Origin of the sequence: Chryseobacterium sp. MYb328 (genome assembly GCF_037572595.1) — a bacterium.
Classification (GTDB): Bacteria; Bacteroidota; Bacteroidia; order Flavobacteriales; family Weeksellaceae; genus Chryseobacterium; species Chryseobacterium pennae.
On record NZ_JBBGZQ010000026.1, the window covers coordinates 1 to 57,671 of the forward strand.

Consider the following 57,671-nt stretch of genomic DNA (forward strand, 5'->3'; position numbering starts at 1 on the left):
GCTTCTTCGAAGCCGCCGAAAATTTATCTCAAAACAGATTTTTTTACAATCCGTTTCTTACCGAAGCTCTGATGGGTGCCAGCAGATCCATCAACCCATTTAATTTGATTTCATAAACGGTTGATAACTGCATTCCAAGTTTTCCCTTTGGCATTCCATTTTTATTGAACCATTCGAGATAGCTTATCGGAAGATCAATCAGAACGGTTCCTTCGTATTTGCCAAACGGCATCTTAAAAACACAGATTTCTCTTAATATTTCTGGATTTATTCCCTCCACTTTTTATATAATTAAATCAATTTATCTTCTCACTCTGCCTGCTTGGGCAATTCCAGATCAGGAGGTGCATTTTCATCTACAAATTCATTTCTGTATACCTGTATCAAAAGAAGGGTAAATGAGATCAGAATAGGTCCGAAAATAAGTCCCATAAAACCAAACAGGTTCATTCCCATGATAATCCCAAACACAGTATTCAGCGGATGGATATTTTCAAGCTTTTTTAAAAGGGTAAAACGAAGCAGATTATCTGTAAGCCCTACTACCACTACACAGTAAATAGCAAGGCCAATTCCCTGCCCTGTATTCCCTTCAGCAATCATAAAAATACATACAGGAACATACACAATCGCCGTCCCCACTACCGGAATAACAGAAGCTGCCGCCGTTAAAGCAAATAGCAATATTGCTCCAGGAGCTCCGAATATCAGATATCCAATAAGTGAAACAATTCCCTGGCCAATTGCAACTACAGGAATACCTATAGCATTTGCCATAATAAGCTTTCTCAGCTTTTCGCCAAGTAATGAAACATTAGATCTCTTTAAGGGTGCTGAAGTCGTAAGGATTCTTTCGAACAGTCTTGGCTTTTCCAGCATAAAATACAGAATAAAGTACATGGACATTATCACGGTAAGCGTGTTGAATGTTCCACTCAATGCTGAAGTGGAAAATTTTCCCACAAAGCTTTTCAGCTTATTCATATTTTCCTGGCTTAGGATATCAAAACCTGTTTTTGATTGGATATAGGAATGAATTTTATCCAAAAAAACATTGAATTTATCCATATAAGCCTGTGCATTTCCTAATTTATCAATAATCAGATCTGCAATGAAATAAATAGGAAGGATCAGCACAATAAGACTTGCCAACATTAATACAAAAGCAGCAAGTGAAGGTTTCCACTTTTTTTCTTCCTGAAGGTAGAAGTTATATTTTCTGCAGACTACATAAATGGTAATAGCCCCTAAAACCGATGGAATAAACAATGCCAGATTAAAGCAGACCAAGCCTGCCAGCACCAAAATAATGGCGAGCAAAGAAATCTGCTTTATGGCAACACTGCTTATTTGATTGTCTTTATTCATCAGGTATTATTTATTTTATCTTTATTGTTTAGTGTATGTGATCTGCCTTGGCTTTCCAATAAAGGCACAATAAGCAGAATACATCACGATCATGATGAACGGAGCCGTTAAAATAAGACCAATTCCACATAAGACAACTCCTGCCACAGAGATCAGCATCCCCAGAAAGCTCACTCCTAAAAATGTTCCGTAATTCTCTTTTGCAATATTAAATGATTTACTTAAGGCATCTATAGCAGATCCATTTTCAAACAACAGGATCGGATATCCTAATAAAAGAAAAGGATAAACGAAAATAAAAGGAATAAAGCAAAGTCCCAGCGCGACCGAAGAAATGAGTCCTGAAATAAAACCGTAGATCAATATATTAACAAAATTCTGACGGTATCCAATAAACAGGTCTGAAAACTCAATCGGGTTTTTGGTGTTAAATTTATTTACCATATAGATCAGCCCTACATACAGAGGGGTCAGTAATAATAAAAAAAGGCTGGAAAATGTCATATACATTGAGAACCCAGGAGTCTCCCAATATCTAAAATTCCCATAATCACCTGAAGATCTCATTTCATCCATTATCGCTGCAGAATTGAAACCGGTAACACTTTGGATGACCATTCCTCCAACAATATAGATGATCATGGCAACAACGGCGTAACCAAAAATGCCCTTATACATTTCAAAGGCATGCGAAATGATAGACCCGGTTTCCCTATTCGGTACAGAACCTTGCTGGTCAAATTCGTTAAATTCAGACATAGTTTAAATATTTAATGATTTTATCAAATTTAACTTTTTTTGATAAAAAAACATATTAAACACAGTTGAATTTTAACTTTTCTCTGAAAATACTGTTTTATATAATGAATAGATCATGGCATTCCAGAAAGGAAATGTGAAAAGCCCCCCTATTAAAAACAAGCTGAATCCAAGATATTTAAATAAAAGAGCAACGAAAATACACACCATAATTTCTACAAAATACATTTTGAGTGCTTTAAAGTTTAAAGAAATGGCTTCAAATATCCTTTTATTTGTAAAAAACATCAATGGAGCTACAAATATCGTCACTGCAACCCATATTACTGCCAGAAGAACTGTAGGAATAGTAAGCCTGTAGATCATGAACCAGAAGAGATAATACCCAAGATATTTAAAAAAATTAATTCCGTTATACCCAACAAACAAATCTCCCAGCTCAATTTTCTCATTAAGGTCGATTTTTCTGAAGATCTGAAACATTCCAAGGTTCAAAGGGTAAAGAAATGCGGTCGTTGCCCAGATGGCAAGGGTAAACATCTGATATCCCTCAGTAGCGCTTAATTCTGCAATTTTTTCCATATAAGCTTTTGTCCCTTCATTCAACGCTTTTGCCAATACCTGATTTTGTTCCCATATTCCGTATTTCTCTCCAAAGAAAAACAGAGAGGTAAGGAATATTCCAAAAAAGATCATTGAAAACATCAGCTGAAAAACCAGTGTCTTATTCCAGTAAAAAAAAGCCTGCTTCAATATAAATTCAAGTCCTGGTTTCTGAGGATATTTGCTCTGCATCATAAAATTTTTATGCAAAAGTAAACATCAATAATTATTTTTGCCGAATGTTTTCAGTGAATCATCAAAAATTTATGGAAATGGACGAGCTTTCTCTTCAGAAAGTTCCCTATTTCTTTGTTATCGATTTTCTTTCGGAGAATGTTGAAATCTACCGGGAAAATGAAATTGAAAAATCAGGCTTACTGATTGATTTTCAAATGTTTTCAAACACAAAAAAGACCCCTATATTAGATAAAAAAATAGAATGGAAATCCTTTCCGGAGGCTCTGGAAAGCTTTAAAACAGGTTTTGATAAAGTTCAGAAAAATATTCGTCTCGGAAATTCCTATTTGGTAAATTACACCCGAAAAACTGAAATTGAGACCAATTTAAGCCTTGAAGAAATTTTTTATCACTCGGATGCAAAGTACAAGGTTTTTTATAAAGATTTTTTTGTATTTTTTTCTCCTGAAACTTTTGTGAAGATCATTGACGGAAAAATCCTGACTTATCCTATGAAAGGTACTATTGACGCCTCCATAGAAAATGCGGCAGAAATCCTTAAGAATGACCGAAAGGAAAAAGCAGAACATTATACGGTAGTAGATTTACTCCGAAATGACCTCAGCATGGTAGCAGATGATGTAGGGGTAGACCAGTTTCAGCATATTGATTTCATTAAAACCCGGCAAAAAGACTTGTATGCCATGAGTTCTGAAATTTCAGGAATATTGAAACCCGAGTTTGACGGAAAAGTAGGAAGCACTATGCAGAAACTTCTTCCTGCAGGATCTATTTTGGGGGCACCAAAACCCAAAACACTGGAAATCATTCTGGAAGCAGAAGGATATGACAGAGGATACTACACAGGAGTTTGCGGCTGGTTTGACGGTAAAAATGTCGACAGTTGCGTGATGATACGTTTTATTGAAAAAGAAGGTGATAAACTCTATTTCAAAAGCGGAGGCGGTATAACGCACATGAGTAAATTAGAAGACGAATATCAGGAAATGAAAAATAAAATCTATGTCCCAATTCATTGAAAGCATTAAGGTAGAAGATCAGAAGATTTATCTGTTGGAACTCCATCAAAAACGTGTCAATCAAACATTTTCCCACTTTGGGAAAGAAGAGTCTATTGACCTTGCTAAGATCTACAAAAACCTGGAGCATGATGAAGACGGACTTTTCAAGTTGAGAATCTCTTACGATCTCGATAAAAGGATCCGAACCCAAATGATCCCTTATGCTATTCCTGAAATTCAGGATTTCCAGCTGGTGGAAAACAACAGCTATGATTACTCTTTCAAATTTGAAGACCGTAAGGAGCTAGATAAAATGAAAATGAAATCCAAAGCTGAAGAGATCATTATCGTTAGGAATAATCATATCACAGATACTTCTTTTTCCAACCTTCTATTTTTGAAAGGTAAAGACTGGTTTACTCCTAATTCTTTCCTTTTGAATGGGGTACAAAGACAGCATCTCTTAAAACATAAAAAAATAAAAGAGGCTGAAATTACCTTACAAAATATAAAGCAATTCAGCCACTTTCAACTCATCAACGCCTTAAATGATTTTGATGATATGTTTATCTATCCCATCGACAGAATTATGAATCTGCCTGGGAATGAAGAATATCTTGATCTTTAGTTTTCTTTCATAAAATTAAAGTAAGCTTTCTGCACATCTGCACTGTTTTTCCCGTAAGTATTCACTTCCAGGATTTTCGGCTGTGCATCAGGTTTGAAGAAATTCTCTAATACCCGATCCAATGTCAGTTCATCCTCCACTTTAATATAGGAGAATCCAAAATGCTTAGCCAAATGTTCTGCATTTTTACGGTGCTTAGTGGCAATAAATTCATCCAACGTATTTGGGTTGGCATTTCCGGGTCCAGGAATGATTTTAAAGATATTCCCTTCTCCGTTATTAAAGATCATAATGCGCACAAAAGGAGGAATATATTGGTTCCAAAGCCCATTGATGTCATAAAAGAAACTTAAATCACCGGTAATCAATAAAGTAGGATTGGCATTTTTAATTGCAAATCCCATTGCCGTAGATGTTGAGCCATCAATTCCACTGGTTCCTCTGTTACAGTACATTTTTCTTTTACCGAAATCGAACAGCTGTGCATATCTAATTGCCGAAGAGTTTGCAAAATGGATATTATAGTTTTCAGGAACTGTTTGTGATGCTTTATTGAAAAAATAGAAATCAGAGAACTCAACAGTGTTTAAAAACTGCTGGTGCTTGGCATCTTTTTTATCTCTCAGCACATCCCAAAGATTGAAATAAGGTCTTGGTTCCAGATTAATGAACTTTAATAATTTAGAAAAGAATACTTCCGGTTTCACCTCTATTTTCTCTGTCAATGAGAAATAAGTGTCCGGCTGCCAAACCTCATCCAGATGCCAGTGCTGTTTTGGTCTTGCACTCCTTAGGAATTGTTTTACTTTTTTGGAAACTACATTCTGCCCCACAGTGATCAACAGATCCGGAGCATAGGTTTTATAGTCTTCTTCTGTAAAATTAAAGATGTAACGGTCTATATGTCTGAAAAACTTCTCATGATAAAGGTTGGAATTCGCTTCACTTAGCACAACAACAGAATGATTTTTAACCAGTTGCGTTAATTGATTCTCCAATTCAGGACTGTAATCCCTTGTTCCCACCAACAACATGATTCTTTGGGAGGTATGCCATTCTGCAATCAGATTGGATGGAATCTCGTAATCTTTATGTTTGATGGTCTTTTCAACCGTCGGGAAAGTTGGAAGCTCCGATACCAGTTCATATAATGGCTCTTCCAAAGGAATATTGATATGTACTGGTCCCTGCTTTTCAAAGCAAAGCTCAATCGCCTTTTTAATAGTATCAAAATTAATATCTTCTGCATTCTCCTTGCTGTCTTCCAGCAATTGGAAGTCTCCGTAAGAATGCTGATGAAAAACATCCTTCTGCCTGATGGTCTGCCCATCAAAAATATCAATAAAATCCGTTGGCCTGTCAGCTGTTAACACCAACAGCGGAATATTCTGGTAAAAAGCTTCTGTAACCGCAGGATAATAATTAACCACTGCTGATCCGCTGGTACAAGTAATGGCTACTGGTTTTTTCTCACTCTTAGCCATACCCATCGCCACAAAGGCAGCACTTCTCTCATCTACAATACTGTAACAGTTGAAATTATCTATTTCTGAAAAATGAATCGCTAAAGGAGCATTCCTTGATCCCGGAGAAATGACAACGTCTGCAATACCGTACTGCTGAAGAAGATGTGCAAGTATTTGGATACTTCTCTTAGAAGAATATTTTTTCATACAGCAAATTTAACTTATAAATAATGATTTTAAAATCATTTAATTTAAAAAAAATGTAATTTTGCTATTCGTAAATTTCTAAAAATGGATAAAATACCTAGTGTAGACCTGCGTGATTTCCTTTCGGGTAACCCGGAACGCAAACAGAAATTTGTAAATGAAATCGGAAAAGCTTATGAAGAAATTGGTTTTGTAGCCCTAAAAGGCCACTTTCTTGATGACAACCTTGTAGAAGATTTATATGGAGAGGTAAAAAACTTTTTTGACCAACCAGTGGAAACGAAACAGAAGTATGAGATTCCAGGAATTGGTGGCCAGAGAGGGTATGTAGGATTCGGTAAAGAAACTGCAAAAGGTTTCAAAAAAGGAGACTTAAAAGAGTTTTGGCACTTTGGACAGTATCTGTCTGATGATTCAAAATACAAAGCAGAGTATCCAGACAATGTAATCGTTGATGAACTTCCGAAATTCAACGAGGTAGGTAAAGAAGCCTTCCAGATGCTTGAAAAAACAGGACAATATGTTCTAAGAGCATTATCATTGCACCTTGGCCTAGATGAGTTCTATTTTGACGATAAAATCGCTGAAGGAAACTCCATCTTAAGACCTATTCACTATCCACCAATCACTGAAGAACCGGATGATGCTGTAAGAGCAGCTGCTCATGGTGACATCAACCTTATCACTCTTTTAATGGGAGCACAGGGGAAAGGCCTTCAGGTTCAGAACCACAACGGAGAATGGATCGATGCGATTGCAGAGCCGGACGAACTGATGATCAATGTTGGAGATATGTTATCTAGACATACCAATAACAAACTGAAATCTACAATTCACAGAGTGGTAAACCCACCAAGAGAATTATGGAGCACTTCAAGATTTTCAATTCCTTTCTTTATGCACCCTATCAGTGCCATGTCATTAAATGCTCTTGACAACTGTGTAGACGAAAACAATCCAAAGTTATACGAAGACACTACAGCAGGAGAATTCTTACATGAAAGACTGATAGAATTAGGCTTGATTAAGAAATAATAATTATATAGCGATAAAGAAATCGGCTGTCTCAAAATGAGGCAGCCGATTTTTTATTATTGATTAAAAATATTTTATATAACTTTACATTACTATCAAATTTTTAATTAAATATATATGAAAAATTTAAAAAAACTAAGAAAAGACCAATTGAAAGGTATTTCCGGAGGTGCTAATGTTCCTGTTATTGAATACTGTATGTATTATTGCAGTGGTACTATCATTTGTGCAGCTTGCACTGAGGACTTTAAATGCCCAGTTACCACTGAGGAAATGTAAGATTCACTATCAAAACGTAATGATACAGTTTCAAAAGAAGCGGTATTTTTATTGTCAGGCATCCAGCACCAACGCTGAAATAAAAAACTCAAAAACAAATACTTAAGTAAATTTTCATATCTTTATTTAAACCAAAATAAAATTATATGAAAAATTTAAAAAAATTAAGTAAAGGCAAATTAAAAACCATTTCCGGAGGAATAAGCTTCCCTTATAATGGAGAATGTTTTTATGTGTGTAGTGACGGAATACAGTATAAAGCGCTATGCAGGTTAGAATTCATCTGCCCTGATGGAGAACAGCCTATTATTTACTAAAAACAAAAATGCTCCTTTGGGAGCATTTTTTATATATTTAATCAAACAGTCTCAGTTGCTGATCTTTAGTTCCCGTAAAGTTGGCCGTTGATAATTTGGGAAACTCTTTGCCTTCAAAAAACTTTTTCCGCCCTATTTTAAAGGTGGTATGAATCATTTCTGCAATATTCCCCTCCCCTCTCTGTCTTTCAAAATATCTTTTATCTCCCAACTTTCCACCACGCATAGAACGGATAAGATTCAATACTTTCTGAGCTCTATCCGGAAAATGAGATTCAATCCAATTAACAAAAACAGGTTCCACCGTATCATTCAAACGAACTAAAGTATACCCAAATCCCAATGCTCCTGCATCAGAAATTGACTTTAAAATATTTAAAGGTTCATCGCTGTTTAGCCCAGGAATAATAGGTGCTACCATGACATGAACGGGAATATTATTTTCGGTCAGGATCTCAATAGCTTTTAATTTATTGGGGGCAGAACTTGTTCTTGGCTCCATTTTTCGTCTCAGCTCTTCATTAATGGTTGGAATACTCAGAGAAACAGAAACAAGATTCTTCTCCGCCATCGGTTTTAAAATATCCAGATCTCTCAATACCAATGCATTTTTTGTCAGAATATTGACAGGATGTCTGTAATCAAGACAAACCTGCAGGAGCTTTCTGGTGATTTCAAATTGCCTTTCAGCAGGCTGATAGCAATCGGTGTTTCCGGAGAGCAAAATAGGAGCTGCTTTATAGCCTCTTTTTTGAAAAAATTTTTCCAGCAATTCAGGAGCATTTTTCTTCACCATGATCTTTCTCTCAAAATCAATTCCGGCGCTATAGCCCCAGTATTCATGGGTAGGTCTGGCAAAACAATAGGAACAGCCATGCTCACATCCCTGATAAGGATTCATGGAATATTCCATAGGGAGATCCTCGCTTTTTACCTGATTCACAATAGTTTTTGGAAACACTTCAGTAAAAGAAGTCTTCACGGTTTCGAAATCTTCATCTTCAGGTTCATAAGTATACCTGTCGAAACGGTTGATAACGTTCCGCTGAGCTCCCTGACCTTTTATGAAATTTTCGTTTGACATTCTGATGTAAAATTAGAATGGATTTTTTATAAAATAATGAACTTTAACATTAAAGTTTTCCACAAAAAAATCCAACACTTTCAAAAGCGTTGGATTTAAACATAATTTAATATATTTTTTTACTACTTCAGCGCGTAAAATTCCACTCCGTGTGTTTCATCGTCGTGGTTCTTTTCATCAAAGTGTCTGTGATAATCCGAATAGGAATCACTATATTTTTTATCTTTTTTAGTCAATATTTTTTTGATACTTATTAAGCTTAATACTGCCAAAAGACCAACTCCTCCTGCCAGTAAAACTCCAACCTCTTTTTTCATATTTTCTTTGATTTATTGTTTTGGGTATTGCAAAAAGTATACCTATTTCATCTTTGTAAATTATAAATTTTGTTAACATTAAGCTCTGTTTTTAAGAAAATTATAATCCATTATTTTTCTTATCTTTAGAAAAGCAATGGTTTAATTATTGTACTTATCAACAAAAATAGTATTATGGAAAATCCAGAAAACATCGACCAAATGACCACTCTGAGCCAAGTCATGCAAAAGCTCTCTGAGAGAGGAATCCAAAGGGAGTTCAGAATGAACGAAAGCTGTGAAATGAAGTTTGAAAACTCTGAAAAAATTTATCAGCCTACTGAATTGATTATTATAAAGACTTACCGTTTCGAAGGAGACAGCAATCCTGATGATAATGCCGTATTGTACGTTATAAAGGATAGTGCCGGAAACCGCGGAATGATTATCGATTCTTATGGAGCGGACAGCAATTATCCTGGTGAAAAGTTTGATGAATTCCTGAGAAATATTCCTGTTTTGGAAAGTGATGAGTTTAATTTTTAGCCCCATCCACCCAATATTAATTTTTTAAACCATTAAGGCCATTTTAATTAATATAAAATTGATTTCGTCCCTATTGGTACAATCAGCTCTTTATTACATTACCCCTCAATGGTTTAAAAAATTATTTCTCCTCAGAATTATCTTTCTTTTTAAAAATACCATTTAAAAAGCCCTTCTTCTCTTTTTTTTCTTCCAGAGGTTGAGGTGTATTTTTTTTCTGTTTTATATCCTCTTTAAGGTCCTTTACAGACTGCTTCATTTCCTTCACTGAAGAAACAGCATTCTTTACTTTTTGTTCTGTTTTTTCTACATTCTTTCCAATAAGAGTCTTTTTAAGCCCTTGTTCAATTCCCTTCCAGAAAAGGTTAAAGAAGGACTTCGTAGGATCACGTTCCACATTTTCCACCGTTACTGCTTCCGGATAATTCCCAGAATTTGATTTCAAGAAAACATTCGCAACGGCTGTTAAAAAGCCTTTTTTCTCATGGTTATTTTTGTTCAGGACAGCAATCTTCAGGTCTTTGTGCTTTAAATTAAATGTTCCGTGCAGTCCTGCGGGATTTCCTTTAAAATTGAATAGCATTTCCTGTATAGTTCCTGCAGTAGCTGTTACATGCAGATAAGGCCGGATAAACGGATTGATACCACTCACCGGAAGGTTCGATGTCTTCCCGGAAATGGTAAAAGCATCATGCTGGTCTGCTACATCAAAGCCCCAGTTTACAGACAGTGGTGAAAGATTCATAAAAGAACAATTAATCTTAATATCCACCCTGGTAGGTTTTCCTTTTGCCTTAGCAGAATTCAGATTTTTAACATTCATATTAAAATTACTGAATATAAGCTTCCCAGGTCCCATACTTTCCGGAGTATCTTCTTCATATACCAAAACTGAGTTCTTCAGATCCAGAGTGTTGATATTCATAGGAATTTTAATAGACCGAAGCATTTTGGAATACAATGCTTTTATTTTCGGATCGTCTTTAGGTATTTTACTTCTGAAAATATTAGCATCCGCAGACTGGATCAAAACATGTGAGGCATTAATGAATTTATGTTCTGAAAACAGATCCCAATTTCCCTCAGCAGAGATCTGGCCCATCTTTAAATCATACAGATCTCTTTCTACAGGAATCATTTTGATAAACTGATTTCTCGAAACGAGAGGCTTCATCGCAAAATTATTGATCTGAACTTTATTCTTATTCAGCTTTAAAAGTCCCAGACTGATATTATAAAACTGAGTTTTATAAGCAAAATTACGGGTGGTCAGAAAATAATCTTTTACATTAAAAGAAAGTCCTTGGTTATTTGCTTTCGGGCCTATTTCGATACCATTCACAGTAGCATTCAAATCATGAAATGCTAATGGCTCTTTTCCTTTATCATAAGTAAGATTTGAGTTCTTTAAAGATACTTTTCTTACGATAACAGACTGTATGATTCCTAGGTTTGTACTCTTCTTGGGTTTATTTTCTCCTGCCTTTATAATTCCGTTAGCGTTTTCAACGAGAACATCTTTTAGATCAAGATTCAGCTTTTTATTAATGAATTCCAGCTTATTTATATTAAAAGCAATATGGCTGGTTTTCAAATCCACCGTCGTTTTCCCATTGGGCTGAGGCCCTGGGGTCAATGAAAGATCTCGGATTTCTCCGTTAGTCGGTTTTAAAGCGATACTTCCAATGGCCATATTCTGATGATCCGCATACACAATATCCTTTCCGGAGAATGTAAAATCTTTATATCCAATCGGAACCACCTGTTCTGAAGTACTCTTATTGAACACCAATTGATTGATATTCAGATTCAGGTTTCCGCCAGATAAAAGCCTGCTTCCATCAGACTTATTAATCTGAGCTACAGCATTTTTAAGCTTTATATTCTCAAGATTAACCTCAAAATTGGATTTCTTCTTTTCCTTTTTAGCATTTTTTACACCGGTATTATAGACTGTAAAAACGGGACTTTGAAAATCTGCACCTGCAAGAGAAACTTTATTTTTATTTAAGACCACATCTTTAAATTCCATTTTTGGAATAGTGAATTCGAAAAGCTGAGTTTTTTGAGGATAAAACTTTTTAAACTGAGTAAAAGACATCAGCGGAATCAGCTTAAAGCTTTCAGCCGACATTTGTCCATTTGTTGTATTGATGGAATGAATCGTAATAGCGTATACATTATCCGGTCTGAAAAAGAAATTTCGCCCTTTAATGCTGTATCGGTCAAAAACAACAGGAAGCTTATCTTCTACAGACTCTTCAGTCATCTGTAGATTTTCTACGGACAAATCAAGCTGCTCTACGGATAAAAATTTCTTTTTACTATGCTTAAAAACAGCCACCTTCCCTTCATTGATTCTGATATTCTCAAATAAGAACGGTTTTCTTTTTTTTCCCGTTTTCTGGTCAACAGGTTTTGCTAAAATGACATTAAGATTAGGTTTTGCCAACAACAAATCGGAAGAGCTTATTGTTTTATTAAAAATGGCATCATAGATTCCAAAACGACTGACCTTTAATGTATCTATAGTTCCCTGAAGACCAATAACTTTGGTGTTTTGGGGATCTTTACTATTAACTGAGATTCCTGTTACCAGAATATTTCCCGTGCTAAGATCCACATCCAAACTTTTATAGGAAACCTTATAGTCTGTATTTTTTTTAATGTATTCAGGAAGTTGGGTTTTAAGCCAGAAATTCAGTCCGAAATTCGCCGCAAGAAGAAGTCCTGCCAGAATTCCGAAACTGATTAGTAGTCTTTTAACCCATTTTTTCATATTAAATATTTTGATACTCAGTATTCTCTTTATAAACTTTCTTAGAAATTTCTTTTATAATTTTCCCCGTTAAGGTTATTTCGTAAAACTTATTATTTTTTCTAGAATAAAAGCTTTTATCCTCTTCATTATATCCGTATCCAAAAGAAAGACCAGGTTTAATTTCATCAAAAATAAAAGGGCAAATTTCTTTATTATTAAGATCTAAGATACCAGCTTTACCATTTTTATGAGCAAAAACCATATTTCTTCTTTGAATAAACTCATCATAAACTGGCGGAATTATAGTTTTAAAAGTTTCATATTCTATTAAACCGTATTTCCCATTTTTTACAACAAAATGTCTTTTTTCTGGTCCATATTCTACCCAATTTGATATTTCATCATATTCTAAAGGTAGTAAAATTTTATTTTTAATATCAACAATTCCGTACTTCTTATTTTTAGATACAATAAACTTTTGACTGTTATAATAAATCGGGACTATACTGTCATATCCCAATAATATTGGTTGATTATCAATATTTATAATTTTATGATCTGCTATAAATAAATTGGCATCTTCATCAAACTCTTCCAAATTTTTATATTGAAAAGGAATTTTTATCTTCCCATTTTTATCCAACACACCTGTTTTTCCATTTTTTCTTCCAAGAATAAAACCGCTTTTCTGTTTTTGAAGGTCTTCATATTCAAAAGGGATCACGATACTTCCACTCGAATGCACCATTCCATATTGGCCTTTCAAGTTTTTAAATATTAAATTCGGTGTAGAAACTGAAAAATCATTTAAAACCGGCTCATATGATTCTCCTAATTTTTTCAGGTCCTTATTATAAATTTGGAATATCTTTCCTTTTTTTGCATTATAATATTCTGATGAATTATGGTTTGTATCAAAATAACCCACCCAATCATATTCTATAGGAACTTTGGCATACCCGTCCGGTTTTATAATTCCATATTTACCATTTCTTTTAACAATAGCATTTTTATAAGTATCAAATACAGAAGCAGAATCAAATTTATTTTCATGAAAAGCAGGTCTTATTTTTTCATTAAGAAATTCATATTTCTTACCTTTTAATGTTAAAACAGCGCCATTTTGAAAATAAGTAGTAACCTCACTGATGTTTGAGGGAGGAGGTATATTTGCATTGTAACCACTAAAAACCTTATCATATATAAAGTCTGATAATTGGATTCCTTTAGAGTCAAAAAATGCCCATTTCCTATTTTCAGAAACAACTACAATAGAATCTGCATGGGATTTATCTACAGCATCATATACTATAGGAATAATGACCTCTCCTTTCCGATCAATAAACCCATATTTTTTATTTTTTGAAACAATACATAAACCTTGGCTGAAAAAACCAACTCCATCATATATCATTGGAATTATTACATCTCCTTTAATATTTAGAAAGCCATACTTACCCTTTCTTTTGGCACTGAGCATTCCTTCTGAAAACAAACCCAATTCTTCATAATCAGGAGGAATAATAACTTTTCCTTCTTTATTTATATAAAATTCCTTGCCCTTATCTTTCGCATAAGCTAATCCATTTTCATCAAATGGGTTTATAAAATCATATATAAAAGGAACTGTGATAACTGTATCCTTATCAACGAACCCCCATTTCCCATTTTTATGATGTATTCTAAACAAGTTTGCATTTTTATCTTTTTCAAAATAATCAATATCTTTTCTTGTTATTTTAGAATTATTTTGAATACATGATATAAAAAAGATTAGTGATAAATATTTGAGCATCTCTTAGTTTTTAATATTCAGCTCTATCACGTATCCTTCATGCCCTCTTATGTTGATAAAATTTCCACCTTCAAATCCAAGGTACTGTCCTTTGATCCCTGTAAGCCTTCCTGTAAATTCAGGTTTCTTATCTAAAGTAAATGAAGTTACTTTCTCCGGCTTTTCAAAAGGATAGTCAAATGCCCACAGGTCTTCTCCTTCACTGTAGAACTTCTGGAAGTCCTCAGGGAAATATTCCTTGATCTTTTGTCTGAAATCTGCAAGATCGACCTCTCCTTCAAAATCATCCTGAAGCATCTTTCTCCAGTTTGTTTTATCTGCTAAGTGCTCTTTTAAAGCAACTTCAATCATTCCGGCTTCATAACGGTTTTCAGTTCTTGCGATAGGCAACGCAAAAGTAGCACCCTGATCGATCCACCTGGTAGGAATCTGAGTATTTCTGGTCACTCCTACTTTTACATCTCCTGTATAGGCCAGATAGACGGTGTGAGGCTGAAGCTGAATTTCTTTTTCAATTTCCAAATTACGTTCTGCCACTCCTAAATGGGCTGTCGAAAGCTCCGGGCGAATGATTGTGTCACTGGCATACGGGCTTTCAAAAAAACAGTTTTTACAGAACCCCATTCTATAAATAGGTTTATTTTCGCCACAGTTTACACATTGAAACCCTACATGTTTAATGCTCAATTCCTTCCCAAACAACTCATTAACATGGATCAGATCTCCTGAAAGATTCAGATAATATTGAATGGGTTTGGCATCGTAGCTTATCATTTTTAAAATTTGCCCTTGAAACTGCATATTATATTTATATTACTTTTTTAAGTAAATTTAATGATTATATTTTTCAAATAGTAAAATTTATATTTTTGTATTCATAAAAAACCACTGATGATTTATCTTATAACAGGCGGCAGCGGCTTTATTGGCTCCCATTTAGTCGAACGATTATTAAGAAATGGACATTCTGTCATAAACGTTGACAATTTTGATGATTTTTACAGCTATCAGATAAAAATTAAAAATACTTTAGAGTCTATCGACAAAATTTCGGATTTTGAATTCTCTGATAAAGAGGCTGATATTCAACATCTGGCTTCACTTTCCCATTCTGATCAATATTCCCTTTACTATCAGGATATCAGAGATAAAGAGGGTCTTGAAAACATTTTCAGAAACCACTCTATTGATATGGTGATTCATCTGGCAGCATTGGCAGGTGTTCGCCCCTCTATTGAAAGACCTTTGGAATATGAAGAAGTAAATGTCCGGGGGACTATGAATCTTTGGGAATTGTGTAGAGATTTTAATATTAAAAAATTCATTTGCGCTTCTTCATCAAGCGTTTATGGAAATAATGAAAAAGTCCCTTTTGCAGAAACAGACAATGTGGACAATCCTATTTCTCCTTATGCAGCGACTAAGAAGTGTGGAGAAATTCTGGGACACGTCTATCATCATCTTTATCATATTGATATGATCCAGCTTAGATTCTTTACCGTTTATGGTCCAAGACAGCGTCCTGACCTTGCCATCCATAAATTTACAAAACTTATTTCCGAAGGCGGAGAAATTCCTTTCTATGGGGATGGCACTACTGCCAGAGATTATACTTATATTGATGACATTATTGATGGAATTACCAAATCCGTCTTATATCTTGAAAACAATTCCAATGTATATGAAATCCTTAATTTAGGAGAAAACCAGGTAATCACTTTAAAGGAAATGGTAGCCACTATAGAAAAGACCCTGAATATGACAGCTTTCAGAAAAATTCTGCCAATGCAACCCGGAGATGTCACAAAAACCAATGCCGACATTACCAAAGCAAAGGCTTTAATAGGATATAAACCTGACACAAACTTCCAAAATGGCATAAAAAAATTTGTGGAATGGTTTTTGAGAAAACGACAATAAGTAAATTACTGACATACCTGCCATGCAGTTGATGACAGACATTTATAAGAAAAAATTATAAAAAGAATTGAAAATCAAGTATAAAAAAGTTTATTATACAACCTATTTTTATACTTTTGCAAAAAATTAGAAAATTATGTACTGGACATTAGAATTAGCTTCCTATCTAAGTGACGCACCTTGGCCAATGACAAAAGCAGAGCTTATTGACTACGCAATCAGAACTGGTGCACCTATGGAAGTAGTAGAAAACCTTCAGGCTATTGAAGACGAAGGAGAAATATATGAATCTATCGAGGAAGTTTGGAGCGACTATCCGACAGACGAGGATTTCCTTTGGAACGAGGACGAATATTAATAAAGCGATAAGCTTTAGGCTGTGTGCTTAGAGCTTTTTTGCCCTTTTTATATATTAACTACACGCTTAGCGTGTAAAACGCTTAAAGCATCTTGCATTAAGCATAAAGCAAAAAATTTATGAGTTTTTTAAACAAAGTTCTTAAAGGGTTTTTGGGAGACAAAAAAGCGCAGGACCTAAAAGAAGTAAAAAAAGTTGTAACAAAAATCAAGGCTGTAGAGCCTAACATCCAACAATTGTCGGATGATGGACTGAGACAAAAAACTGCTGAGTTTAAAGCAAGTATTAAAGATGCTACCAGCAAGATCACAGCTCAAATAGAACAGATTAAAGAGCAGATAAAGACTTCAACAAACGTTGATGAAAAAGAAGCTCTTTTCTCAAAAATTGAGTCTTTAAAGAAAGAATCATACGAAATTGAAGAGAAAGTTCTTATCCAGGTTCTTCCGGAAGCTTTTGCATTGATCAAAGAAACGGCAAGAAGATGGGCACAGAATGGAGAAATTCGTGTAACAGCAAGTGACTGGGACAGAGAACTGGCTGCTGCAGGGAAAGATTTCGTTTCTATTCAGGGAGACCAAGCTGTTTGGAAAAACTCATGGGACGCTGCCGGAACTCCAGTAGTTTGGGATATGGTCCACTATGATGTTCAGTTTATCGGAGGTATTATTCTTCACAGTGGTAAAATTGCCGAAATGGCAACCGGTGAAGGTAAAACTTTGGTAGGAACATTACCTATTTACTTAAATTCACTTCCGGAAAGAGGAGTTCACGTGGTAACAGTGAACGACTACCTTGCAAAAAGAGACTCCGCATGGATGGGACCTCTTTATCAGTTCCATGGAATGTCTATCGACTGTATCGATAACCACCAGCCGAACTCAGACGGAAGAAGAAAAGCATACAACTCAGATATTACTTACGGAACGAACAACGAATTCGGTTTCGATTACCTGAGAGATAACATGGTAACTTCACCATCAGAGCTGGTACAAAGAGAATTGAACTTTGCGATTGTGGATGAGGTGGATTCTGTATTGGTAGATGACGCAAGAACACCATTGATTATTTCAGGTCCGGTTCCTCAGGGAGACAGACAGGAATTTGATGTTCTAAAGCCTTCTATCGACAGAATCGTTGATGTTCAGAAAAAAACAGTTTCTGCCATCTTCAATGAAGCGAAAAAATTAATCGCTGGTGGAAACACTAAAGAAGGAGGATTCAAATTGCTTCAGGCATACAGAGGTCTTCCCAAAAACAGACAATTAATCAAATTCTTATCGGAAAGCGGAAACAGAGCATTGCTTCAGAAAGTTGAAGCGCAATATATGCAGGACAACAACCGTGATATGCCGATCGTAGATAAAGATCTTTACTTCGTAATTGAGGAAAAGAACAATCAGGTTGACCTTACAGACAAAGGTGTTGAATACATGTCTCAGGGAAATTCAGATGCTAACTTCTTCGTTCTTCCTGATATCGGGACAGAAATTGCTGAAGTAGAGGCTAAAAACTTATCTAAAGAAGAAGAATTCGAAGCTAAAGAAAGACTTTTCGGTGATTTTGCTGAAAAATCCGAAAGAGTTCACACGATGAGCCAGCTATTGAAAGCCTATACATTATTTGAAAAAGATGATGAGTATGTAGTAATTGATGGTGAGGTAAAAATCGTTGACGAGCAAACGGGTCGTATCATGGAAGGAAGACGTTATTCTGATGGTCTTCACCAGGCGATTGAAGCTAAAGAAAATGTAAAGATTGAGGCTGCTACTCAAACTTTTGCAACGGTTACGCTTCAGAACTATTTCCGTATGTACAACAAACTTGCGGGGATGACGGGTACTGCTGAAACTGAAGCTGGAGAACTTTGGGAGATCTACAAATTAGACGTAGTGGTAATTCCTACCAACCGTGTGATTTTAAGAGACGATAAACAAGATTTAGTTTTCAAAACTAACAGAGAAAAATATAATGCTGTAATTGAAGAAATTGAAAAATTAACAGCAGCAAGAAGACCTGTCTTGGTAGGTACAACTTCTGTTGAAATCTCTCAATTATTATCAAAGGCACTTCAATTAAGAAAAATTCCACACCAGGTATTGAACGCGAAACTTCACAAGAAAGAAGCGGAAATTGTAGCAGGTGCAGGACAGCCGGGAGTTGTAACCATTGCAACAAACATGGCTGGTCGTGGTACGGATATCAAGCTTTCTAAAGAAGTAAAAGAAGCCGGAGGGTTAGCTATTATCGGTACAGAAAGACACGATTCAAGACGTGTTGACAGACAGTTAAGAGGTAGAGCTGGACGTCAGGGAGACCCTGGAAGTTCTCAGTTCTATGTATCTCTTGAAGATAACTTAATGCGTTTGTTCGGTTCTGAAAGAATCGCTAAAATGATGGACAGAATGGGTCATAAAGAGGGTGAAGTTATTCAGCACTCTATGATCAGTAAGTCTATCGAAAGGGCTCAGAAAAAAGTGGAAGAGAACAACTTCGGAACAAGAAAGAGACTTCTTGAGTATGATGATGTCATGAACAAACAACGTGATGTAATCTATAAGAGAAGAAAGAATGCCCTATTTGGAGACCACTTGAAATATGACATCACCAACATGATTTTTGATGTAGCAAATTCTATCGTTGCGAAAGGAAAAGCTACAGGAAATTATAAAGATTTTGAATATGAAATCATTAAAACATTTACGATGGAATCTCCGGTTTCTCCAAATGATTTTAATAATAAAACCATTCCGGATCTAACGAACATTTTATTCCAGGCCGCTCAGGAAGATTATCAGATGAAACTGAATCTATTGAAGGAAAAATCATTCCCAATTATTGAGAATGTTTACCAAAACCAAGGTTCAATGTTTAAAATGATCCAGGTTCCTTTCACAGACGGGCACAAAACAATGACTATCGTAGCTGATCTGAAAGAGGCTTATGATACTCAGTGTGAAAGCTTAATCAATGATTTTGAAAAGAACATCACTTTATCTATTATTGATGAAAACTGGAAGCTTCACCTTCGTGAGATGGATGATTTAAGAAGATCTTCTCAGGGAGCTGTTTATGAGCAGAAAGATCCACTTGTGATTTACAAACAGGAATCTTTCCACTTATTCAGTGAAATGATAGAGAAATTGAACAAAGAAATTATTTCATTCTTATACAAAGGAGAAATTCCTGCATAAGAAATAAATAACAATATTATTAAAAAACCGCTCTGGCATTGGCCGGAGCGGTTTTTTGTTATTGATTGTATAATAGTTTTATGACAAATATCAATATTATTATTTATTTAGAATAGTTAAAAACAATATATTTGCAAAAAATATTGACTGCTTCATGAAGCTAAAAACTGCTAAACGCTGGTTTAATTGGCATAAATGGACAAGCCTTATCTGTACCGTTTTTCTACTGTATCTCTGTGTAACAGGTTTACCGTTGATCTTTCATGAAGAAATTGAACATCTTTTAGAAGACAACAAAGAAGCCTTAGCTCAAAATCATGAAAAACTGAGCTTAGATAAACTTGTAAAAATTGCTGAGTCCAAATACCCGGGAGAGAAGGCAAGATTTGTCTTCTGGGACGAAAATGAAAAAAACAAAGTTCTTTTTGATATTGTTGACCAACCCAACGCTCCCTACGAAAAAAGTAAATATTTAGTTTTGAATGAATACACCGGCGAAGTTTTAGGAGCTCCAAGAACAGACGGTTTAATGAATATCATTTTAAAACTCCATACAGATATGTTTCTCGGCATACCAGGGAAACTTTTTTTAGGGTTAATGGGAATGCTTTTCATGATCTCCATTGTTTCGGGAATCGTTCTCTATGGGCCTATTATGAAAAAGTATGACTTTGGAATGGTTCGTAAAAACAAATCCAAGAGACTTAAATGGCTGGATACCCACAACTTATTAGGAATAGCCATTACGGCTTGGATGGTTGTCGTAGGATTTACAGGTATAATCAACACTCTTTCTGATGTAATTGTAGGACTTTGGCAACAAGGCCAACTGGCAGAAATGACCGCTCCTTATAAGACTCAGAAACCCTTGACTGGGAACTTCAGTTCATTAGAAGATGCTAAGAAAGCAGCAGAAAGTACAATTAAAGATATGAAAGTATCTATAATTGCTTACCCAGGCACTGATTTTACAAGCAAACACCATTACGCAGTTTTTATGCGTGGAAATACTGAACTTACTTCAAAACTTTTAAAACCTGTACTAATAGATGCCAAAACCGGAACTGTAACAGATTCCAGAGATATGCCATGGTACGTGAATGCATTATTTATTTCAGAGCCTCTACATTTTGGAAATTATGGAGGCGTGATTCTGAAAGTTGTATGGACCGTTTTTGATGTTTTTACAATTCTGGTGCTCATTACAGGTCTTTATTTATGGATTGCACGAAGAAAGGCTGAAAAACAGCAAAAGATAGTATTCACTCCTAAAGATTCCGGAAAATGAAAAACAGCTTTCTAAAACTTTGGGGAATTCCTATCCTTCTAGCTCTTTTATCCATGTTTGGATTGATCGCAGCATTACTTGGTGATGGCCTATGGGATATATTAGGATGGCTAGCACTTTCTATCCCTTTATTTTTGATTATTAAACACTACTTAAAATAAACTTACTACTGAATGAAGAAATTAATTTTAAGCTTAGCTACCCTATCAGGGGTCTTTGCTTTTGCACAAAAAAAGGATAGCATCAACGCTAAAAATATAGAAGAAGTTATCATCAATTCTATCCTTAAAAAAGATTCGGAGTATACTAATAAAATGCCTTTAAAGGCAATTGAAAACCCACAGTCTTATTCAACCGTAGATAAAATATTTTTTGAAAATCAAATGATATATTCGGTGGATGATGCTTACAGAAATGTAACAGGTATTCAGAAAATGTGGAGTGCTACAAACAGAGCCGGAGATGGTGGCGCTTATATTTCTTTAAGAGGTTTTACATCCAACAACTCTTTAAGAAATGGTCTGGTTGCACCGGTTACAACTTCTATTGATGCTGTAAATGTAGAAAAACTTGAAGTTCTGAAAGGACCATCAGGAACATTATTTGGTAGTAATGTAACTTCTTACGGAGGGGTCATTAACAGGGTTACCAAAAAACCGCATGATAAATTCGAAGGAAATATTTCATTAATTGGTGGAAGTTATAATTACTACAGAGCACAAGCGGATATTAACACCCCCGTAACGAATGATAAGAAATTAATGTTCCGTTTAAATACGGCATATACAAACAGTGGAACTTTCCAGAAAACAGACGCTAAAAATTCATATACTGCTTTTGCCCCTTCATTACTATATAAAGTCAATGATAAGCTGAGCCTAAGTCTGGATTATGAAATGTTTGATACAAGAGCAAATCCTGAACAGTCATTCTTCTATCTCAAAAAGAATCCAGGTTATCAAGGAGATCCATATACCAATGTTGACAATATGAAAGATCTTGAAAAATTAGGATTGGATTACAAACAATCATATACAGGAAAAGGTCTTTACACTACGTCAAAAGTAAGAAATATTTTAGGCCAAATTAACTATCAGATAGATAAACATATCAGGTCTTCAACAAATGTAAGCACTGCTTATACTTTTTCAAACGGTTACAACCCTTATTTTGCTGTTACTGTAAATCCGTCAGACAATAACTTATATGTACAAAGAGCGGATCAGTCTACAGATAACAGTAAAAAAACATATTTCCAGATTCAGCAGAATTTTAATTTCGACTATAAATTTGGAAATGAAATGCGTAACAGAACTGTAGTTGGTTTTGATTTTATGAAGATCAAAAACAGATTACATTATGTATATTTTACACAAGGCTTTTTAAAACCTGACGTGCCGACCAATGGTTATGATTATGCTGGGACCTTCAATTCTGATACACTAGATCAGGCATACCAAAATTTACCTAAAAGTATGTATGATCAGATAGATGATCAGAATACATACAGCGGTTATATTTCCAATGTATTTACCCCAATCACAGGATTAAATATTATGGCTTCCGTTCGATATGAAAGCAATGACTTCAAGGGTGGAAAACTATGGATAAATGATATAAAGCCATACAATCAGTCAGCATTCTCACCAAAATTTGGTGTAACCTACCAGATTATAAAAGATAAATTTTCTGTTTTCGGGAATTATCAGAACAGCTTCAAAAGTAATGGCTACATATTTACAGATGCCGGAGCAGATCCTATTTTATCCGACCCAGAAAGAGCTAACCAGTTTGAAGGTGGTTTTAAAGGGAACATTTTCAAAGGAAGGGTAAGTGCAACATTAAGCTATTACAATATCAGGGTAAAAAATTCTTTAGTTACCACAGGATATTCAGGGATTAATGCTCTTCAAACCCAAGCCGGTAAGCTGAAAAGTGAAGGGGTGGAATTAGAAGTAAATGCCTACCTGTTAAAGGGATTATCATTAGTAGGAGGTGTTAGCTACAATGATTCAAAGTATATAGAATCTGATGCAGCAACAAAAGGAAGACGACCTGGGACTGCAGGCTCACCATGGCTAGCAAGCATTTATGCAAGCTACCAGATTCTTGACGGAAGCTTAAAAGGTTTTGGTTTTGGTCTAGGAGGAAACTATGCTAATGCTAATGCAATTTTGAATAATAATATTCTGGATGCAAATAAAAATATTATAGGAGGAAAAGATGTTTTTATCCTTCCGAGCTATTTGGTACTCAACGCAAGTGCTTTCTATGATACCAAAAAGTTCAGAATCGGTGTAAAAGTTGATAATTTCACCAACCAGCATTACTGGGTAGGATTTACAACAGCAAACCCTCAGACACTTATCAATGCCTTGGGAAGCTTCACTTATAAATTTTAAAAAATCAAAGGTTAGCCCCTCACGGGGTTAACTTTTTGCTATGAAAAAAAAGCATCACCATACAAAGAAAGCTCCTTCAAAAAAATGGTCTGCCAAACTGCATTTGTGGTTTGGTTTGTCAGTTGGTATCATTGTATTCATAGTCTCTCTTACAGGGACTTTGTACATTTTTAAGGATGAAGTACAAAATAGTCTTCGTAAAGAAGCCATCTATGTAAAACCGAATGAGATCAATAAAAAACCCTTATCCATCGAGATTCTTCGTGAAAAAGTAAGTCTGGAGCTTAACGAGAAATATCCTGTAAGCTCAGTTGAAATCTCTTTGGATAAAAGTAAATCCTATCGTTTTTTATACTATGATAAGAGTAAGAAAGGATGGAATTATTTTCAACAGGTTCTCATCAATAAGCAGGTTTATGTCAATCAGTATACCGGAAACATTCTTGCTGTTTACAATGAAAAGTATGATGTATTCAATATTTTGAAGTATATCCACTGGGGACTTCTGCTCAACTCAGAATGGGGGCCCTACACTATAGGAATTCCAACTGTTCTTTTTATCATTATGCTGATTACAGGAATCATTTTATGGTGGCCGAAAAATAAAAATGCCAGAAAAGGACGTTTCTGGTTCAACTGGAAAAATGTAAAAAACTGGAAACGCAAAAACTATGACCTTCACAATGTATTGGGATTCTATGCCTCATTCATTGCCTTAATAATGAGTGTAACAGGAATTTACTTTGCCTATCCTTATGTAAAAAATACTTTTAACCTTGCCATATCCGGTTATTGGGAGCAGCCAAAAGAAAAGGAAATCAAATCCCCGGACTCATTGATGACAAAGAGGTCTGATATTTTTGATGTAACAGCCTTACAAACCGAAAAACTGTATGCAGGATCATCCAGTTTCAGAATTACCCTAAATGGAAAAAATAAAAAAGGAAAGGAACTCAAAAATCTTCCGGTCACGGTGTATGGTAAGGATGGAAGATTCAGTGAAAGAAACCTGCTTACTTTCGATAAATATTCAGGAAAACTACTAGCCAATAAACCTCATCACAAACTAAAAGCCGCAGAAAAATATGCGAATGCCAATTATGATGTCCACACCGGATCTTATTTCGGACTGTTTGGAAAAATCATCTGGTTTATCGCCGGTCTTATCTGCACCTCACTCCCTGTTACCGGATTTTTGGTCTGGTGGGGGAAAAGAAAGAAACAAGGAAAGAAAATATAATGAAAAAAGCAATTTTATCAGCTGCCAGTCTGGGAACTACAATCGTTTTTGGACAGGTAAAAGATACTTTACAAACCCAAAATGTGGATGAGGTTGTGATGACGGCTTCCAGAAAAAAGGAGAGCATTAAAGAGGTTCCCAGCTCGATCACAGTGGTTGGAGAAAAGCAAATTCAGTCTCAATTGACAGTTAATTCTGATATTACGAGCATTCTGCAATACACCGTTCCCAGTTTAGGAACGAATTCCGGCCAGACTTCCAACACCGGCCAGACATTAAGAGGTCGCCAGGTGCTAGTCTTAATAGACGGAATTCCTCAATCTACTCCCCTTCGAAACGGAGCAAGAGATCTAAGAGTGATTGATCCCTCAGCCATTGAAAGGGTTGAAGTCATTAAAGGAGCTTCTTCAATCTATGGAAACGGCGCAGACGGTGGTATCATCAATTATATTACAAAAAGAAATAAAACCGATAAAACTATTTCCGGGATTTCACAGATTGGCTTCACGGGGCAACGTTCAGGAGGGACTTTAGGAGTGAGAGCCAGCCAGCTTCTATCCGGAAAGATCAATAAATTTGACTATACTCTTTCCCTGGCCTACGAAAGAACAGGTTACATGAAAGATGCCAACAGAGTTTATTTAAGTCCAACATACAGCACTGCAAAAATGGATAACTACAACGGAATGTTGAAGTTAGGATATGACATCAATGAAAACCAAAGAATTGAAGCCTCTTATATCGGATATTCTTCAAAATCAAACCTGAACCTGGGATTACATACAGGAATATATGGTGTTGAGCCTACCATTGGTGAAGGACAGGGAAAAAGCCTGGAAACCACACCACAGGGAACACCAAAAAATCATAACATCAGGGTAAGTTATGATAATAAAAACCTGTTTAAGGGGACAGCATTGAATGTGAACCTTTATTATCAGGATTTTAAAACTGTATATGGATACAGTGATACCTTTTTCAACGGTGGACAGTCTAATGTTCTTTCTAAAAAGGCAGGTGCAAGATTCAATCTTGATACCCAGCTTTGGAATACTCAAAACTCGCAGGGAGAAATCATCTACGGAGTTGATATCCTGAACGATGAAACGGTACAGAAACTTGAAGATGGCCGTTTCTGGACTCCAAACATGAATATGACCAATATAGCCCCTTTCTTATTGGCAAAAATCGATCTGTTTAAAAAATTAACTATCAAAGGAGGGCTTCGATATGAAAATATCAAAGTAAATGTAGATGATTTCAACACACTTTCTGTTATTAAAAACAATGGAACATTTACACCTAGTATTCCGGTAGCAGGAGGAAAATTAAGTTATAATGCACTGGTAGGAAATATTGGATTACGCTACAATATTGAACCTTACATCAACCTTTTCGGAAGTTTCTCACAGGCCTACTCTATCAATGAATTGGGTAGAATTTTGAGAACCTCAACGTCTGAGACCATTAAAAACCTTGAAACAAAACCTATTATCGTAAACAATTACGAACTGGGAGCTACAGGACAGGTTTCAAGCTGGATGAATTATGAATTAACCTCTTATGTGAGCACCTCTAAGCTTGGAGCCACTTTTGTTCAGAGCGCAGACAGAGCCTTAACAATTAAAAGAGCACCGGAAATTATTTATGGAGTGGAAGGTTTTCTACACTTTACTCCTCTTAAATGGCTTCAGTTCGGAGGAAGCTATAGCTGGATGGAAGGAATTACTTCTCCTGATGATAATGGAAATTATTCAGCTAAAATCAATAACAGCAGAATTTCAGCACCTAAAGTACTTGCTTATGTGCAGGTGAGACCAATTCCACAAGCTTTCATTGGTATTGATATGCTTCACTCTTTTCAACAGAACAGATTTGAACTTGGGGCGAATAAACAATACACATACGGAGAAGGATTTGTTCCTGATTATACAGTCTTCAATCTAAAGATAGGCAGTGAAATCAATAAAAACTGGAAACTGTCAGTGGGAATTGAAAACTTTTTCAACAAACTGTATCAGCCATCAATTGCATGGTGGTCAGCAAGAGATAGCGAATTTGTGAATGCTCCGGGAACGAGAGGAACTCTGATTCTTGAATACAAATTTTAATTAATCTAAATAAAAAGTAAAGACTATCTTTGTGATACTTTAATTGTTATATGAAGAAAAATCATCATCACAAAAAGAAACCGGGATTCTTTAAAAAATGGTCTGCCAAACTCCATTTATGGTTTGGGCTGGTCATTGGATTTTTAATCTTTATTATCTCCGTTACAGGAGCTTTGTATGTCTTTAAGGATGAAGTGGAAAACTATACCCGAAAGGATGTAATCTACCATCATGAAGAGAATATTGAGCAAAAGCAGGTGCTTCCCATCAGAGCTATGGAAAAAGCTGTTGCCGAACAGGTAAAAGAGAAATATCCAATCCATTGGGTAAATGTACCTATAGACAAAAAGATGTCCTATATGTTCTTCTGGTATGAGCATAATACGGATGCCTGGAACTATTTTGATGAATTCCCTATCTACAAACAGGCTTATGTAAACCCTTATACCGGAAAGGTTCTCAGAGTGTATGATGAAAAGAACGGGTTTTTCAATATTGTTAAAATGATACACTGGAGCTATCTTCTGAAGCAGGACTGGGGAACGTATGTAGTAGGAATACCGGTTATCATTTTCATCATCATGCTCATTACCGGGATTGTTTTATGGTGGCCTAAAAATAAAGCGGCAAGAAAACAACGCTTCTCTTTTAAATGGAAAAACATTAAAAGCTGGAAAAGAAAGAATTATGACCTTCATAATGTCCTTGGCTTTTACGCTTCAATTTTCGCGCTGATCTTTTCAATCACAGGACTATTTTATGCATTTTTTGTCGTTCAGGCGATGATCTATGTAGTATTTTCCGGTGGAGAAACTCAGTATCCGGATTTTTCTCATATCAAAACAAAGGCTCCGATAGAAATGAGAACCGAGACTACTCTGGATAAGATCATCAGTACCGTTGAAAAAAAATACCCTGACTCCAATGGTTTTGCCATAGATCTTGGGCATGAACACATGGATGATCATGAGCATCCTAATTTTGAAGTCTATGTAAAACACCTGTCCTATTCTTATCACAAAAGCAGCAGTCTTATTTTTGATGAAAATTCAGGAGAATTGTTACATACCCATGATCCAAAGGATAAAAATTTCGGAGAAAAGGTGGTGAGTGCCAATTACGATATTCATGTGGGGGCTATTTTAGGGCTTCCAACGAAGATTATAGCTTTTATTGTAAGTCTTATCTGTGCTTCACTTCCGGTGACAGGTTTTATGATCTGGTGGGGAAGAAGAAAGAAAAAAACAGTAAAAACAGCTTAATCTTTTAAATAATACCAGGTTAATAAGCTATTAATACAATCTTTTTTATAATTTTAGCCCTTAGAATTTAATAATAGAAATGTCATTAATAGATTTATCAAAACAGGTTGCCCTTGGAGTTGACATCGGCGGAACCAATACCAAGTTCGGAATTGTAAACCACCGCGGTGAAGTTCTGGATAAAGGAAACCTTAGAACCGATGCCTATGATAAAGTAGAAGATTTCATCGACGCTTTATATGAGTATGCCTATCCTTTAATGGAAAAACATGGCTCAGAAAAGCACTTCGACGGAATTGGTGTAGGAGCTCCCAATGCCAACTATTACAAAGGAACAATAGAATTAGCCCCTAACCTACCCTGGAAAGGAGTCATTCCTTTTGCTGAGCTGATGACCGCAAAATTCAATTTGCCTTGTACGGTAACCAATGATGCTAATGCTGCTGCTTTGGGAGAAATGCTTTTCGGTGCTGCACGCGGAATGAAGGATTTTATCATGATTACCTTGGGAACAGGAGTAGGAAGCGGAATTATCGCCAATGGAAACCTCATCTACGGACACGATGGTTTTGCAGGAGAACTGGGACATACTATTGTAAAACCAGGGGGAAGGAAACACTGGAGCACAGGATCTGAAGGAAGTTTAGAAGCCTATGCTTCTGCAACAGGAATTACGATCACAGCTAAGAAAATGAGAGCAGAGTTCCCGGAATCTATGCTGAACCAATATCCTGAAGATGAGATCAATTCTAAAACCGTATACGAATGTGCGATGAAAGAAGACCCGATTGCTCTTGAAGTTTTCAGATATACAGGACAAAAACTAGGGGAAGCATTAGCTAATTTCGTGATGTTTTCTTCACCACAAGCTATTCTTTTATTTGGTGGAGTGATCAAAGCGGGAGACTTTATCTTAAAGCCTGCCAAACTTCACATGGAAAGGAATCTATTGCCTATCTTCAGAAATAAGGTAAAACTGGTATTCAGTGAGCTAAACGAAGCCGATGCTGCTATTTTGGGAGCAAGTGCTTTGGTTTGGGAAAAATAACTGATATACTTAATAATATATAAAGCGATCTCAATATGAGACCGCTTTTTTTTGCCACTAATACACGAATGATTAAATTCTATTCGTGAATTCGTGGCAAAAAAAATCTTCTATACAGACTGGCAATTCTCTTTGTTTCATTCGGATTATCTATCAAAACAATTCATGAGATCCGTATCGAAATCCATAAAGTTTTTCTTATTTTTGATTAGCATTTTCTGCAGTCCTCGAGACTCAAAAAGATGCAATAAAACAATATAATTACCAAAAATGGATAACAATAATTTAGAAACCATCGTTTTCGGTGGCGGGTGCTTCTGGTGTGTAGAAAGCTGTTTCAATCTGTTAAAAGGCGTTGATGCTGCCATCTCAGGATATTCTGGCGGTCACAAAGACAATCCTACTTATCAGGAGGTGTGTACCGGTGAAACAGGCCATGCAGAAGTTGTGCAGATCACTTATAATCCTTCCATAATTTCCTACGAACAATTAATGGATGTTTTCTTCTTCCTACATGATCCCACTCAACTCAACAGACAAGGGAATGATATCGGGACACAATATCGTTCCGTAATTTACTATAAAGATACTGCTGAAAAACAAAAGGCAGAGCAAGCAATCCAGTTATCTCAGGCATCAGGAAGATGGGCCGGAACTTATGTAACTGAACTGGCTCCACTTGAAAAATTCTGGCCGGCAGAACAGTATCATCAGGGATATTACAATGAAAATCCTACACAACCTTACTGTAGTGCCGTAGTAGGTCCTAAGATCCAGAAGTTTAAAAAGTATTTTGGAGAACTGGGAATGCTGAATGCAGAGTAAACATAAAACAGTATAACCATAATAGTATGATTCAATTTATTTTAATGCTTTTGGGCTTGGCATTTCCAAACAATAATGCCAATGCAATAACAAGTGATAACAATCAATTAATAACTTACTCTGTAGTACCGCCTAGCTATGATGGTGGACCTGTAACAGGAGAGACTGGGCAAACACCACCACCAAGAAAATAGCACCTCAGCATAAAAAATATGATTCAATTTATTTTGGTCTTATTAGTACTTACATTTTTAAATAATGAATCTTTATTGATACAGCGGGATATTCTATATTCCGCTTTTTTTTGCTCAATATCCTGCATATTTTTCAATAATGTAAATTGTTGAAGCTCTTAATTCTCTCCCTGTATCAGGGTCTACTCCATCCATGGTAAAAAACTCAACATTTCCATTAAACTTTGAGTACCAAGTAGTACCTAAAGCATTATCTACAGTAAGAGTATCCCTTCTTGTAATCCGTTTAAAATATCTCAATTGGATAGTATCTTTCGGAATAAGACTACGTTGAGGGTTCTTATCTTCACAATTGGCCAACTTATACTCATTATCATCCCAAAACATACAACTTCTTTCATCAGCAGATGCACCAAAAAAGCTTAATGGTGTACTGTTCTTACTTCTTGATGAATAATAATTTCCAACTAATACACTTATCACCAGAAAAGCTCCGGCTATCCCCAGTCCGTTTTGCTTAACAAACTCCGGCATTTTGAAATGCTGCTCGTTGGTAATATTGATAATAATATTAGACAGCTTTTCTGGCAATGACTCTTCATGTTCATCTACCTTAATTTTTACTGTTGTTTTATTAGTACCCTCATCTTTTTTCACAAATGTTCTGGAAAAGTCATTAAAGTTTTCATATCCTAAATATTGACTAAGCTTATCAAGAATTTTTCCATCCCTTATATTAGGCTCTCCATTATCACGTATACAGTCATCATAATATCGGCTAAATGTCTTTTTATTAATTATAAACCCCCAATTTTTCTCGATACAATCTGAAAGTTCAAAAGACCATCCATGCTTTGTATCTACACTTGGAAAGTCTTCGCGTGCTTTTCTGAACACCTCATGAATTAGTAGTTTTTTCTTGGACATATATAGTTTTTTGAATCTTTACAAAATAGGCGATTATCAATCATACCACATTACGGATTTCCATAAAGCCCACATTGTCCAATTCGTGTCCATCAATGTCCAAAACGTGACTAACACCTGCGTCATCCTTTGTCGCATCTTTGCTTCAGAAAATCAGTGAAAAACAAAACATTACAAAAACAAATTTACAAAACTGATTTCAAAATCACCAGATAAAACGGAGGTAAAACTCCGGGTTGGGAAGCAGATGTTTCTCCTCCGTTTTTGAAGGTTCACTTCCCAAAAAATTTAGAAGCGCTTCAATTTTTTTAATCGTGTACCCCTATCTGCGATCTGTTTCGCAGGGAAGAACACGAATGCTTTAACCATAAATTTTTTGAACAATGATCCAGTTTATCATGATGCTATTTTTAGCATTTACAAATAATAACGTCAATACACACTATAACAACAGTCCAAAATCCAATATCACAACATTCAGTGCCAAAGAAGATCCGGATGCGGAAACAGGTGATGGTAATGGAAACGGCCATGGAAGTGGAGGCAATACCACAGGAAATACAGGACAGACTCCTCCTCCCTATGCTTTACCATAACAAATAAACAAAGGATAGATTGTAAAAATCTATCCTTTTTCTTATTTTGCATTCTAAACTGAAGTCATGAAAAAAAGTTTTTTATTTATTGTTGTCCTCACAACTCTTTTTTTCTGTTCCGAAAAAAGACCTGCAACAAAAATATCCCAAACCCAGAATGCATATTATCTAAAAGCAAGAGAATTCAGAGATAAAAAAATTTCCGACTCCGCTTTTTATTATTACAACCTTGCCAAAGATGAATATTTAAAGATCAACGATTCTATTGGAGCTGCCGAATCATTAATTAACATGGCTATTATTCAAACATATTATGGAGATTTTTATGGCAGTATAGAATCCTCATCAGAAGCCAATACTTTCCTAAAAGATGAGAAAGACAGTATTACCAGAAGAGATCTGTCTTCCAGTTACAATAATATGGGAATTGCTTCTGCATTTCTATACAATCAGGATAGTGCCATTACTTTTTATCAATATGCTTTAAAATACAACGATGATGATGATAAGAAATATATCTATTATAACAATCTCGGGAATGCTCTTATAAGTCAAAAGAACTTCAAACTTGCCCAAAAATATTTAAACTATGCAGTTTTATCTAAAAACCATGAAAATAGAGCAAGAGCAATTAATAATTTAGCAAGAGCCAAATTCACTGCAGACAATAGCTATAATCCTTTACCAGAATATTATGCAGCACTAGAAATAAGAGAAAAAGACAACAACCTGGATGGCCTCAATTCAAGTTATGGAACCTTGGCAGATTATTTTTTTTCAAAGGATAAAGAGAAGTCTCTTATATATGCTAAAAAAATGCTGCAAACAGCTACCACAATTAATAATCCTGAAGATCAGCTGCAAGCCTTACAGAAAATTATTATCATCGATAAAAATAATTACAACAAATATTTTGAAAAATTTCAGTCTATTAATGACAGCATACAGATTTCGAGAAATAAAGCTAAAAACCAGTTTGCCTATTTCCGATATGGCCTGGAAAAAGAAAAAGCTGAAAATCAGACCTTAAAATATCAGAAAGCAGAGAAAGAAGTACAGCTTCTTCAACGGAATATTGGCTTAGGAGCCCTATCTCTACTTCTTATAGGTGGTTTTGTATACTATAAAAGAAGGAAGAAAAGGCTACAACGAGAAAATGAATTAAAGATTAAAGAAAACGAGCTCAAAATATCAAAAAAGGTCCATGATGTAGTGGCTAATGGTATTTATCAGGTAATGACAAAAATTGAAAATCAGGAGAACTTTGATAAGGACAAAGCTTTGGATGAACTGGAATTTGTTTACGAAAAGTCCAGGGATATTTCCTATGAAAAGGCGGATATCGGTGACACCGTTGAATTTGCCGAAAAAATATTCAACCTCATTAGCTCCTTTACGAGCGACCATGTAAAGCCCTTCCTTACCGGAAACAGTCAAAATCTGTGGGATGATGTAAGTGGAGCAGTTCAAAGTGAAATTTTTCAGATCATCCGTGAACTGTTGGTGAATATGAAAAAGCACAGTCAGGCCAGCCTTGTAGTTTTTAAATTTGAAAGAAAAAATAACCTCATACATATCCAATATAAAGACAATGGCATTGGTATCCCGGAAAATATTATCCATGGAAAGGGATTATCAAATACGGTTTCCCGTATTGAAAAGATAGAGGGGACCATTATTTTTGACAATAAAACAGAAAAAGGGTTGAAAATCTATATTTCATTCCCCACATCTTAAAATCATAAAGAAATGTTCAAAAAAATTTTAATAGCCGAAGACCACGAAAGCAGCAGTATTTCTGTACAGAGAACACTGGAAGACCTTACTATTTCCAATACGGATTATGTGTATTATTGTGATGATGCAGTAGCCAAAATTCAAAAGTCCATTCGGGAAAATGATTTATATGACTTGTTGATTACTGACCTCTCTTTTGAGGAAGATCACCATGAACAAAAGATTAAAGATGGCAAAGAACTTATTAAAACTATAAAAGAACTACAGCCCACTCTGAAAACGATTGTCTTTTCTGCAGAGCACAAATCCGGGATTATCAATTCCCTTTTTACAGAATATGGAATCAATGGTTTTGTTCGAAAGGCCAGAAATGATGCTAAAGACCTTAAAAAAGCAATTTCTTCGGTATATGAAGGTAAAAATTATCTGTCCCTTGATCTTAAACAGGAAGTTAAAAAGCTAAACAGTTATGAATTTTCAGAATACGATATCACCCTTGTTTCTCTCCTCTCACAAGGTGTTCTTCAAAAAAACATTCCTGTGTATCTTCAGAATAACAATATAAAACCCAATAGTCTTAGCAGTGTAGAGAAGAAACTGAACAGCCTGAAAGAAGAACTTGGCATCACCAATAACGAACAGCTTGTTGCTTTTTGTAAAGATCTGGGAATTATTTAGATTAAAAATACCTCACCTTTTATAGAACCTTTCAAAATTTTGAAAGGTTCTTTTTGTTGTTACGGTTTCCCGTAAGGATAGGCTTATAAAGGGTCATACTTTTGGAATATAAAAAAGAACATCATGGATCTTAAGATTAAACTTGAGCAACTACAACAAAAAGTAATAGCATTAAAAGATCAGATTGCTACCGAAGAAGCAACTAAAAATGCTTTTGTAATGCCCTTTATACAAATTTTAGGGTATGATATATTTAATCCCACAGAAGTTGTTCCTGAACACATTTGTGATATTGGAACAAAAAAAAGGGGAAAAAGTAGATTATGTGATTAAAAACAATGACGAGCCTATTTTTATCATTGAATGTAAGCATTGGAAAGAAAATGCAGATGCTCATAATTCTCAGCTTCACAGATATTATCATGTTTCCAAAACAAGATTTGGAGTTCTTACCAACGGTATTATTTATAATTTCTATACTGATCTTGAGAAACCTAATATTATGGATGAAAAACCATTTTTCACTATAAATATTGAAGACTTAAAAGACAGTTCCATTAAGATTCTTGAAAACTTTACCAAGAAAGACTATAATCTTGAAAGTATTTTAGATTCTGCAGAGGCCCTAAAATATATTAAGGCTATCAGAAAAGAATTTGAAAAAGAAATTGAAACTCCTTCTGATGAAATCGTAAAACTTTTAGTAAACAGATTCTTTGATAAGCCTATTACAGCGAATAGATTACTTTCTTTTAAAGAGTATACAAAAAAGGCATTGACAACCTCTATCAATGAATCTATTAGCTTTAGACTTAAGTCTGCTCTGAGTATAAATGAACAGATTGAAAAACAAGATGATGATCTAAAAACATCTCAGCCTATTGATGAGAATAATGATTCTAAAATTGTTACCACTGAAGAAGAACTTGAAGGATTTCAAATTGTAAAAGCGATTATGAGAGAAAAGCTTCCCTCAACACGCATAGCCTATAGAGACACATTATCCTATTTTGGAATTTTACTGGATGACAATAACAGAAAACCGCTTTGCAGGCTTCACTTTAATACCGCAAATAAATATATTGAAACATTCCATAATGGAAAGGATTCTGGTGAAAAGACCCTACTCAACAGCCTTGATGATATCTATAATTTTAGAGAAGAACTTCACAAAACTTTAGAAAACTATTAACATTACAACAATAAAATGCTCTTCAATAACCATGAAAACTATTTTTATATAACAAAAAACAAATACTATGAAAAAACTACTTTTTACAGGTCTCCTAGGCCTTGGACTTTTATTACCTACTAACTTTTCAGCCTCTACATCCAGCATTACTTCAACAAAAGAATTACTTACCAAAAACCCAAGAAAAGGAAAAACAAAAACCAGCAGAAAAAACAGGTCAACAAGATCAAGCTATTCTTCTCCAAGATCTTATTCTTCGAGTTCCAGAAGTAAGGGATGTACCTATAACGGTAACCAATTGTACGTTGGCTCAAGAGGAGGTTGTTATTATTACTCCGGAAACAGTAAACAATATGTAGATCGTTCTTATTGTTCTGGCTGCAACTAAACAAAAAAGAAAAAACTAAAAACACTCAATATATCAACATCAGTAAAAAGCGAAGAAAATCTTCGCTTTTTTTAGTATTTTCGGGAACTAAATTCTAATAATATGATCCAGCTTTTATTAACATTACTAGGTCTAGTATTTCCTGGTAACAATGTAAATGCCATTACTATTTCCCAAGGTTCCCCTATACTACAAAACACGAATATTGGGGAAGAATTAGATACGGGAGGAGATACAATTCAAGTTCCACCTAAAAAATAATAACGATGATACAATTCTTATTAATCTTGTTAGGATTCATAGATCCAAACAGCAATGCAAATACAACAAATATTGACCCGGTTACAATAACGGCTAATAGCATAAGTATTGGAAATCATCTTGATACCAGCGGAGAAACAACCCAAACACCTCCTAAAAAATAATTATTCAATCTTAATTCAACAGTTATGATACAGCTTATCTTAATGGTATTGGGATTTATATGCCCAAATAACAATATGCCTAATGATGTTCAACCATCAATAACAATACAATCCACGGAAAATCCAGGAGAAGGGATTGATACCGGAGGTGATACAGGTCCTGTACGCCCTCCTAAAATATAATATAAGAACTATGATACAATTTTTATTAATACTGTTAGGGATTAGTCTCCCGAATAACAATATGTATAATAATAGCCAAACCTGTATGACAATTTCAAACAGTAAAGATTTGGGAGATGCGCTTGATACGGGAGGAGAAACACAACCAATTCCTCCTAAAAAATAAAATAATAAACACTTATAATAATGATTCAATTTATTTTAATGCTATTTAGCCTAGTAGGTTCTGGAGAGAATACTACTACAATCAAATCAGGTTTTGAAAATGTAAAAGAAGTTACTGAGGTTCAGGATGGAGGTCCTGTTACGGGTAATACTGGACAAACTCCTCCTCCATTCAATAACCAACTATAATCTGTAAAGCAATAAAGAAGGCATCTCATCCGAGACGCCTTCTTTATTTTATTTCCTAATCATTTCCGTATGCGGAATATCATCTTCCAGATATTTCTTTCCGGTATCTTCAAAACCAAAATCACCATAGAACTTCAGCAGATAATCCTGCGCTGAAATTCTGATCTCAGAAGTATGAAAACGATTTTCTATCGTATCAACAGCATATTTGATCAACAGCTTACCTAAGCTTTTTCCTCTAGCCTTCTCCGTTGTTAATACCCTTCCAATAGAAGTTTCATCATATTTTATTCCTTTATCAAAAATACGGCAGTATGCAAGTACTTCCCCATTTTCTTCTGCCCAGATATGAACCGCTTTCTGGTCATAATTATCAAGGTCGGGATAAGGACAGTTTTGCTCAATAACAAAAACATCAATACGGGCCTTCAATACAGCATATAGCTCAGGCACCGTAAATTCATCAAAAGTTTTGATTTTCCAGATCATATTATTACTCATCGAAGCTTACACTATTTTGAATTAAAAAATCATTCGTTGTGTCTATAAACTTCAGAATCTCATCACCACCTGTTTTCTTTTCAGCGGAAGTAATATATAATTCAGGAAGATCCTCCCATGTTTTGTGCAGTTCCGATTTATAATTTTCAAAGTTTTTAATAACCTCGCCTGGCTTTAACTTATCTGACTTGGTAAAAACAATTGAAAAAGGAACCCCACTCTCCCCACACCACTGGATGAATTCCAGATCAATCTTTTGCGGATTGTGTCTTGAATCTACCAACACAAAAAGATTCACCAAATTTCTCCTGTTCAGAATATAGTTGGTAATCAGCTTTTCAAAATCCTTTCTCAGAGACTTTGAAACTTTTGCATACCCATATCCCGGTAAATCGGTAAGGTACCAATTTTCATTCACTAGAAAATGATTAATCAGCTGAGTTTTTCCGGGAGTCTGTGATGTTTTGGCCAAATCCTTATGATTCATCATGGCGTTGATCAATGAAGACTTTCCTACATTGGATCTTCCGATAAAAGCATATTCAGGAAGATTAGCTTCAGGACAATCCTGCCATTTTCCACTACTTTTTACAAACGTTGCTGTCTTAATAATCATTTTGAATATATTTTAGAAAAATAAACCATTAAGAAAAGCTCTTAATGGTCATTTATATGTTTTAAACTTTATCTTTTACCCAGTTGTATAGGATTTCATTAAATTCTTCTGGTTTTTCCATCATGGCAGCATGACCACAATGATCTATCCAGAACAAGTCCGAATTAGGAATAAACTTATGCATATCCTCAGCCACTTCTGGCGGAGTTACATTATCCTGTTTTCCCCAGATCAGACATGTTGGCGTCAGGATCTTCGGAAGATCGTTCAGCATATTGTGTTTGATGGCACTCCTGGCCAGCATTACCGTTTTTATTCCTTTCATTCTGTCATTCACTACAGCAAAAACTTCATCTACAAGATCTTCAGTAGCAACTTTCGGGTCATAAAAAACCTCTTCTGTTTTCTTTCTGATATAAGATCTGTCATTCTTTCTTGGAAAACTGTCACCGAAAGTTCTTTCATACAAGCCTGAACTACCCGTAAGAACCAGATTCTTTACCAGATCAGGTCTAGCCAAGGTCAAAATAAGCCCTACATGTCCCCCCATTGAATTTCCAACAATGGTAACAGGTTCTGAAATATGACTTTCTATAAACTTGATGATATATTTCGCGATAGTGGTAAGATTCGTATTGAGTACTGGTAAATCATAGATAGGCAACTGAGGAACATATACTTTGAATCCTCTGTCCGAAAAAAAATCTACCATTTTATCGAAATTACTCAAACCACCCATTAACCCGTGCAACAGCACTAATGGACGTCCTTCCCCAGCCTCTACATAGGAATATTTCTTTTCTTTTTTTGTACTAAATATCATATAATGCCTTAATAAAGCCTTGCAAAAATACAAATTAAACCTCAAAAATATTTTGATTATCCTAATTTAAGATAAAAATAATATAATATTCTCCTTTTTAACTTTTTTTTTCAAAATCCCTTTATTATGGCCTAAATAACAGTTTTAACAACCGCCTACATATCAATTAATTACATTCTTATAACTCAATCTTTAATAAAACTTATTAACATTGAGTCAAAAAGTGGGAAAAAGTGGGAAATTTTGGAAATTATTATATAAATTTGTCCCAAATGAAAAATTTCATTGGAACATATGAGTGTAAAATTGACGACAAAGGCCGCTTAAAAGTCCCTTCATCTTTAATCAAACAGATGGAAAACTTCGAAGACAAGGCGTTTGTAGTCAAAAGATCTGTGTTCCAACCTTGTCTGGAGGTCTATCCAATGAATGCATGGGATAAACTGATGGGCAAAATTAATAAACTGAACAGATTCATAAAAAAGAATGCTGATTTCATACGAATGTTTACGGCAGGAGTAAAAACAGTAGAATTGGATAATGCAGGAAGACTGCAGATTTCAAAAGACCTGACCACTTTCGCAAATCTTCAGAAAGATATTGTGATTACCAGTGCAGGAGAACTCTTTGAAATTTGGGATAAAGATGCCTACGAACAGGTAATTTCCACCAATGAAATTGATTTTGCCAGCCTTGCCGAAGATGTAATGGGCTCTTTCGATGAAGAATAGCTGTAGCGGTTATTAAAGATTTTATTTAATAAAAAACACAATTAAGCATGTATCATAACCCCGTTTTGTTGAAGCAGAGTGTAGATGATTTGGTGACGAATCCTGACGGAATCTATGTGGACTGCACCTTTGGAGGTGGCGGCCACTCAAGGGAGATTCTGAGCAGACTTTCTGACAAAGGAAAACTGTTCAGCTTCGATCAGGATCTGGATGCGCTTAAAAATACAATTGATGACCCCAGATTTACATTAGTGAATCAGAATTTCAGATTTCTGGAAAACTCTTTATTAATGTATGGAGTACCTCAGGTTGATGGTGTTTTGGCTGATTTGGGAGTTTCTTCTCATCAGTTTGACGAAGCAGACCGTGGATTTTCTACAAGAAGCAATGCTCCTTTAGATATGCGAATGAATGTGATGCAGAGTCTTGATGCCAAAAGAGTAATTAATGAATATGGCGAAGAAGAACTTGCAGATATTTTTTATTACTATGGAGAATTAAGAGAAGCAAGAAAGCTGGCAAGAGATATTGTTCATCACAGAAAAACAAAAACCATAAATACCACAGAGGATTTGAAGAAGCTTTTCAGCTATCTTCCGCCTCATAAAGTGAATAAATTCTATGCACAGCTTTTTCAGGCAGTAAGAATAGAAGTAAACCAGGAACTTGAAGTATTAAAAGAAATGCTGGTTCAGGCTTACAATGTTTTAAAACCGGAAGGAAGACTAGTAGTAATTTCTTACCATTCTTTAGAAGACCGTTTGGTAAAAAGATTCCTAAAAAACGGAATGTTTGAAGGAGAACCGGAAAGAGATATCTACGGAAATTATAAAAAGGCATTCGAATTGGTTAAGAGCAAAGCAATCATCCCGGACGATAAGGAGATTGAAGAAAACTCAAGAGCAAGAAGTGCAAAAATGAGAACAGGAATAAAAGTATAAATGATAAAATATAAGTGATAAACGATTCAGAATTATCATTTATCATCCATCAATTATAAAAAGAACAGTGGCAAAAAGAACAACAAATCGCCCCCAGAAAAGACTCACTTTTATAGACATTATAAAAGGAAACTTTCTGAATCGTGATGAGATCAAAATACATTATAAGTATTTTCTCCTGTTGTTTATCCTGATGATGGCTATGATTTACAGTAACCATCTCGTCAATAAAAAAATTAAAATTGTAAACGCCTTAAAGGAAGAAACAGAAGAATACAAATCGAGAAATGCTTACGCCCAGAGTAAGCTGATCAAAGTAAAAATGGAATCAGAGCTGGGGAAAGAGGTTGCGCGGGACTCTTTAATGACCCTCGAAAACCACCCTCATAAATTGCTAATAAAACTGGACAGTACAGATGCAAAAGCAAAATGAATACGACAATAAACGTAAAAAAACGTTACGATGGGGCTACCTCTTTGCAGTGGTAGCTTTGTGCGTGTTTGTAATGTTCTTGGCAAGGATTGTAATTCTTCAGAATACCAATGTCCAGGAAATTAAAGACGATTACATTAACAAAAATTATCGTGAAGCCACTTTAAAGGCTGCCCGCGGTAATTTATTTGCCTCCGATGGATCTATTTTGGCCACAACCGTAATGCGCTATGACATCTATCTTGACTTCAAAACGATGAAAGATACGATCTACACCAACAACATTGGAGCATTAACGGACTCTCTGAGTAAAATGTTCGGAAAATCCAGAGGAGAGTTCAGACAAAAATTTGACGAGCAGAAGAAAAAGAAAAATCAATATTATACCTTGGTAAAAGGACTTGATTTTGACCAATACGACAGAATCAGGAACTTCCCAATCTTTAAAAGAGGTAAAAACAAAGGAGGTTTTATTGTAGACAGAAACTACAAAAGAGAGCTTGCCACCTCAGAAATTGGTGCCGGAACCATTGGTATGGACAACGGAGAACTTAAATCCGGATTGGAAGGAGCTTTCTCAAAGCATTTAACAGGTACTGACGGGAAAAGGTTAGAACAAAGAATCAACTCTTCCCAATGGAAACCTATTGATTTTTGGAAAGTTCAGGAACCCATTGATGGAGAAGATGTATATACAACTCTAGATCTTAGAATTCAGGACATAGCACACTCTGCTTTACAGAAACAGCTAATCCATTACGAAGCCAAACATGGAACCGTAGTGGTGATGGAAGTAGAAACAGGAAAAGTACGTGCTTTGGTTAACTTAAGAAGAAATGAATCAGGAGAATACGAAGACTCTTACAACTATGCGTTAAAAGATAATATTGAACCGGGATCCACTTTCAAAACCATTTCGCTTTTAGCAGCAATGGATGATGGATTCATCGATGAGAATACAACCGTAAACGTAGGAAACGGCGTTTGGACATACGCAAAGCAGAGAATTTCTGATGGCCACGGCGGAGGAACTTATGATATCAGTGATGTATTAGCAAAATCCAGTAACGTAGGAACAGCAAAACTTATCACAAAATTCTATGCCGAGAAACCACAGATCTTCCTTGACCATTTGAAACGTTGGAAATTATTCGATAAAATGGACATCGAACTTCCGGGGATCACAAAACCGAAGATTTTAACACCACAAAATAAAAGATGGAATGCAGCAACATTAGCTTCTATTTCATTTGGATACTCTTCCAATGTTAACCTGCTGCAGCTGGCAACATTCTACAATGGGGTGGCTAACGGAGGTAAAATGCTTAAGCCGCTATTCATTGATAAGATCATGAAAGACGGAAAGGTAATGTACAGTGCAAAACCTGAAGTAATGGTCAACAAAATGGCATCTGAGAAAGCCATCAAAATGATGACCAATGCCTTAACTAAAGCTGTAGAAAAAGGAACAGGACGAAGCATCTTCACTCCCAACCTTAAAATGGCAGGAAAAACAGGAACCGCAAGATTTGAATACTGGCTTCCTGGCCCAATGAAATACCGTGCATCATTCGCAGGATTCTATCCGGCTGATGCTCCAAAATATACATGTTATGTGATGGTAAGCGAACCTAATACGTCGATTGGATTCTACGGAGGACCTGTAGCAGCACCGGTGTTTAAGGAAATAGCAGGAAAAACCTTCCTGAAAACACCACAAAACATTGAAAAAGAAATGCTCGTAGACAAAAAGGTAAACCTGAGTAAAATGGTTGAACCTAATGTAAAAGTAGCAGTCAATGATAAGCAAATGCCCAATGTCGTAGGATTAATCGGTAAAAATGTCATCCCGCAATTGGAAAATTTAGGATACCGTGTCGATTTTAAAGGAGTTGGACGAATTAAAGAACAGTTCCCATTAGAAGGCACAACGATCAGTAAGAACCAGAGAATATATTTATCTCTGCAGAATTAAAAACAGAGTCTCAAAGAGACAATTTAAGCCAAAATAGGATAAAGTCCTATTGATATAAAATGATAATAACAGAATTAGTAAACAGAATCCCAGTAATAGAAATCCACGGTGACAACAACCGTGAGGTATCCGAACTGGTATTCGACAGCAGAAAGGTTACCGAGAACTCTCTTTACATTGCGATGAGAGGAACAGTTGTGGATGGACATTCATTCATAACTTCTTCTATTGAAAAAGGAGCAACAGCAATTGTTTGTGAAGAATTCCCTCAAACGCTGGCAGAAAACGTAACTTATATCAAAGTGAAAGACTCTTCTAAAGCTTTAGGTCACCTTGCTTCTAACTTCTACGGAAATCCGTCTAGAAAACTGAAACTGATCGGAGTTACAGGAACCAATGGAAAAACCTCTGTTTCTACCCTGCTTTTTGATGTTTTCAGAAATTTAGGATATGATTCTGCTTTATTATCAACCGTTGAAATTAGAATTGGAGAAGAAATTATCCCGGCTACTCATACCACTCCGGATGTTATTACCATCAACAAAATATTAGCTGAAGCAGTAGAGAAAGGATGTGAATTTGCATTCATGGAAGTAAGTTCTCACGGAATTGCTCAAAACAGAATTGAAGGATTATACTTCAAAGTAGCAGGATTCACCAATCTTACCCACGATCATTTAGACTATCACAAGACATTCGAAGAATATTTAAAAACGAAAAAAAGATTCTTTGATGAATTAGAAGATACGGCTGTAGCCATCACCAATGTGGATGACAAAAACGGTAATGTCATGCTTCAGAACACAAAGGCTAAAAAGAAGTCTTACGCTTTGAAAACAATGGCAGACTACCACGGAAAATTACTGGAAGTGGATTTCAACGGAATGCTGCTGAACTTCAACGGAAAAGAATTCTGGACAACATTGACTGGTAAATTCAATGTATACAACCTATTGCTTGTATTTGGAATTGCAGAAGAACTTGGTTTTGAACAGGACGAAATCCTGCAAGCCATCAGTAAGTTAAAAAGAGTTTCCGGAAGATTTGAAACGATGAAGTCAGACGGTGGGATTTTCTTTATTGTAGACTATGCACACACACCGGATGCCTTAGAAAACATTCTGGACAGCATCAACGATATCAGAACCAAAAACGAAAGATTAATCACCGTTTTCGGTTGCGGAGGAGACAGAGACCACTCCAAAAGACCTGAAATGGGAAATATTGCCTCTAAAAAATCAACATTGGCAATCATCACTTCAGATAACCCGAGAACAGAAGATCCGGGGCAGATTATAAAGGAAATTGAAGCAGGTGTTGAACCTCAGTATTTCAGCAAATACACTTCAATTCCGGACAGAAAAGAAGCCATAAAAATGGCCATAAAGTTTGCAGAACCTAAAGATATTATTCTCGTAGCTGGAAAAGGCCACGAAAATTATCAGGAGATAAATGGTGTAAAACATCATTTTGATGACAAAGAAGTAATTAATGAGCTTTGGAAATTAATGTCCAAGTAAATTGAAAGATTGAATTCATTGAAAGATTTAAAAATTTGATTATGACTAAGAATTTTAAAAATTTTCCAGTATATATCAAAAGTTTAGATCTTATTGAAAAAGTTTATTCATTTCTTCAAAGTCAAAGTTTTGAAAAAGAATTTGAATTTAATAACCAGATAAAAAGAGCGAGTTTTTCAATTAGCAACAATATTGCGGAAGGCTCAGAATATAACAATAACAGACAATTTATTAGATATTTAAAAATTGCAAAAGGCAGCTGTGCTGAAGTAAGAAGCATGCTGATTGTAAGCAGAAGATTAAAATTAGGTGGCCAAAATAAAGCAGAAGAAATCATTACCCTTTCGAGAGAAATTTCTTCAAACATATCAAACTTTATTAAGTATTTAAGTGAAAATATTGAGAAACCCAATCTTTAAATCTTTAAATAAATTAAATTTTTAAATAATAAAAAACAGAAACATGCTATACTATCTATACGAATATCTAACCGACCATGGAATTCACATTCCGGGATTAGGATTGTTGAAATACATTTCCTTTCGTGCCGGAATGGCGGTATTGTTCTCTTTAATTATTGCTCTTGTCTACGGAAAAAGAGTTATTAACTACCTGAGAACAAAACAAATGGGAGAACTAGTCCGTGATCTTGGATTGGACGGCCAAAAACAAAAAGAAGGAACTCCTACTATGGGAGGGCTTATCATTATTTTGGCAACCATTATTCCGGTATTGTTATTTACAAGAATTACCAACGTATATATTGTCTTACTGTTGGTTTCAATGTTTTGGATGGGAGCTATTGGATTCCTGGATGATTATTTAAAGAAAATAAAGAAAAATAAAGACGGACTAAGCGGTAAATTCAAAATTGTAGGACAAGTTGGTTTAGGCTTAATTGTCGGAATTACAATGTATTTCCACCCGGACATTACCGTTAAGAGAAAATATGCTGATGCAAAAGTAGTGAACAGAAACAATGTAGAGCAGAATTTCATGCCTACAGAGAAAATCACAGTTTCTACAGTACCTTTTGCAAAGAACAATGAATTCGATTATAGCGGAATCCTGTTTTGGATGAATGAAAAAGATGCCCACGAATGGGCATGGATTGTCTTTATCCCTATCGTTATCTTTATTGTAACGGCTGTTTCGAACGGAGCCAATATAACGGATGGAATAGACGGTCTCGCAGCAGGAACCAGTGCCATAATACTGCTCACCCTTGCCCTATTCGCCTATCTTTCAGGGAACATCATCTTTGCAGACTATCTCAATATTATGTTCCTTCCGAATATGGGAGAAACCACCATTTTCGCAGTCGCAATGGTAGGAGCTGTAATTGGATTTTTCTGGTACAACACCTATCCTGCCCAGGTTTTCATGGGAGACACAGGAAGTTTAATGCTGGGAGGAGTTATTGCCGTGTTAGCGATTATTTTGAGAAAAGAATTATTGATTCCTGTTTTATGTGGAATCTTTTTGATCGAAAACCTGTCTGTAATGCTTCAGGTAATCGTTTTCAAATACAGAAAGAAAAAATACGGGCTGGAATATGCCCAAAACAATAGACTATTCAAAATGTCACCATTACACCACCATTATCAGAAAGATGGATTTCACGAAAGTAAAATCGTAAACAGAATGATTATCATTGGAGTAATACTCGCAATTGTTTGTCTGATCACCTTAAAAATGAGATAAACCTTAATTTAAAAATTAAAAGATTGAGTCTTTTAATCATTAAATCAAAATAATATGAAAATAGTTGTTTTAGGAGGAGGAGAAAGCGGATGTGGAGCTGCTTATTTGGCTAAAAATAAAGGTCTGGAAGTATTTCTTTCAGATAAAGGAGCCATTAAAGATAACTATAAGCAGTTTCTTACCGAAAATGGAATTGAATTTGAAGAAGGAAACCACGATGAAGAAAGGATTTTAAATGCTGACTGGATCGTAAAAAGCCCGGGAATCCCGAAAAAAGCTGAGATCATCAATAAAATTCATGAAAAAGGAATAAGACTTTCCTCAGAAATTGAATTTGCTTCTGAATTTACAGATGCTAAGATCATTGCCATTACAGGAAGCAACGGAAAAACCACCACCACTTCCCTGATCTATTATATCCTGAAAAATGATGGATTAAATGTAGGTTTAGGAGGAAACATAGGCTACAGCTTTGCAAAACAGGTTGCTGATGAAAACCACGAATATTATGTGCTGGAAGTAAGCTCTTTCCAGTTAGATGATATTCAGAACTTCAGACCTTATATTTCTTTATTGTTGAACCTGTCTCAGGATCACCTGGATCAGTATAATTACAACTATGAGGAATATGCTTTGGCTAAATTCAGAATTACTGAAAATCAGGAAAATGATAATTTCTTCATCTACAACAAAGATGATGAAATGAGCAAAAACCTGCTTGAAAAACTAGAAATAAAAGCGAAGATGATTCCTTTCTCCACAAAGGAACAACTTCCTGAAGGGGGTTTTGTAAATGACGATCAGATTGTGGTAAAAATGAAGGATGAATTCTCAATGAAAGTTGAGGAATTATCCCTACTTGGGAACCATAATGTTGCCAATAGCTTAGCTGCATCTATTGCCGGTAAGATATTGAAAATAAATAACGAAAGCATAAGACATTCATTAATGACATTCCAGGCTGTAGAACACAGATTGGAGTTCGTTACAGAAACAGAGGGTGTAAAATACATCAATGACAGTAAGGCAACCAATGTGAATGCCACTTACTACGCTTTGGAAAGTATGAAAACCCCAACCGTATGGATCGTTGGCGGATTAGATAAAGGAAATGACTATACCGAAATTGAAGATTTAGTCAAAAGAAAAGTAAAGGCAATTGTTTGTCTTGGAATTGATAATAAGAAGATTATAGATTTCTTTAAAGATAAAAAAGAGTTCATCTATGATACTTCAAGCATGGAAGAAGCCGTGAAAATATCAAAATCACTGGCTAAAAAAGGAGATACCGTTCTGCTTTCTCCATGCTGTGCAAGCTTTGATTTATTCAAAAGCTATGAAGACAGAGGACGCCAGTTTAAAGAACAGGTATTAAAAGCCAATGGCAATTAGCCAAAAGCCAATAACATTAATTATGGACGAGCAGAATACAGAAACCAGATTTGAATTTCTAAAGGGCGATAAAGTACTTTGGATGGTCATTCTTGTGATCTCCATTTTCTCTATTTTCCCTGTTTACTCTGCAAGTTCAAACCTGGAATATATTGTAAATAACGGAACCACCACAGGTCACGTTATCAAGCACATGTTTTTTGTAGTCCTGGGATTAGCCATTATGCGGCTTGTAGGAACTATAAAATATGAATACATCGGAAAGCTCAGCAGTATTCTGCTTGGCCTGATGATCGTATTATTGGTAGTTACTATGTTTACCGGCCAGACCATTGATGGAGCCAGTGCTTCCCGATGGCTGAAAATTCCGGGAACACCTATCTCATTCCAGCCGTCATCATTTGCCTTCCTGATGTTGATTATCTATTTATGCAGATACTTAACCAAGAAGATTACAAGAGAACGACTTCCAATAGAGAATATCATGTATATTTTCGGGCCTATTCTTCTTGTTTTTGTACTGGTGGCAAAAGACAACGGTTCTACCGCATTAATGATTTTGATGGTTTCGGTGGTTGTTCTGATTATCGGACAGCTTCACTGGAAATACATTGCGGGCTTTATTTCAGCGTCATTTGTAGCCATCGTATTCTTTCTGTTGATTGCATTGAATACCAATATGATCGGCGGAAACCGTGTGCACACATGGATGAGCCGTATTGAAACATTTACATCAAGCAAAGCCAAATCAGCAGATACAGATGATGAAAGTGTAAAAGCCAAGAACTATCAGGTAATGCAGGCCAAAGCCGCCATCGTACATGGTGGAATTACCGGAATGGGACCTGGAAAAAGTGCATTAAAACAAATGCTGCCACAATCTGCCTCCGATTTTATCTTCGCCGTTATCGTAGAAGAATATGGAGTAATCGGAGCCGCTTTTCTGATCAGTCTGTATCTGATTATGATGATACGGATCGTAATGATAGCGAGTAAAATGCCAGCCTTCTTCGGATCTTTGCTGGTGCTCAGTCTCGGGGTAATGATTTTCATACAGCTATCGGTAAACATAGCCGTTGCTGTGAATCTGATCCCAGTAACAGGGCAGCCGCTACCTTTGATAAGTTATGGAGGAACCTCAATGCTGGTGACCTATTTACAGTTAGGAATTATCTTAAATATAAGCTCCAGAATTCAGATTTACGATGAAGAAGGAATGGGCAAAAAACAAAGCATAGCAGAAATAAACGATATCGCATAAACCAAGTCCTAAAGGGACGATTTAACAAACAATTGGACGCAGTCCTATTATATTAGACAATGAACAAAAAATTAAAAGTATTACTATCAGGCGGAGGAACAGGAGGACACATCTTCCCTGCCATCGCCATCGCTGATGAGATCAAGAAAAGATTTCCTGATGCAGAATTTTTGTTCATTGGGGCCAACGGAAAAATGGAAATGGAAAAAGTTCCACAAGCAGGCTACAAAATTGAAGGAATTGATATCGCTGGAATCGACAGAGGAAACCTATTATCCAATTTAGGACTTCCTTTCAAGATTATAAAAAGTTTAAGCAGATCAAAAGCGATCATCAAAGACTTTAAACCGGATGTTGCGATAGGAACAGGAGGATTTGCAAGCGGACCCGCTTTATATGAAGCTACCAAATTGGGAGTTCCTGTTTTTATTCAGGAGCAGAATGCTCATGCGGGAGTAACCAATAAGATCTTAAGTAAAGCTGCTAAAGCTATATTTACAGCCTATCCCAAAGTGGCAGGCTTCCCGGCAGAAAAGATAAAATTTCTGGGAAATCCTATCCGTTCTGTTATTATTTCAGGGATGCAGGATACAGCTCAGGCAAAACAAAAAATGGGATTAAGTAAAGATAAGCTTACCATTTTATCAGTAGGTGGATCTTTAGGCTCCAGAACATTAAACAATGCATGGAAATCTCATCTAAAACAAATTGTAGACAAAGATTATCAGCTTATCTGGCAGACAGGAAAGCTTGATTATAAAGATATTTTAGAAGAAACAAAAGGTATTGATACCAGAAATATTCAAATCCGTGAATTTATCAAAGACATGGAACTTGCTTATTCTGCAGCAGATATCATCGTTTCAAGAGCCGGAGCCATTGCCATTTCAGAGTTGGCTGTAGCACAGAAACCGGTATTGTTGGTTCCTTTCCCTTTTGCAGCGGAAGACCATCAGACCAAAAATGCCATGAATCTGGTTGAAAAAAATGCAGCCAGAATGGTAAAAGACTCTGAAATGCAGGAAAAATTCTGGAATACACTATCAGAAATCTGCGAAAATGAAAGCGTAAGAAAAGAAATGTCTGACAATCTTGAGTATTTTGCTAAGCCAGATGCCACAAAAGAGATTGTAGATGAGATATTTAAAGTGATTAATAGATAAAGGAAAAATGAAGAATTTAGAAACATATCAAAACTTTTACTTCGTTGGAATCGGAGGTATAGGAATGAGTGCATTAGCACGCTATTTCCATGCGTCCGGAAAAAAAGTATTGGGTTACGATAAAACCAACACCAAACTTACCCAAAATCTGATGCAAGAAGGGATTGATATTGTTTTCGAAGATCTCATTGACGAAAGAATTACATCCCTTCAAAAAGAAGATACATTGGTAATTTATACTCCTGCTATTAAAACGCTTGGAATCTTAGATTACTTCAACCAAAATCAGTTTGAAGTATTGAAACGTGCCAAAGTTTTAGGATTAATCACTGAAAATACAGACTGCATCGCAGTAGCTGGAACTCACGGGAAGACCACTACATCTACCCTGGTCTCTCATCTATGCAAAGAAGCAGACCTTCCGTTTTCATGCTTTTTAGGAGGTATTTCCGAGAACTTTAAGTCAAATTTCCTTTATAACGGTTCCACTTATTCAGTAGTGGAAGCAGATGAATATGACAGAAGCTTCCTAAACCTATCTCCGGATTGGGCAGTAGTTACTTCAACCGATGCAGACCATTTGGATATTTATGGGGATAAAAGCCATATTGAAGAAGGTTTCAGACAATTTGCAGCCTTAGTTCCGGAAGATAAACAACTATTCGTAAGAAAAGGAATTGAAATCGGAAGAGCACATCAGACGTATGCTGTAAATGAAAAAGCTGACTACTATTCAGATAACCTGAGAATGGATCATGATAAGATTTATTTTGACTTCCATACCCCTACAGAAACTATAAAAGATTTTGTTTGGGAAATTCCGGGGATTCATAATGTGGAAAATGCTACAGTTGCATTAGCAATTTTGCACAATTTGGGCGTAGATTTTGATACGCTGAAAAAAGCAATTGCCAATTTTAAGGGAATTAAGAGAAGATATACCAAGCACTTTTATGAAAATGGTAAAATTTATATAGACGATTATGCGCACCATCCAACAGAAATCAATGCTGTGATGGGTTCTATCAAAACATTTTATCCCGATAAAAAGCTATTGGTAGTCTTCCAGCCGCACCTGTTTAGCAGAACAAGAGATTTTGCAGATGGATTTGCAGAAAGCCTAAGCAATGCAGACGAATTGATCTTATTGGATATTTATCCAGCAAGAGAGCTTCAGGAAAATTTTGAAGGAATCACTTCAAAATGGCTGTTGGAAAAAGTAACATTAGATAAAAAAGAAGTATCCACTTTATCTGATGCTTTTGAAAACATAAAAGAAAAAGATTTTGACATCCTTCTCACCGTAGGAGCCGGAAATATAGATACCCTATATGACCCAATCTGCGAATGGATAACGAAAATTTAACATACACGCAGTGTACGCTAAGAAAATTTAAAAAGGAAAATATTTTTCGAACGCAGAGGCGTTTCACTTAGCAATAAAGATAAAATAACAGAGATTTCTGTAAAAACAGATATATTAAAAATAAAAGTATAAAACTTACAACCTTCGCTGAGTGAAACGCCCTCGCGAACGGAAAAAGAATAAGGATCCTTTGCGATCATAGCGTTAAAAATAAAAAAAAACACAACGTATGATAGAAAATGAAATTTCAGGTATTGTTTTCGATGCTGGAATGAAAATACATCGTACCCTTGGGATAGGACTTTATGAAAATGTATATGAAGAATGCTTAGTCTATGAATTGAAGAAAAGAGGATTGAATGTAGAATATCAAAAAAATATTGATATTAAATATGAAGAATTAAATATCTCTAATGCGTTCAGAGTCGATTTATTAATTGAAAACAAAGTAATAATTGAGATAAAAGCAGTTCCGGAAATTAATGATTATCATTTCTTTCAGCTTTTAAATTATTTGAGGATAACAGGTATGAAATTAGGAATGATTTTAAACTTTCATTCAATGTTATTCAAAGACGGCGTAAAACGAGTTGTAAATAAATTGTAATGGAGAGCGGAACATCTCTACGAAAAAGAAATAAAAATACTTTAAGCCCAGCGTTTAAAGAAAAATATGAAAAATAAGTACAGAATATTAAAAATTGTTATCACGGTAATCATCCTTGGATTGTTACTGAGTTTCTCATTGAAGAGATTCGGTGGTCAAAAGATTACGGATAATAAGATTTCTGTAAAAATGAATGAAAAAACGCCTGTTTACTTTGTTGATGAAAAAGACATCAGAGAAATTGTAAAAAAGGAAAACCCATCAGGGAAAGTAGGAGATCTGAACATTCCGGCTTTGGAAAAAAAGATCAACTCACTTCCGGCTGTTGACAGTGCCAATGTCTATCTGAACCTAAACGGTAAATTGAATCTGGATATCAAACAGAGAGTTCCGGTATTCAGACTTAACAAGGATGGAAAAGACTTTTATGTAGATGAAAAAGGAATTGAATTTCCTATTTCAAGAACCTATTCTCATCCTTGTATGCTGGTAACAGGAAATGTACAACCGGATGAATATGAAAAACTGGCAGAATTAGTTGGAAAAATTGATCACGATGATTTCAGCAAGAAGTTCTTCATTGGAATTTCAAAAAGTAAAGACAGCTACAATCTCCTTACCAGCGAAGGAAATTACAGAGTGGAAATTGGAGATCTGGAGAATATTGATTTTAAAGTAAAAGGGTTTAAAACTTTTGTAGAAAAATACCTGGTCTATCAGGATCCTCAAAAGTACAATATGGTTTCTGTAAAATATCAGAACCAGATTGTAACCACTCTAAACCCACACTTTAAGGAAAACGACAGTATCCTGAAAGCTGGTAAATTAGAAATGGCAAAAGCTCCTGTGCTCACTGCTGCTGCTAAAAAGGCGGATATAAAGCCAAAAATTGCAGAAGTAAAAAAGACAAGCTCACCTCCGGTAAAAAAGAAAGAGAGCATAAAGCCTAAAACACAGGCAAAAGAAACAAAGAAAACAGAGAAAAAAACAACGGCCCCGGCACAGTCCAAACCAAAGCCGAAACCAAAGGTGAAAATAGAATAAAAAAAGTCTCAAAAAGGCAATTTAACACAAAACAGGACTTGGCCCTGTATGGAAAAAGTAGAAAAAATCAAATCGATATAAAAAATGGAAAATCAAGAGTATTCAGTAGGTCTGGACATCGGGACAACGAAGATAGTCGCGATTGTCGGAAGAAGGAATGCACACGGGAAAATAGAAGTTCTCGGTGTAGGAAAAGCTAAAAGTCTTGGTGTTCATAAAGGTATTGTGAATAATATTTCACAGACAATTAATTCAATCAAGGCTGCAGTATCCGAGGCACAATCCAGTGCCGGGGTTCCTATCCGCAAAGTTACGGTAGGTATTGCAGGAAAACACATCCGTTCTCTGCAGCACTCCGATTATATTATGCGTGAACATCCGGATAAATTCATCACAGATGATGATATTGAAGCATTAAAAGATCAGGTCAAGAAACTGGTTATGCTTCCTGGAGAAGAAATTATCCATGTACTTCCACAAGAATATAAAGTGGATTCCGAAGGCGAAATTCAAGAGCCCGTCGGAATGCACGGAAAACGTTTAGAAGCTAACTTCCACGTTGTAGTCGGGCAAATGGGAAGCATCAGAAATATTGCAAGATGCGTTCGTGAAGCCGGATTAGAAATGGAAGCCCTTACTTTAGAACCATTAGCCTCTTCAGAAGCTGTTCTTACCAAAGAAGAGAAGGAAGCCGGAGTCGCTATTGTAGACATCGGAGGAGGAACTACAGATATTGCGATCTTCAAAGACAATATCATCCGTCATACCTGTGTAATCCCTTACGGAGGAGGAATTATTACGGAAGATATTAAAGAAGGTTGCTCCATTATTGAAAAACATGCTGAACAATTGAAAGTAAAATTCGGTTCGGCTGTTCCAGAATTGGAAAAAGACAGTACTTTTGTAACAATTCCCGGACTTCATGGGCGACCAGATAAAGAAATTTCTTTAAAAACCCTTGCTCAGATCATCAATGCAAGAGTAGAAGAAGTTTTGGAAATGGTAAACACCGAGCTTAAAGCTTATGGAGCCTTTGAACAGAAAAAAAAGCTGATTGCCGGAATTGTTCTTACAGGTGGTGGATCAAACCTTAAGCATCTTAGACAGCTGGCCAACTATACCACAGGTTTTGACAGCAGAATCGGTTTCGCAAATGAATATATTGCCAACGATAAAAATCAGTACCTGAAAGGCCCTGAATTTGCTACGTCTATTGGGTTACTGATGGAAAGTTTGAAGATCAGAGACAAAAAGCAGACTGTTGATGATATAGAAGAAGTTGTAAAAGAGCAGACTAAGCCCGAAGCAGCTCCTGTACAGGCAGAAACTGTTCAGCCCGTTCAGCAGACTGCAGCTCCGGTTCAGGAGAAATCGGTGGCTGATGAAAGACAGGAAAACAGAAAAGCGAAATTGACCTTCGGACAGTCGCTTATGGAAAAAGTAAAAAAATTCTTTGAAGAAGTAGAGTAAATTATAAATGATGAATGATAAGCGATAAACGATCTTTTCCTTATCAATTATCATCAGTCAAATATCAATTATAATTATTAAAAGTATAGTTATGGAAAATATAGGTACACAAGGATTTTCATTTGATCTACCAAAAGGAAATTCATCCATCATAAAAGTAATCGGTGTAGGAGGCGGTGGAAACAACGCGCTAAAGCACATGTACGAAAAAGGGATCCACGGGGTTGACTTCGTGATCTGTAATACAGATGCTCAGACTCTGGATAATAACCCTGTTGCTAATAAAGTTCAGCTAGGAACTACTATTACTGAAGGTTTAGGAGCAGGAGCTGACCCTGAAGTAGGAGAAAAATCAGCCATCGAAAGTATTGAAGATATTAAGGCTGCTATGGGACAGAACACTAAAATGGTGTTCATCACTGCCGGAATGGGTGGTGGTACTGGTACCGGAGCCGCTCCTGTTATTGCTAAGGTAGCAAAAGATATGGGAATCTTAACCGTAGGTATTGTTACCGTACCTTTCAGCTTCGAAGGAAAAAGAAGATTGGAACAGGCTGAAAACGGACTTGATAAATTAAAAAATAATGTTGATTCACTCATTGTAATCAACAACGATAAACTTAGACAGCAATTTGGAAACCTTGGATTCAAACAGGGATTCTCCAAAGCTGATGAAGTATTAGCCAATGCTGCAAAAGGAATGGCAGAAGTTATTACCGGTTATTTTGATGTAAACATTGACTTTAGAGATGCTAAATCTGTCCTTCAAAACTCCGGTACAGCATTGATGTCCACAGGTTCTGCTTCAGGTGAAAATAAAGCTGAAGAAGCCGTAAGAAAAGCATTGGATTCTCCACTATTGAATGACAACAAGATTACAGGTGCTAAAAATGTACTATTGTTGATCAGAAGTGGTGCAGAAGAAGTGACCATGGACGAAATCGGTATCATTATGGACCATATCCAGAAAGAGGCAGGAAATACTGCTGATATTATTTTCGGGGTGGGTGCTGATGAAGAATTAGGAGATGCAGTAAGTGTACTTGTTATCGCTACAGGATTCTCTAATGACAATAAGAAATTCTCCGGTCCTACAGAAAAGATCAGAATCAGTCTTAATGATAATTTAGAATCTCAAAAATCTTCTCCATTTAAAACAAGAGAAGAAAGGGATTCTGCCACTGAAGCAACACATGACTTCAGTAGAAAAAATCTTTTCAGATTGGATGATGAAGACCATGACGCTCCCTTCAATGCAACTTCTATTGAAAGAAAAATGATTATTGAAGAAGAGGAGATCAAAACAGAGATAAAATTCTTTGACAAGGAAGAAAGTACAATCAATACTCCTGAACAAGAATGGAGAAATGAAGACGAACAGGAAGAATACAGTTTACTTTCCATTGAAGAAGAGGAAGATCCGAACGATTTGGAAATTCAGTCTTTCTCATTCGATTTTGATAATAAAAAAGAAGAACCTCAGTCTGGTAATGTATTCAACAACAATTCTTCACAGGAGAAGCCGGTTGAATTCAATTTCTTCGTTAATGAACCAAGCAGAAACGAACCTAAATCTGATTATGGACAGCCAAAAGCAGAATTTAATGCTCCGGCAAGTGCTGTAGCAGAACCTGCTCAGAAAATCGAAACGTTCTATCAGAAAGAAGAACCGAAAGCTGAAGAATCAGAATTCACTTTCGTTAATAAAACGATCGATCAGGAAAGAGTAATAGAAAGAAGAAATAAATTAAAAGAATTCAATTCCCGTTATCAAAGTTTCGATAGCACAAGTGAATTCGAATCTATTCCTGCTTTCAAGAGAAAAAATATCTCTATTGACGGAACCAATGCATCAGACCAAAATATCAACACCTATATGTCTGACAACAACGGTTCTATGCAGATCAGGGAAAACAGATTTTTAAATAAAGACGTAGACTAATGCTGATGGCAGCTGGCTACTAGCTAATGGCTTTTTTAGTCATGCTAGCAGCCAGCCGCCAAAAGCCAAAAGCATATAAACATGAGTTTAGAAAATATAATAAGCGAAGCAATAAAAACAGCCATGAGAGAGAAAGACAGAGTTGCTCTGGATTCTCTTCGTGCTGTAAAATCACAAATTCTTCTTTTAAAAACAGAAGCCAGAGGTGCTGAAGTTTCTGCAGAACAGGAAATTGCCATTCTTCAGAGAATGATTAAGCAGCGTAAAGATTCTTTTGAGCAGTTTTCTGCTCAGGGAAGACAAGACCTTGCGGAAGTGGAAGAAGCTCAGATGAAAGTCATTGAGAAGTTTCTACCAAAACAGCTTTCTGCAGAAGAATTAGAAACAGAAATTAAAAATATTATTTCAGAAACCGGAGCTGAATCTATTAAAGATTTAGGGAAGGTAATGGGAGCAGCCTCAAAAGCATTAGCAGGAAAATCAGACGGAAAAAGCATTTCTGAGATGGTTAAAAAGCTCCTTTCATAATGTGATCCGGGTCCTGAGGTTCGGATTGATTCCGAATGTCATAAGCTCGTATCTCATGCCATAACTAAGGATATACAACCTTTGCATATCGATTTGATTAAGAAGCCCGGGACAGTTAGTCTCGGGCTTCATTTTTTGGATATTAAAGTCTACTTGTCTTTGATTCAAAAAACTTTAAAAAAAGAGTTTAGATACGATCATATTTCAGATGGTATTAAGTGATTGATTGCTTGAGGGAAAGCCTTAAATGTTTTTTTCATGGTCGTTTGTTTTTCAGAATCATTTCAAATTTAATAATAATATTTCATTATTCCTAGTTTTATTTCATATTTTTATGAATATTATTACAATATTAATATTTGGTTAATTTTATATACCTAAACCATTCATAGTTATTATATATTGAACAAACGTAAAGAATTACGTAACTTTGTGCTGATAAAAACAAAATATATGTATCCAACAGATTTAGTAATGCCTATGAAGGCTGAACTTACAGATAAAGGTTTCCAGGATTTAACAACTCCTGCTCAGGTAGAAGACGCTATCAAGCAATCCGGAACTACATTATTGGTAATTAACTCCGTATGTGGATGTGCGGCAGGTGCTGCAAGACCGGGAGTAGTATATTCTTTAACAGGAGATAAAAAACCAGATCATTTAACGACTGTATTTGCAGGTTTTGATACAGAAGCTGTAGTAGAGGCAAGAAAACACCTTGCACCATTCCCTCCAAGTTCACCTTGCGTGGCACTTTTCAAAGATGGAGAATTGGTTCATATGCTGGAAAGACATCATATTGAAGGAAATCCTGCAGGAGCAATCGCTGCAAACCTTCAGGCTGCTTATGATGAGTACTGCTAAGATAAACAATAAACCAAATACTAAACCGTTACAGATTTTGTAACGGTTTTTTTATTTAGCTCCTTAAAAAATTCTCTAAACATTCAAATATTATTATATTTGTTGGAATGGCAACCAAAGCACTT

At 35.8% G+C, this 57,671-nt stretch carries 57 protein-coding genes and 1 pseudogene (1 of these 58 running past the window's edge); 44 read left to right on the top strand and 14 right to left on the bottom strand.

All coding sequences use genetic code 11. The features are described from left to right. Positions 1 to 43: 43 nt before the first annotated feature. From WH267_RS20790 to WH267_RS20805, 4 genes are all read right to left on the bottom strand, one after another. Positions 44 to 271, bottom strand: coding sequence for a DUF3820 family protein (locus WH267_RS20790; RefSeq protein ID WP_115972107.1), 228 nt, complete (start codon positions 269 to 271; stop codon positions 44 to 46). Positions 272 to 309: 38 nt separating this feature from the next. After that, complete coding sequence (locus WH267_RS20795) at positions 310 to 1,368, bottom strand: AI-2E family transporter (protein ID WP_340010729.1); 1,059 nt, start codon at positions 1,366 to 1,368, stop codon at positions 310 to 312. A gap of 21 nt (positions 1,369 to 1,389) precedes the next feature. Continuing rightward, entirely contained in the window at positions 1,390 to 2,127 is a 738-nt protein-coding gene (locus WH267_RS20800) for a beta-carotene 15,15'-monooxygenase (RefSeq protein WP_123320148.1), read from the bottom strand. Between the two features lie 72 nt (positions 2,128 to 2,199). Beyond that, complete coding sequence (locus WH267_RS20805; RefSeq protein WP_123320149.1) at positions 2,200 to 2,925, bottom strand: hypothetical protein; 726 nt, start codon at positions 2,923 to 2,925, stop codon at positions 2,200 to 2,202. 44 nt (positions 2,926 to 2,969) lie between these two features. On the opposite strand from WH267_RS20805, the gene WH267_RS20810 reads away from it, so the two are divergent. Beyond that, complete coding sequence (locus WH267_RS20810; RefSeq protein WP_340010730.1) at positions 2,970 to 3,947, top strand: aminodeoxychorismate synthase component I; 978 nt, start codon at positions 2,970 to 2,972, stop codon at positions 3,945 to 3,947. Then, on the top strand, positions 3,931 to 4,557 hold the full coding sequence (locus WH267_RS20815; RefSeq protein ID WP_115972028.1) for an aminotransferase class IV: 627 nt from the start codon (positions 3,931 to 3,933) through the stop codon (positions 4,555 to 4,557). The genes WH267_RS20810 and WH267_RS20815 overlap by 17 nt, the downstream gene beginning before the upstream one ends. Here WH267_RS20815 and menD read toward each other — a convergent pair. Next, positions 4,554 to 6,230 carry a 2-succinyl-5-enolpyruvyl-6-hydroxy-3-cyclohexene-1-carboxylic-acid synthase gene (menD, locus tag WH267_RS20820; protein ID WP_340010731.1) on the bottom strand — a complete coding sequence of 559 codons (1,677 nt, stop codon included), beginning with the start codon at positions 6,228 to 6,230 and terminating at the stop codon, positions 4,554 to 4,556. The genes WH267_RS20815 and menD overlap by 4 nt on opposite strands. Before the next feature lie 84 nt (positions 6,231 to 6,314). On the opposite strand from menD, the gene WH267_RS20825 reads away from it, so the two are divergent. The 3 genes from WH267_RS20825 (at position 6,315) to WH267_RS20835 (ending at position 7,861) form a co-directional block, all read left to right on the top strand. Continuing rightward, positions 6,315 to 7,265: an isopenicillin N synthase family dioxygenase gene (locus WH267_RS20825; RefSeq protein WP_115972030.1), complete on the top strand. Its 951-nt coding sequence runs from the start codon at positions 6,315 to 6,317 to the stop codon at positions 7,263 to 7,265. Positions 7,266 to 7,382: 117 nt separating this feature from the next. After that, positions 7,383 to 7,544, top strand: coding sequence for a bacteriocin-like protein (locus WH267_RS20830; protein ID WP_340010733.1), 162 nt, complete (start codon positions 7,383 to 7,385; stop codon positions 7,542 to 7,544). Between the two features lie 146 nt (positions 7,545 to 7,690). Continuing rightward, entirely contained in the window at positions 7,691 to 7,861 is a 171-nt protein-coding gene (locus tag WH267_RS20835) for a bacteriocin-like protein (RefSeq protein WP_185018865.1), read from the top strand. Between the two features lie 37 nt (positions 7,862 to 7,898). On the opposite strand, the gene WH267_RS20840 is transcribed toward WH267_RS20835, so the two are convergent. Next, complete coding sequence (locus tag WH267_RS20840) at positions 7,899 to 8,945, bottom strand: PA0069 family radical SAM protein (RefSeq protein WP_340010735.1); 1,047 nt, start codon at positions 8,943 to 8,945, stop codon at positions 7,899 to 7,901. Positions 8,946 to 9,067: 122 nt separating this feature from the next. Continuing rightward, positions 9,068 to 9,262 carry a hypothetical protein gene (locus WH267_RS20845; RefSeq protein ID WP_066691102.1) on the bottom strand — a complete coding sequence of 65 codons (195 nt, stop codon included), beginning with the start codon at positions 9,260 to 9,262 and terminating at the stop codon, positions 9,068 to 9,070. A 174-nt stretch (positions 9,263 to 9,436) separates the two neighbouring features. Here WH267_RS20845 and WH267_RS20850 point away from each other — a divergent pair, with 174 nt between their 5' ends. Next, positions 9,437 to 9,787: a hypothetical protein gene (locus WH267_RS20850; RefSeq protein WP_123320153.1), complete on the top strand. Its 351-nt coding sequence runs from the start codon at positions 9,437 to 9,439 to the stop codon at positions 9,785 to 9,787. Between the two features lie 121 nt (positions 9,788 to 9,908). Here the strand turns inward: WH267_RS20850 and WH267_RS20855 are convergent, their stop codons facing one another. The 3 genes from WH267_RS20855 to WH267_RS20865 are packed head-to-tail and all read right to left on the bottom strand — an operon-like array spanning position 9,909 to position 15,144. Further along, entirely contained in the window at positions 9,909 to 12,566 is a 2,658-nt protein-coding gene (locus WH267_RS20855) for a hypothetical protein (protein WP_340010737.1), read from the bottom strand. A gap of 1 nt (position 12,567) precedes the next feature. Further along, on the bottom strand, positions 12,568 to 14,343 hold the full coding sequence (locus WH267_RS20860; RefSeq protein ID WP_340010739.1) for a WG repeat-containing protein: 1,776 nt from the start codon (positions 14,341 to 14,343) through the stop codon (positions 12,568 to 12,570). A gap of 3 nt (positions 14,344 to 14,346) precedes the next feature. Then, positions 14,347 to 15,144, bottom strand: a complete 798-nt coding sequence (locus WH267_RS20865) for a DUF2797 domain-containing protein (protein WP_340010740.1) — start codon at positions 15,142 to 15,144, stop codon at positions 14,347 to 14,349. Between the two features lie 90 nt (positions 15,145 to 15,234). Between WH267_RS20865 and WH267_RS20870 the strand changes: the two genes are divergently transcribed. From WH267_RS20870 to WH267_RS20925, 12 genes are all read left to right on the top strand, one after another. Next, positions 15,235 to 16,263 (top strand): GDP-mannose 4,6-dehydratase, encoded by a 1,029-nt coding sequence (locus WH267_RS20870; protein WP_340010743.1) that lies wholly within the window; start codon positions 15,235 to 15,237, stop codon positions 16,261 to 16,263. A gap of 136 nt (positions 16,264 to 16,399) precedes the next feature. Further along, positions 16,400 to 16,621 (top strand): DUF2795 domain-containing protein, encoded by a 222-nt coding sequence (locus WH267_RS20875; RefSeq protein ID WP_002662059.1) that lies wholly within the window; start codon positions 16,400 to 16,402, stop codon positions 16,619 to 16,621. 119 nt (positions 16,622 to 16,740) lie between these two features. Then, entirely contained in the window at positions 16,741 to 19,815 is a 3,075-nt protein-coding gene (gene secA, locus WH267_RS20880) for a preprotein translocase subunit SecA (protein WP_340010744.1), read from the top strand. Between the two features lie 154 nt (positions 19,816 to 19,969). After that, positions 19,970 to 21,103 carry a PepSY-associated TM helix domain-containing protein gene (locus tag WH267_RS20885; protein ID WP_340010745.1) on the top strand — a complete coding sequence of 378 codons (1,134 nt, stop codon included), beginning with the start codon at positions 19,970 to 19,972 and terminating at the stop codon, positions 21,101 to 21,103. Continuing rightward, positions 21,100 to 21,264, top strand: coding sequence for a hypothetical protein (locus WH267_RS20890; protein ID WP_340010746.1), 165 nt, complete (start codon positions 21,100 to 21,102; stop codon positions 21,262 to 21,264). The genes WH267_RS20885 and WH267_RS20890 overlap by 4 nt, the downstream gene beginning before the upstream one ends. Positions 21,265 to 21,276: 12 nt before the next feature. Continuing rightward, a complete protein-coding gene (locus tag WH267_RS20895) occupies positions 21,277 to 23,505 on the top strand; it encodes a TonB-dependent siderophore receptor (protein ID WP_340010748.1) in 2,229 nt (742 codons plus the stop codon). A gap of 40 nt (positions 23,506 to 23,545) precedes the next feature. Next, positions 23,546 to 24,745, top strand: a complete 1,200-nt coding sequence (locus tag WH267_RS20900; RefSeq protein ID WP_340010749.1) for a PepSY-associated TM helix domain-containing protein — start codon at positions 23,546 to 23,548, stop codon at positions 24,743 to 24,745. Then, a complete protein-coding gene (locus tag WH267_RS20905; protein WP_340010750.1) occupies positions 24,745 to 26,856 on the top strand; it encodes a TonB-dependent receptor in 2,112 nt (703 codons plus the stop codon). The genes WH267_RS20900 and WH267_RS20905 overlap by 1 nt, the downstream gene beginning before the upstream one ends. 50 nt (positions 26,857 to 26,906) lie before the next feature. Next, positions 26,907 to 28,118 carry a PepSY-associated TM helix domain-containing protein gene (locus tag WH267_RS20910; RefSeq protein WP_123320161.1) on the top strand — a complete coding sequence of 404 codons (1,212 nt, stop codon included), beginning with the start codon at positions 26,907 to 26,909 and terminating at the stop codon, positions 28,116 to 28,118. 79 nt (positions 28,119 to 28,197) lie between these two features. Beyond that, entirely contained in the window at positions 28,198 to 29,166 is a 969-nt protein-coding gene (locus WH267_RS20915) for an ROK family protein (protein ID WP_123320162.1), read from the top strand. Positions 29,167 to 29,436: 270 nt separating this feature from the next. Beyond that, a complete protein-coding gene (msrA, locus tag WH267_RS20920; RefSeq protein WP_340010752.1) occupies positions 29,437 to 29,991 on the top strand; it encodes a peptide-methionine (S)-S-oxide reductase MsrA in 555 nt (184 codons plus the stop codon). A gap of 44 nt (positions 29,992 to 30,035) precedes the next feature. Continuing rightward, entirely contained in the window at positions 30,036 to 30,185 is a 150-nt protein-coding gene (locus WH267_RS20925) for a hypothetical protein (protein WP_340010753.1), read from the top strand. Between the two features lie 114 nt (positions 30,186 to 30,299). Here WH267_RS20925 and WH267_RS20930 read toward each other — a convergent pair whose 3' ends face one another. After that, positions 30,300 to 31,112: a hypothetical protein gene (locus WH267_RS20930; RefSeq protein WP_340010754.1), complete on the bottom strand. Its 813-nt coding sequence runs from the start codon at positions 31,110 to 31,112 to the stop codon at positions 30,300 to 30,302. A 383-nt stretch (positions 31,113 to 31,495) separates the two neighbouring features. On the opposite strand from WH267_RS20930, the gene WH267_RS20935 reads away from it, so the two are divergent. The 8 genes and pseudogenes from WH267_RS20935 to WH267_RS20970 all read left to right on the top strand — a co-directional run bounded on the left by WH267_RS20935 (position 31,496) and on the right by WH267_RS20970 (position 36,665). Then, positions 31,496 to 31,708, top strand: coding sequence for a hypothetical protein (locus WH267_RS20935; protein WP_340010755.1), 213 nt, complete (start codon positions 31,496 to 31,498; stop codon positions 31,706 to 31,708). A 66-nt stretch (positions 31,709 to 31,774) separates the two neighbouring features. Beyond that, positions 31,775 to 33,445: a tetratricopeptide repeat-containing sensor histidine kinase gene (locus WH267_RS20940; protein WP_340010756.1), complete on the top strand. Its 1,671-nt coding sequence runs from the start codon at positions 31,775 to 31,777 to the stop codon at positions 33,443 to 33,445. Between the two features lie 12 nt (positions 33,446 to 33,457). After that, positions 33,458 to 34,123 (top strand): response regulator, encoded by a 666-nt coding sequence (locus WH267_RS20945; protein WP_115972045.1) that lies wholly within the window; start codon positions 33,458 to 33,460, stop codon positions 34,121 to 34,123. 123 nt (positions 34,124 to 34,246) lie between these two features. Then, positions 34,247 to 35,315: pseudogene (locus WH267_RS20950) on the top strand (type I restriction endonuclease). Positions 35,316 to 35,382: 67 nt separating this feature from the next. Continuing rightward, positions 35,383 to 35,703, top strand: coding sequence for a hypothetical protein (locus WH267_RS20955; RefSeq protein WP_340010757.1), 321 nt, complete (start codon positions 35,383 to 35,385; stop codon positions 35,701 to 35,703). 266 nt (positions 35,704 to 35,969) lie between these two features. After that, entirely contained in the window at positions 35,970 to 36,128 is a 159-nt protein-coding gene (locus tag WH267_RS20960) for a hypothetical protein (RefSeq protein ID WP_340010759.1), read from the top strand. Between the two features lie 24 nt (positions 36,129 to 36,152). Beyond that, a complete protein-coding gene (locus WH267_RS20965; protein WP_340010760.1) occupies positions 36,153 to 36,311 on the top strand; it encodes a hypothetical protein in 159 nt (52 codons plus the stop codon). Between the two features lie 204 nt (positions 36,312 to 36,515). Then, complete coding sequence (locus tag WH267_RS20970; RefSeq protein ID WP_340010762.1) at positions 36,516 to 36,665, top strand: hypothetical protein; 150 nt, start codon at positions 36,516 to 36,518, stop codon at positions 36,663 to 36,665. A 48-nt stretch (positions 36,666 to 36,713) separates the two neighbouring features. Here the strand turns inward: WH267_RS20970 and WH267_RS20975 are convergent, their stop codons facing one another. From WH267_RS20975 to WH267_RS20985, 3 genes are all read right to left on the bottom strand, one after another. After that, positions 36,714 to 37,166 carry a GNAT family N-acetyltransferase gene (locus WH267_RS20975; protein ID WP_340010763.1) on the bottom strand — a complete coding sequence of 151 codons (453 nt, stop codon included), beginning with the start codon at positions 37,164 to 37,166 and terminating at the stop codon, positions 36,714 to 36,716. Further along, positions 37,159 to 37,782, bottom strand: a complete 624-nt coding sequence (gene yihA, locus WH267_RS20980; RefSeq protein WP_340010766.1) for a ribosome biogenesis GTP-binding protein YihA/YsxC — start codon at positions 37,780 to 37,782, stop codon at positions 37,159 to 37,161. The genes WH267_RS20975 and yihA overlap by 8 nt, the downstream gene beginning before the upstream one ends. Positions 37,783 to 37,843: 61 nt before the next feature. Then, complete coding sequence (locus WH267_RS20985; protein WP_115972052.1) at positions 37,844 to 38,605, bottom strand: alpha/beta fold hydrolase; 762 nt, start codon at positions 38,603 to 38,605, stop codon at positions 37,844 to 37,846. Between the two features lie 272 nt (positions 38,606 to 38,877). Here WH267_RS20985 and mraZ point away from each other — a divergent pair, with 272 nt between their 5' ends. The 18 genes from mraZ to WH267_RS21075 all read left to right on the top strand — a co-directional run. Further along, positions 38,878 to 39,336 (top strand): division/cell wall cluster transcriptional repressor MraZ, encoded by a 459-nt coding sequence (gene mraZ / locus WH267_RS20990; protein WP_123320173.1) that lies wholly within the window; start codon positions 38,878 to 38,880, stop codon positions 39,334 to 39,336. A gap of 47 nt (positions 39,337 to 39,383) precedes the next feature. Continuing rightward, positions 39,384 to 40,277, top strand: coding sequence for a 16S rRNA (cytosine(1402)-N(4))-methyltransferase RsmH (gene rsmH / locus WH267_RS20995; RefSeq protein WP_340010767.1), 894 nt, complete (start codon positions 39,384 to 39,386; stop codon positions 40,275 to 40,277). A 67-nt stretch (positions 40,278 to 40,344) separates the two neighbouring features. Next, positions 40,345 to 40,710: an FtsL-like putative cell division protein gene (locus tag WH267_RS21000; protein ID WP_027372881.1), complete on the top strand. Its 366-nt coding sequence runs from the start codon at positions 40,345 to 40,347 to the stop codon at positions 40,708 to 40,710. Beyond that, the gene (locus tag WH267_RS21005; protein ID WP_340010769.1) at positions 40,694 to 42,685 is read left to right on the top strand and encodes a penicillin-binding transpeptidase domain-containing protein; all 1,992 of its coding nucleotides are present in this window, start codon (positions 40,694 to 40,696) and stop codon (positions 42,683 to 42,685) included. The genes WH267_RS21000 and WH267_RS21005 overlap by 17 nt, the downstream gene beginning before the upstream one ends. 59 nt (positions 42,686 to 42,744) lie before the next feature. Next, on the top strand, positions 42,745 to 44,205 hold the full coding sequence (locus WH267_RS21010) for a UDP-N-acetylmuramoyl-L-alanyl-D-glutamate--2,6-diaminopimelate ligase (protein ID WP_340010770.1): 1,461 nt from the start codon (positions 42,745 to 42,747) through the stop codon (positions 44,203 to 44,205). 41 nt (positions 44,206 to 44,246) lie between these two features. Continuing rightward, positions 44,247 to 44,624, top strand: a complete 378-nt coding sequence (locus WH267_RS21015) for a four helix bundle protein (RefSeq protein ID WP_340010771.1) — start codon at positions 44,247 to 44,249, stop codon at positions 44,622 to 44,624. 43 nt (positions 44,625 to 44,667) lie between these two features. Continuing rightward, positions 44,668 to 45,909 carry a phospho-N-acetylmuramoyl-pentapeptide-transferase gene (mraY, locus tag WH267_RS21020; protein WP_115972057.1) on the top strand — a complete coding sequence of 414 codons (1,242 nt, stop codon included), beginning with the start codon at positions 44,668 to 44,670 and terminating at the stop codon, positions 45,907 to 45,909. Positions 45,910 to 45,963: 54 nt separating this feature from the next. Next, a complete protein-coding gene (murD, locus tag WH267_RS21025; RefSeq protein WP_340010773.1) occupies positions 45,964 to 47,301 on the top strand; it encodes a UDP-N-acetylmuramoyl-L-alanine--D-glutamate ligase in 1,338 nt (445 codons plus the stop codon). A gap of 22 nt (positions 47,302 to 47,323) precedes the next feature. Continuing rightward, on the top strand, positions 47,324 to 48,562 hold the full coding sequence (locus WH267_RS21030) for an FtsW/RodA/SpoVE family cell cycle protein (RefSeq protein ID WP_340010774.1): 1,239 nt from the start codon (positions 47,324 to 47,326) through the stop codon (positions 48,560 to 48,562). Positions 48,563 to 48,621: 59 nt separating this feature from the next. Further along, on the top strand, positions 48,622 to 49,725 hold the full coding sequence (murG, locus tag WH267_RS21035) for an undecaprenyldiphospho-muramoylpentapeptide beta-N-acetylglucosaminyltransferase (RefSeq protein WP_340010776.1): 1,104 nt from the start codon (positions 48,622 to 48,624) through the stop codon (positions 49,723 to 49,725). A 7-nt stretch (positions 49,726 to 49,732) separates the two neighbouring features. After that, positions 49,733 to 51,091 carry a UDP-N-acetylmuramate--L-alanine ligase gene (murC, locus tag WH267_RS21040; protein ID WP_340010777.1) on the top strand — a complete coding sequence of 453 codons (1,359 nt, stop codon included), beginning with the start codon at positions 49,733 to 49,735 and terminating at the stop codon, positions 51,089 to 51,091. 229 nt (positions 51,092 to 51,320) lie between these two features. Further along, complete coding sequence (locus tag WH267_RS21045; RefSeq protein ID WP_115972061.1) at positions 51,321 to 51,698, top strand: GxxExxY protein; 378 nt, start codon at positions 51,321 to 51,323, stop codon at positions 51,696 to 51,698. A gap of 66 nt (positions 51,699 to 51,764) precedes the next feature. Beyond that, positions 51,765 to 52,742 (top strand): cell division protein FtsQ/DivIB, encoded by a 978-nt coding sequence (locus tag WH267_RS21050; RefSeq protein ID WP_340010779.1) that lies wholly within the window; start codon positions 51,765 to 51,767, stop codon positions 52,740 to 52,742. A gap of 84 nt (positions 52,743 to 52,826) precedes the next feature. After that, entirely contained in the window at positions 52,827 to 54,212 is a 1,386-nt protein-coding gene (ftsA, locus tag WH267_RS21055; protein WP_115972063.1) for a cell division protein FtsA, read from the top strand. A 91-nt stretch (positions 54,213 to 54,303) separates the two neighbouring features. After that, positions 54,304 to 56,154, top strand: a complete 1,851-nt coding sequence (ftsZ, locus tag WH267_RS21060; RefSeq protein WP_340010782.1) for a cell division protein FtsZ — start codon at positions 54,304 to 54,306, stop codon at positions 56,152 to 56,154. Positions 56,155 to 56,235: 81 nt separating this feature from the next. Further along, positions 56,236 to 56,682 carry a GatB/YqeY domain-containing protein gene (locus WH267_RS21065; RefSeq protein ID WP_115972065.1) on the top strand — a complete coding sequence of 149 codons (447 nt, stop codon included), beginning with the start codon at positions 56,236 to 56,238 and terminating at the stop codon, positions 56,680 to 56,682. Between the two features lie 453 nt (positions 56,683 to 57,135). Continuing rightward, the gene (locus tag WH267_RS21070; protein WP_115972066.1) at positions 57,136 to 57,546 is read left to right on the top strand and encodes a BrxA/BrxB family bacilliredoxin; all 411 of its coding nucleotides are present in this window, start codon (positions 57,136 to 57,138) and stop codon (positions 57,544 to 57,546) included. A gap of 107 nt (positions 57,547 to 57,653) precedes the next feature. Continuing rightward, positions 57,654 to 57,671, top strand: the beginning of a protein-coding gene (locus tag WH267_RS21075; RefSeq protein ID WP_123320184.1) for a GH3 auxin-responsive promoter family protein. Its footprint extends 1,497 nt past the window's final position; only the first 18 of its 1,515 coding nucleotides appear in the window; it begins with the start codon at positions 57,654 to 57,656; the stop codon falls past the right edge of the window.

Bases quoted from the DNA above. Each gene is read 5' to 3' on its own strand.
- WH267_RS20795 (WP_340010729.1), bottom strand. From the start codon at position 1,368: ATGAATAAAGACAATCAAATAAGCAGTGTTGCCATAAAGCAGATTTCT.
- WH267_RS20800 (WP_123320148.1), bottom strand. From the start codon at position 2,127: ATGTCTGAATTTAACGAATTTGACCAGCAAGGTTCTGTACCGAATAGG.
- WH267_RS20805 (WP_123320149.1), bottom strand. From the start codon at position 2,925: ATGATGCAGAGCAAATATCCTCAGAAACCAGGACTTGAATTTATATTG.
- WH267_RS20810 (WP_340010730.1), top strand. From the start codon at position 2,970: ATGTTTTCAGTGAATCATCAAAAATTTATGGAAATGGACGAGCTTTCT.
- WH267_RS20815 (WP_115972028.1), top strand. From the start codon at position 3,931: ATGTCCCAATTCATTGAAAGCATTAAGGTAGAAGATCAGAAGATTTAT.
- menD (WP_340010731.1), bottom strand. From the start codon at position 6,230: ATGAAAAAATATTCTTCTAAGAGAAGTATCCAAATACTTGCACATCTT.
- WH267_RS20825 (WP_115972030.1), top strand. From the start codon at position 6,315: ATGGATAAAATACCTAGTGTAGACCTGCGTGATTTCCTTTCGGGTAAC.
- WH267_RS20830 (WP_340010733.1), top strand. From the start codon at position 7,383: ATGAAAAATTTAAAAAAACTAAGAAAAGACCAATTGAAAGGTATTTCC.
- WH267_RS20835 (WP_185018865.1), top strand. From the start codon at position 7,691: ATGAAAAATTTAAAAAAATTAAGTAAAGGCAAATTAAAAACCATTTCC.
- WH267_RS20840 (WP_340010735.1), bottom strand. From the start codon at position 8,945: ATGTCAAACGAAAATTTCATAAAAGGTCAGGGAGCTCAGCGGAACGTT.
- WH267_RS20845 (WP_066691102.1), bottom strand. From the start codon at position 9,262: ATGAAAAAAGAGGTTGGAGTTTTACTGGCAGGAGGAGTTGGTCTTTTG.
- WH267_RS20850 (WP_123320153.1), top strand. From the start codon at position 9,437: ATGGAAAATCCAGAAAACATCGACCAAATGACCACTCTGAGCCAAGTC.
- WH267_RS20855 (WP_340010737.1), bottom strand. From the start codon at position 12,566: ATGAAAAAATGGGTTAAAAGACTACTAATCAGTTTCGGAATTCTGGCA.
- WH267_RS20860 (WP_340010739.1), bottom strand. From the start codon at position 14,343: ATGCTCAAATATTTATCACTAATCTTTTTTATATCATGTATTCAAAAT.
- WH267_RS20865 (WP_340010740.1), bottom strand. From the start codon at position 15,144: ATGCAGTTTCAAGGGCAAATTTTAAAAATGATAAGCTACGATGCCAAA.
- WH267_RS20870 (WP_340010743.1), top strand. From the start codon at position 15,235: ATGATTTATCTTATAACAGGCGGCAGCGGCTTTATTGGCTCCCATTTA.
- WH267_RS20875 (WP_002662059.1), top strand. From the start codon at position 16,400: ATGTACTGGACATTAGAATTAGCTTCCTATCTAAGTGACGCACCTTGG.
- secA (WP_340010744.1), top strand. From the start codon at position 16,741: ATGAGTTTTTTAAACAAAGTTCTTAAAGGGTTTTTGGGAGACAAAAAA.
- WH267_RS20885 (WP_340010745.1), top strand. From the start codon at position 19,970: ATGAAGCTAAAAACTGCTAAACGCTGGTTTAATTGGCATAAATGGACA.
- WH267_RS20890 (WP_340010746.1), top strand. From the start codon at position 21,100: ATGAAAAACAGCTTTCTAAAACTTTGGGGAATTCCTATCCTTCTAGCT.
- WH267_RS20895 (WP_340010748.1), top strand. From the start codon at position 21,277: ATGAAGAAATTAATTTTAAGCTTAGCTACCCTATCAGGGGTCTTTGCT.
- WH267_RS20900 (WP_340010749.1), top strand. From the start codon at position 23,546: ATGAAAAAAAAGCATCACCATACAAAGAAAGCTCCTTCAAAAAAATGG.
- WH267_RS20905 (WP_340010750.1), top strand. From the start codon at position 24,745: ATGAAAAAAGCAATTTTATCAGCTGCCAGTCTGGGAACTACAATCGTT.
- WH267_RS20910 (WP_123320161.1), top strand. From the start codon at position 26,907: ATGAAGAAAAATCATCATCACAAAAAGAAACCGGGATTCTTTAAAAAA.
- WH267_RS20915 (WP_123320162.1), top strand. From the start codon at position 28,198: ATGTCATTAATAGATTTATCAAAACAGGTTGCCCTTGGAGTTGACATC.
- msrA (WP_340010752.1), top strand. From the start codon at position 29,437: ATGGATAACAATAATTTAGAAACCATCGTTTTCGGTGGCGGGTGCTTC.
- WH267_RS20925 (WP_340010753.1), top strand. From the start codon at position 30,036: ATGCTTTTGGGCTTGGCATTTCCAAACAATAATGCCAATGCAATAACA.
- WH267_RS20930 (WP_340010754.1), bottom strand. From the start codon at position 31,112: ATGTCCAAGAAAAAACTACTAATTCATGAGGTGTTCAGAAAAGCACGC.
- WH267_RS20935 (WP_340010755.1), top strand. From the start codon at position 31,496: ATGATCCAGTTTATCATGATGCTATTTTTAGCATTTACAAATAATAAC.
- WH267_RS20940 (WP_340010756.1), top strand. From the start codon at position 31,775: ATGAAAAAAAGTTTTTTATTTATTGTTGTCCTCACAACTCTTTTTTTC.
- WH267_RS20945 (WP_115972045.1), top strand. From the start codon at position 33,458: ATGTTCAAAAAAATTTTAATAGCCGAAGACCACGAAAGCAGCAGTATT.
- WH267_RS20955 (WP_340010757.1), top strand. From the start codon at position 35,383: ATGAAAAAACTACTTTTTACAGGTCTCCTAGGCCTTGGACTTTTATTA.
- WH267_RS20960 (WP_340010759.1), top strand. From the start codon at position 35,970: ATGATACAATTCTTATTAATCTTGTTAGGATTCATAGATCCAAACAGC.
- WH267_RS20965 (WP_340010760.1), top strand. From the start codon at position 36,153: ATGATACAGCTTATCTTAATGGTATTGGGATTTATATGCCCAAATAAC.
- WH267_RS20970 (WP_340010762.1), top strand. From the start codon at position 36,516: ATGCTATTTAGCCTAGTAGGTTCTGGAGAGAATACTACTACAATCAAA.
- WH267_RS20975 (WP_340010763.1), bottom strand. From the start codon at position 37,166: ATGAGTAATAATATGATCTGGAAAATCAAAACTTTTGATGAATTTACG.
- yihA (WP_340010766.1), bottom strand. From the start codon at position 37,782: ATGATTATTAAGACAGCAACGTTTGTAAAAAGTAGTGGAAAATGGCAG.
- WH267_RS20985 (WP_115972052.1), bottom strand. From the start codon at position 38,605: ATGATATTTAGTACAAAAAAAGAAAAGAAATATTCCTATGTAGAGGCT.
- mraZ (WP_123320173.1), top strand. From the start codon at position 38,878: ATGAAAAATTTCATTGGAACATATGAGTGTAAAATTGACGACAAAGGC.
- rsmH (WP_340010767.1), top strand. From the start codon at position 39,384: ATGTATCATAACCCCGTTTTGTTGAAGCAGAGTGTAGATGATTTGGTG.
- WH267_RS21005 (WP_340010769.1), top strand. From the start codon at position 40,694: ATGCAAAAGCAAAATGAATACGACAATAAACGTAAAAAAACGTTACGA.
- WH267_RS21010 (WP_340010770.1), top strand. From the start codon at position 42,745: ATGATAATAACAGAATTAGTAAACAGAATCCCAGTAATAGAAATCCAC.
- WH267_RS21015 (WP_340010771.1), top strand. From the start codon at position 44,247: ATGACTAAGAATTTTAAAAATTTTCCAGTATATATCAAAAGTTTAGAT.
- mraY (WP_115972057.1), top strand. From the start codon at position 44,668: ATGCTATACTATCTATACGAATATCTAACCGACCATGGAATTCACATT.
- murD (WP_340010773.1), top strand. From the start codon at position 45,964: ATGAAAATAGTTGTTTTAGGAGGAGGAGAAAGCGGATGTGGAGCTGCT.
- WH267_RS21030 (WP_340010774.1), top strand. From the start codon at position 47,324: ATGGACGAGCAGAATACAGAAACCAGATTTGAATTTCTAAAGGGCGAT.
- murG (WP_340010776.1), top strand. From the start codon at position 48,622: ATGAACAAAAAATTAAAAGTATTACTATCAGGCGGAGGAACAGGAGGA.
- murC (WP_340010777.1), top strand. From the start codon at position 49,733: ATGAAGAATTTAGAAACATATCAAAACTTTTACTTCGTTGGAATCGGA.
- WH267_RS21045 (WP_115972061.1), top strand. From the start codon at position 51,321: ATGATAGAAAATGAAATTTCAGGTATTGTTTTCGATGCTGGAATGAAA.
- WH267_RS21050 (WP_340010779.1), top strand. From the start codon at position 51,765: ATGAAAAATAAGTACAGAATATTAAAAATTGTTATCACGGTAATCATC.
- ftsA (WP_115972063.1), top strand. From the start codon at position 52,827: ATGGAAAATCAAGAGTATTCAGTAGGTCTGGACATCGGGACAACGAAG.
- ftsZ (WP_340010782.1), top strand. From the start codon at position 54,304: ATGGAAAATATAGGTACACAAGGATTTTCATTTGATCTACCAAAAGGA.
- WH267_RS21065 (WP_115972065.1), top strand. From the start codon at position 56,236: ATGAGTTTAGAAAATATAATAAGCGAAGCAATAAAAACAGCCATGAGA.
- WH267_RS21070 (WP_115972066.1), top strand. From the start codon at position 57,136: ATGTATCCAACAGATTTAGTAATGCCTATGAAGGCTGAACTTACAGAT.